Origin of the sequence: Paraburkholderia sp. (assembly GCF_035948235.1) — a bacterium.
Lineage (GTDB): Bacteria > Pseudomonadota > Gammaproteobacteria > Burkholderiales > Burkholderiaceae > Paraburkholderia.
This window is the reverse complement of the sequence record NZ_DASZJJ010000102.1, coordinates 1-41,130: the sequence shown is the minus strand read 5'-3', so window position 1 is coordinate 41,130 and position 41,130 is coordinate 1. Positions and strand designations below refer to the sequence as shown.

37 protein-coding genes and 1 pseudogene are annotated in these 41,130 nt (G+C 63.6%); 12 read left to right on the top strand and 26 right to left on the bottom strand.

Going from position 1 to position 41,130, the window contains the following annotated elements; genetic code table 11:
• Window positions 1-115 precede the first annotated feature (115 nt).
• The 3 genes from VG320_RS08650 to VG320_RS08640 are packed head-to-tail and all read right to left on the bottom strand — an operon-like array spanning window position 116 to window position 4,334.
• Complete coding sequence (locus tag VG320_RS08650; RefSeq protein WP_327199705.1) at window positions 116-1,582, bottom strand: efflux transporter outer membrane subunit; 1,467 nt, start codon at window positions 1,580-1,582, stop codon at window positions 116-118.
• 18 nt (window positions 1,583-1,600) lie between these two features.
• A complete protein-coding gene (locus VG320_RS08645; RefSeq protein ID WP_327199707.1) occupies window positions 1,601-3,181 on the bottom strand; it encodes an MDR family MFS transporter in 1,581 nt (526 codons plus the stop codon).
• 16 nt (window positions 3,182-3,197) lie between these two features.
• On the bottom strand, window positions 3,198-4,334 hold the full coding sequence (locus VG320_RS08640; protein WP_327199704.1) for an HlyD family secretion protein: 1,137 nt from the start codon (window positions 4,332-4,334) through the stop codon (window positions 3,198-3,200).
• 118 nt (window positions 4,335-4,452) lie between these two features.
• Between VG320_RS08640 and VG320_RS08635 the strand changes: the two genes are divergently transcribed.
• Window positions 4,453-5,175, top strand: coding sequence for a CerR family C-terminal domain-containing protein (locus tag VG320_RS08635; protein WP_327199703.1), 723 nt, complete (start codon window positions 4,453-4,455; stop codon window positions 5,173-5,175).
• 29 nt (window positions 5,176-5,204) lie between these two features.
• Here the strand turns inward: VG320_RS08635 and arsH are convergent, their stop codons facing one another.
• From arsH to VG320_RS08610, 5 genes are all read right to left on the bottom strand, one after another.
• The gene (gene arsH / locus VG320_RS08630; protein WP_327199702.1) at window positions 5,205-5,927 is read right to left on the bottom strand and encodes an arsenical resistance protein ArsH; all 723 of its coding nucleotides are present in this window, start codon (window positions 5,925-5,927) and stop codon (window positions 5,205-5,207) included.
• Window positions 5,920-6,342, bottom strand: a complete 423-nt coding sequence (gene arsC, locus VG320_RS08625) for an arsenate reductase (glutaredoxin) (protein ID WP_327199701.1) — start codon at window positions 6,340-6,342, stop codon at window positions 5,920-5,922. Before arsC ends, arsH begins: the two co-directional genes overlap by 8 nt.
• Window positions 6,343-6,361: 19 nt before the next feature.
• Window positions 6,362-7,432: an ACR3 family arsenite efflux transporter gene (gene arsB / locus VG320_RS08620; RefSeq protein ID WP_327199700.1), complete on the bottom strand. Its 1,071-nt coding sequence runs from the start codon at window positions 7,430-7,432 to the stop codon at window positions 6,362-6,364.
• A gap of 10 nt (window positions 7,433-7,442) precedes the next feature.
• Complete coding sequence (locus VG320_RS08615; RefSeq protein ID WP_327199699.1) at window positions 7,443-7,766, bottom strand: metalloregulator ArsR/SmtB family transcription factor; 324 nt, start codon at window positions 7,764-7,766, stop codon at window positions 7,443-7,445.
• A gap of 78 nt (window positions 7,767-7,844) precedes the next feature.
• Window positions 7,845-8,771 (bottom strand): LysR family transcriptional regulator, encoded by a 927-nt coding sequence (locus tag VG320_RS08610; RefSeq protein WP_327199698.1) that lies wholly within the window; start codon window positions 8,769-8,771, stop codon window positions 7,845-7,847.
• A gap of 136 nt (window positions 8,772-8,907) precedes the next feature.
• Here VG320_RS08610 and VG320_RS08605 point away from each other — a divergent pair, with 136 nt between their 5' ends.
• The 7 genes and pseudogenes from VG320_RS08605 (at window position 8,908) to VG320_RS08575 (ending at window position 17,006) form a co-directional block, all read left to right on the top strand.
• The gene (locus VG320_RS08605; RefSeq protein ID WP_327199697.1) at window positions 8,908-9,657 is read left to right on the top strand and encodes a glucose 1-dehydrogenase; all 750 of its coding nucleotides are present in this window, start codon (window positions 8,908-8,910) and stop codon (window positions 9,655-9,657) included.
• Between the two features lie 58 nt (window positions 9,658-9,715).
• Window positions 9,716-10,255, top strand: a complete 540-nt coding sequence (locus VG320_RS08600; protein WP_327199696.1) for a carboxymuconolactone decarboxylase family protein — start codon at window positions 9,716-9,718, stop codon at window positions 10,253-10,255.
• 62 nt (window positions 10,256-10,317) lie between these two features.
• Complete coding sequence (locus tag VG320_RS08595; RefSeq protein ID WP_327199695.1) at window positions 10,318-10,674, top strand: hypothetical protein; 357 nt, start codon at window positions 10,318-10,320, stop codon at window positions 10,672-10,674.
• 140 nt (window positions 10,675-10,814) lie between these two features.
• On the top strand, window positions 10,815-12,119 hold the full coding sequence (locus VG320_RS08590) for a TolC family protein (protein WP_327199694.1): 1,305 nt from the start codon (window positions 10,815-10,817) through the stop codon (window positions 12,117-12,119).
• A 20-nt stretch (window positions 12,120-12,139) separates the two neighbouring features.
• Window positions 12,140-13,393, top strand: a pseudogene (locus VG320_RS08585) (efflux RND transporter periplasmic adaptor subunit); the annotation flags it as partial.
• A gap of 14 nt (window positions 13,394-13,407) precedes the next feature.
• The gene (locus VG320_RS08580; protein WP_327199693.1) at window positions 13,408-16,650 is read left to right on the top strand and encodes an efflux RND transporter permease subunit; all 3,243 of its coding nucleotides are present in this window, start codon (window positions 13,408-13,410) and stop codon (window positions 16,648-16,650) included.
• On the top strand, window positions 16,647-17,006 hold the full coding sequence (locus VG320_RS08575) for a copper-binding protein (RefSeq protein ID WP_327199692.1): 360 nt from the start codon (window positions 16,647-16,649) through the stop codon (window positions 17,004-17,006). Before VG320_RS08580 ends, VG320_RS08575 begins: the two co-directional genes overlap by 4 nt.
• Before the next feature lie 22 nt (window positions 17,007-17,028).
• Here the strand turns inward: VG320_RS08575 and VG320_RS08570 are convergent, their stop codons facing one another.
• Window positions 17,029-17,916 (bottom strand): LysR family transcriptional regulator, encoded by an 888-nt coding sequence (locus VG320_RS08570; protein WP_327199691.1) that lies wholly within the window; start codon window positions 17,914-17,916, stop codon window positions 17,029-17,031.
• 193 nt (window positions 17,917-18,109) lie between these two features.
• Between VG320_RS08570 and VG320_RS08565 the strand changes: the two genes are divergently transcribed.
• Window positions 18,110-18,856 (top strand): SDR family NAD(P)-dependent oxidoreductase, encoded by a 747-nt coding sequence (locus tag VG320_RS08565; RefSeq protein ID WP_327199690.1) that lies wholly within the window; start codon window positions 18,110-18,112, stop codon window positions 18,854-18,856.
• A gap of 39 nt (window positions 18,857-18,895) precedes the next feature.
• Here VG320_RS08565 and VG320_RS08560 read toward each other — a convergent pair whose 3' ends face one another.
• The 12 genes from VG320_RS08560 to VG320_RS08505 all read right to left on the bottom strand — a co-directional run bounded on the left by VG320_RS08560 (window position 18,896) and on the right by VG320_RS08505 (window position 31,564).
• Window positions 18,896-19,744 (bottom strand): hypothetical protein, encoded by an 849-nt coding sequence (locus VG320_RS08560; RefSeq protein WP_327199689.1) that lies wholly within the window; start codon window positions 19,742-19,744, stop codon window positions 18,896-18,898.
• A gap of 274 nt (window positions 19,745-20,018) precedes the next feature.
• Complete coding sequence (locus tag VG320_RS08555; RefSeq protein WP_327199688.1) at window positions 20,019-21,155, bottom strand: porin; 1,137 nt, start codon at window positions 21,153-21,155, stop codon at window positions 20,019-20,021.
• Window positions 21,156-21,194: 39 nt separating this feature from the next.
• Entirely contained in the window at window positions 21,195-22,694 is a 1,500-nt protein-coding gene (locus VG320_RS08550; RefSeq protein ID WP_327199687.1) for an aldehyde dehydrogenase, read from the bottom strand.
• Between the two features lie 88 nt (window positions 22,695-22,782).
• A complete protein-coding gene (locus VG320_RS08545) occupies window positions 22,783-23,565 on the bottom strand; it encodes a gamma-glutamyl-gamma-aminobutyrate hydrolase family protein (RefSeq protein ID WP_327199686.1) in 783 nt (260 codons plus the stop codon).
• A 13-nt stretch (window positions 23,566-23,578) separates the two neighbouring features.
• A complete protein-coding gene (locus VG320_RS08540; protein ID WP_327199685.1) occupies window positions 23,579-24,541 on the bottom strand; it encodes a PDR/VanB family oxidoreductase in 963 nt (320 codons plus the stop codon).
• Window positions 24,538-25,569: a Rieske 2Fe-2S domain-containing protein gene (locus VG320_RS08535; protein ID WP_327199684.1), complete on the bottom strand. Its 1,032-nt coding sequence runs from the start codon at window positions 25,567-25,569 to the stop codon at window positions 24,538-24,540. The genes VG320_RS08540 and VG320_RS08535 overlap by 4 nt, the downstream gene beginning before the upstream one ends.
• Window positions 25,570-25,595: 26 nt before the next feature.
• Window positions 25,596-26,396 carry an SDR family NAD(P)-dependent oxidoreductase gene (locus VG320_RS08530; RefSeq protein ID WP_327199683.1) on the bottom strand — a complete coding sequence of 267 codons (801 nt, stop codon included), beginning with the start codon at window positions 26,394-26,396 and terminating at the stop codon, window positions 25,596-25,598.
• On the bottom strand, window positions 26,393-26,812 hold the full coding sequence (locus tag VG320_RS08525) for a VOC family protein (RefSeq protein ID WP_327199682.1): 420 nt from the start codon (window positions 26,810-26,812) through the stop codon (window positions 26,393-26,395). Before VG320_RS08525 ends, VG320_RS08530 begins: the two co-directional genes overlap by 4 nt.
• Before the next feature lie 29 nt (window positions 26,813-26,841).
• On the bottom strand, window positions 26,842-27,915 hold the full coding sequence (locus tag VG320_RS08520) for a C45 family peptidase (protein WP_327199681.1): 1,074 nt from the start codon (window positions 27,913-27,915) through the stop codon (window positions 26,842-26,844).
• Complete coding sequence (locus VG320_RS08515) at window positions 27,912-28,760, bottom strand: polysaccharide deacetylase (protein ID WP_327199680.1); 849 nt, start codon at window positions 28,758-28,760, stop codon at window positions 27,912-27,914. The genes VG320_RS08520 and VG320_RS08515 overlap by 4 nt, the downstream gene beginning before the upstream one ends.
• Before the next feature lie 108 nt (window positions 28,761-28,868).
• A complete protein-coding gene (locus VG320_RS08510; RefSeq protein WP_327199706.1) occupies window positions 28,869-30,515 on the bottom strand; it encodes an APC family permease in 1,647 nt (548 codons plus the stop codon).
• 578 nt (window positions 30,516-31,093) lie between these two features.
• Window positions 31,094-31,564, bottom strand: a complete 471-nt coding sequence (locus VG320_RS08505; RefSeq protein ID WP_327199679.1) for an Lrp/AsnC family transcriptional regulator — start codon at window positions 31,562-31,564, stop codon at window positions 31,094-31,096.
• A 228-nt stretch (window positions 31,565-31,792) separates the two neighbouring features.
• Between VG320_RS08505 and VG320_RS08500 the strand changes: the two genes are divergently transcribed.
• The 3 genes from VG320_RS08500 to VG320_RS08490 all read left to right on the top strand — a co-directional run bounded on the left by VG320_RS08500 (window position 31,793) and on the right by VG320_RS08490 (window position 34,801).
• Window positions 31,793-31,960: a hypothetical protein gene (locus VG320_RS08500; protein WP_327199678.1), complete on the top strand. Its 168-nt coding sequence runs from the start codon at window positions 31,793-31,795 to the stop codon at window positions 31,958-31,960.
• Window positions 31,961-32,074: 114 nt separating this feature from the next.
• On the top strand, window positions 32,075-33,457 hold the full coding sequence (locus VG320_RS08495; RefSeq protein ID WP_327199677.1) for a glutamine synthetase family protein: 1,383 nt from the start codon (window positions 32,075-32,077) through the stop codon (window positions 33,455-33,457).
• Window positions 33,458-33,487: 30 nt separating this feature from the next.
• Window positions 33,488-34,801, top strand: coding sequence for an FAD-binding oxidoreductase (locus tag VG320_RS08490; RefSeq protein ID WP_327199676.1), 1,314 nt, complete (start codon window positions 33,488-33,490; stop codon window positions 34,799-34,801).
• Between the two features lie 47 nt (window positions 34,802-34,848).
• On the opposite strand, the gene glmS is transcribed toward VG320_RS08490, so the two are convergent.
• From glmS to pgaB, 5 genes are all read right to left on the bottom strand, one after another.
• The gene (gene glmS, locus VG320_RS08485) at window positions 34,849-36,666 is read right to left on the bottom strand and encodes a glutamine--fructose-6-phosphate transaminase (isomerizing) (RefSeq protein ID WP_327199675.1); all 1,818 of its coding nucleotides are present in this window, start codon (window positions 36,664-36,666) and stop codon (window positions 34,849-34,851) included.
• A gap of 100 nt (window positions 36,667-36,766) precedes the next feature.
• Window positions 36,767-38,083, bottom strand: coding sequence for a hypothetical protein (locus VG320_RS08480; protein WP_327199674.1), 1,317 nt, complete (start codon window positions 38,081-38,083; stop codon window positions 36,767-36,769).
• A 37-nt stretch (window positions 38,084-38,120) separates the two neighbouring features.
• The gene (locus VG320_RS08475) at window positions 38,121-38,669 is read right to left on the bottom strand and encodes a Biofilm PGA synthesis auxiliary protein PgaD (protein WP_327199673.1); all 549 of its coding nucleotides are present in this window, start codon (window positions 38,667-38,669) and stop codon (window positions 38,121-38,123) included.
• Window positions 38,670-38,679: 10 nt separating this feature from the next.
• Window positions 38,680-39,930, bottom strand: a complete 1,251-nt coding sequence (gene pgaC / locus VG320_RS08470) for a poly-beta-1,6-N-acetyl-D-glucosamine synthase (protein WP_327199672.1) — start codon at window positions 39,928-39,930, stop codon at window positions 38,680-38,682.
• A partial coding sequence (gene pgaB, locus VG320_RS08465; protein WP_327199671.1) for a poly-beta-1,6-N-acetyl-D-glucosamine N-deacetylase PgaB occupies window positions 39,930-41,130 on the bottom strand: 1,201 nt, incomplete at its 5' end. The genes pgaC and pgaB, both read right to left, overlap by 1 nt.

Genomic DNA, 41,130 nt, shown 5'->3' with positions numbered 1-41,130 from the left:
ATTCGAAGCACGGCCGTTGATCCTGCCTCGTTTTCACGCACGGCAATATCAATGAAAAACGGGCGTGCCAATCCGCGATCCGGATTGAGCACGCCCGCACGCTCATACGTCTATATCACGCCGCCGAGGGTTGCCAGCCGAGTCCCAGACTCTTTTGCAGCGACACGAAATCCTTGAGCAATTGCGCCTGCCCGGAAATCACGTCCTGCTGCGCCGAGAATTCCGCACGTTGCGTATCGAGCAGATCGACCAGCGTGGTCGTGCCCGCACGATAACGCTGACGCGTCAGGTCAGCCGAACGCTGCGCCGACGTCTGCACCTTCTGCAAGGTCGCCAGATGCTCGCGCTGATAACCAAAACGCGATAGTCCATCGTTCGCGTCCTGCAATGCGGCCAGCACGGCCTTCTCATACTTCGCGTCGGCTTCGTCGCGCGATGCCTCTGCGCCATGCACCGCGCCCAGCGTGCGGCCAAAATCGAACACGTTCCACGACAGATACGGCGCGCCGAGCCACGTCGCATTGGCCTTGCGAAACAGATGCCCCGGATCGCCTGCCGAATAGCTTAGGTCTCCGTACAGCGTGAGCTTCGGGAAGAAGTCGGCGATATGCTCGCCGATCTCCGCGTTGCTCGACGCAAGACGGCGCTCCGCCGCGCGGATGTCGGGACGCTGCTGGATCATCGTCGCCGGATCGCCAATCGCCACATTGGCGGGCAGCGGCGGCAACGCCTGCGGCGTCGCCAGTTCCGCATCGAGCGCGCCCGGCGCCTTGCCTGTGAGCACGGCAAGCTGATCGAGCGAAACCTCAACCTGCGCGGCGAGCGGCGTAAGCGTGGAGCGCGTATTCTCGACCTGCGTGGTCAGGCGTTCGACATCGACATCGGCAGCCGTGCCGCCTGCGCGGCGCTGCTCGGTGAGCGTGAGCATCTTCTGTTGCAGATCGGCGGTGCGCTGCGCGATGGCGAGGCGTTGCTGCTCGTCGCGCAGTTCGATATACGCCTGCGCCACTTCGGCGGCAAGCGAGACCTGCGTGTCGGCCAGGTCGGCGTCCACAGCATCGGCTTGAGCGCTCGCAGCCTGTACCGCGCGGCGCGTGCCGCCGAACAGATCGATTTCCCAGGATGCGTCGAAGCCCGCCGTGTAGAGCGACAGCGGTCCGCGTCCGGTCGAGCCAGCGCTCGCATCCGCCGACGACAGCGCGCTCAGATCGGGCTCGCGCATGCGCACCGTGGCAGCGTCCGCCGACACCTTCGGCAGTTCGTTGGCGCGCTTTTGCTGCAATTGCGAGCGCGATTCGCGCAGCCGTGCCTGTGCGGCACGCAGATCCGGGTTGTGCGCAAACGCGGCGGTGATCAGCGTATTCAACTGCTGATCGCCGAGCGCGAGCCACCATTGGCTGGGCGCGGGCGTGGTCGACATGCCCTTTGCAGGCGTACGCACGAACGTGGCCGCAGCGGTGGCGTCAGGCGCTACTTTCGGCGCACCGTGATAATCGGGCCCAACAGTGCAGGCGCACAATGCGCTTGCAAGCGCGGCAGCCAGCGCGAACGGGGTGAGACGAATGGAGCTGAATGCCTTCATGGTCGTTTCAAAAGAACTTCAGTGACCTGCGGACGGGGCGCTCGCGCCACGTTGCGGTTTCTTGAGCAGGAATGCGAGCGGAATGCACGCGAGCAGCGCGACGCCGAGCAACCAGAATGTTTCGGAATACGTAATAACCATCGATTGCGTCTGAATCTGTGCGGCGATCTGGCCGAGTGCCTGCAACTTCGCGTAGGCCATGTCGCCGGTCTGCGCGAAGAAGCTGGCCGCACTCGCGCCAATGCGCTCCTGACCGATCAGCGAATTGTTCGTGACGGACTCGCGCAACACGGCTGTATGGAAGGTTTCGCGCCGGTCGATCAAGGTGCCGATGATCGCCAGCCCCACGGAACCGCCCAGATTGCGCGCCATGTTGTAGAGCCCGGCGGCGTCGCCCGATTCCTCGCGCGATACCGCGGCCATGGCGGCCTGATTGAGCGGCATCATCGCGAGAATCTGCCCCACGCCGCGAATCAACTGCGAATACGTGAAATCGTGGCCGACGCTCAAGGCCGTCAAGGACGTGTCGAGGAAACAGCTCCAGGCGAACGCCAGCAGCCCGATCACCACCAGCGCACGAATATCGACCTTATCGAGCAGGCGTGGCAGGAACGGCATCGTCAATATGGCAGGCAAGCCCGAAAGCAACATCACCACGCCCGACTGTTCTGCGTTGTAACCGGCCACCTGGCTCAGAAACTGCGGCAGCAGATACGAAATGCCGTACAGGCCTGCGCCGACCATGAACACGATAATGTTCACGCTCGCAAAGCGCGCGTTGCGCATGAGCGACAAACGCAGGATCGGCTTTTTCGAGGTGAATTGCGAAATAGCGATGAGCGCCATGCCCGCGAACGTCACCCACGAGAGCGAGACGATCATGTGCGATTCGAACCAGCGTTCGCGCTGCCCTTCTTCCAGCACCACGGTCAGCGAACTCAAGCCGATTGCCAGTCCGACGATGCCCACCCAGTCGGCCTTGAAGAATGCTTCCCAGTGCGGGCGATCGGCGTCAAGCCCCGACAGCAGCAGCGTAATGAGCGCAAGACAAACCGGCAGATTGACGAAGAAACACCAGCTCCAGCTGATGTTTTCCGCCAGCCAGCCGCCCACCACCGGCCCGAGCAGCGGCCCCAGCAGCGCGGTCAGCCCGAACACCGTCATGCCCACCGGCAACTGCGAAGGCGGTAGGCGCGTGCGGATAATCGTTTGGGCGGTGGGAATCATGGCGCCGCCCGTGAAGCCCTGGCCGATGCGCCCCGCGATCATCATCCCGAGCGAATGCGACCAGCCGCACATCATCGAAAACGCAATAAAGAGCGTTGAATTCGCCAGCAGAAAATTTCGCAGGCCAAACACACGCGTGAGCCACGCCGCCAGCGGAATCATCACGATTTCCGACATCAGATAGCCCGTGGAAATCCACGTCCCCTCCGTGCCGGTCGCGCCAATTTCGCCCTGGATCTGCGGCAGCGCCGAATTCGTGATCGAAATGTCGAGCGTGGCGATCAGTGCGCCCAGCGCGCCCGCAGCCACCGCGACCCAGTCCGACGCGCTGGCGCGTTCGCCGTGGGGCGCTGGCTGTGCCGCGCCCGCCATCGAAGCGGCGGACGGATTACTCACGATGATTCTCGGCGTCGATACGGCGGTCGGCGTCGCGCGCGGAGCGCGTGTCCACCTTGACGGTCACCGACATGCCCGGCAGCAGCACCTTGCGCGTTTCCGGTCCGGTTTCCAGGCGGATGCGCACCGGCACGCGCTGCACGATCTTGGTGAAGTTGCCGGTCGCGTTTTCGGCGGGCAACAGCGCGAACTGCGAACCCGTGCCCGGCGAGAAGCTATCGACCACGCCGTGCAGCGTATGGCCGGAAAGCGCATCCACTGACACTTCGACAGGCTGCCCCTTACGCATCTGGCCGATCTGCGTTTCCTTGAAATTCGCCGTCAGATAGGTGTCCTGAACAGGCACGACGGACAGCATGCGCGTGCCCGGCTGAACGAACTGACCGACACGCACGCTGCGATCGCCCACGCGCCCCGCAATCGAACTCGTGATAACCGTGTGGTCGAGATCGAGCTTCGTTTGCGCGGCGCTCGCACGCGACGCTTCAAGCTGCGCGCGCGCCTGCACGAGCTGCGCATCTAGCGCACCAAGCTGCGATTGCGCCGATTCAACCGCGGCGTGATCGGCAGCGAGCGTGGCCTGATCCTGATCGCGCGTGCTCTTGAGTTCCGCGAGACGCTCCGTGGTTTCCGCGCCCGACGCCGCCAGCGGCGTGTAACGGTTCACCTCGTCCTGCGCGTGACGCAAGCTCACGCGCGCCACCTCTTCCTGCGCCACGGCCTGCGCAATGTTCGCGTGCTGCTGCGTGAGTTGAGCTTGCGCGTGCTGAACATCGGCATTGCGTGCGTCGATGGTGGCGTTGGCCTGATCGAGCGCCGCCGCATACTGGCGGGTATCCAGCTTCACGAGCGGATCGCCAGCTTTCACGGCCTGGTTGTCGGCGACGAATACGTCCGTGACGTAACCGCTGACCTTCGGCGCGACGGTCACGCTATCGGCCTGCAGATACGCGTCGTCCGTGGTTTCGATGAAACGTCCGACAAACCACCATTGGCCCAGCCAGATCCCCCCGCCAATCAGCGCGATCAGACCGAGCCCCAACATGATCGCCCGTTTCGAACCGCGCTTCTCCGAATTCACTGCTTCGCCCGCTGCCACGCGCTCCGGTGCGCCTGCTGTCGTTGACATGATTTTGAAAGCCTTAATCTATTCCGATTGGAAAATATGTTCCGAGTGGAAAAATTATTCCATTTGATAAACTTGTGTCAAGTGTTATATTTTGAAAGATCTTCTGGCACAGGCCTTTATGAGCGAGACAAGACGACTCCGCCGCCCGACCGAGGGCGGTTATGCACGCGGCGAGGAAACGCGCCGCAAGATCATTGACGCGGCGATCCATCTGTTTGGTCAACGCGGGTTTGCGGGCGCCTCGACGCGCGATATCGCGGCGCGCGCCGGTGTCAACGCGCCCGCACTGCAGTACTACTTCGAAAACAAGGAGGGGCTTTATCGCGCGTGCGCGGAGTCTTTCGTGGAGGAAATGTCGGAGTCTTTCGGCCCGGAGCTGGAACGCGCGCGTGCGCAGCTCGAATGCGACTGCAATGCGGACGAATTGATCGAGGCGTTTATCCGCCTTCTGTGCACAGTTGCCGAAATGATGTTCAAAAGGGGCGATCGGGCCGACAAGCGGCTCTTTTTTGCCCGCGAACAAGGCGGCGGCGAACCCGAAATCGGCTCACAGGTTTTGCGCGAACATGTGCGCGAGCCGCTCAATAAAGTGGCGATTGCATTGCTCGCGCGCATTACGGGCACGCGCGAGGACGATCCGCTCACGATCGCGCGCACGCTCAGTCTTTATGGGCAATTCATGATGTTTCACTTCGCGCGGCAATCGGCTTTAGCGACGCTCCAGTGGAGCGAAATCGACAGCGAAAAGAGTGCCTTTCTCAGAGCCACGATTTCGGAGCAGACGCGCGTGTTGCTCGAACACTGGCGCGGTGAGGATCGTCGTTCGGCTCCCGGCCGATAGCGAGAACAGCCGGGAGCACCCAGCGTGAATCAAATGCTTGCCTGATTCACCCGCTTCATCAGTGCCTCGGCGCTTTCCTTGCGTTCGCTATAGCGATCGACAAGATAAGGACCGATATCGCGCGTGAGCAACGTGAACTTCACCAGCTCTTCCATCACATCCACGACGCGATCGAAATACGCCGAGGGCTTCATGCGGCCGGCTTCGTCGAATTCCATGAATGCCTTGGCCACCGACGACTGGTTCGGGATCGTCAGCATGCGCATCCAGCGCCCAAGCACACGCATCTGGTTCACGGCATTGAACGACTGCGAGCCGCCGCTCACCTGCATCACCGCCAGCGTCTTGCCTTGCGTGGGCCGCACGGCTCCGACCGTAAGCGGAATCCAGTCGATCTGCGCCTTCATGATGCCGGTCATCGCGCCGTGACGTTCCGGCGAGCACCAGACCATCCCTTCGGACCACAGGACGAGTTCGCGCAGTTCCGCCACCTTCGGGTGCGTGTCCGGCGCGTCGTCGGGCAGCGGCAAGCCGCTCGGGTTGAAGGTGCGGACTTTGGCACCCATTGCCGTAAGCAGACGCGCCGCTTCTTCGCTCAACAGGCGGCTGAACGAGCGCTCGCGCAGCGAACCGTAAAGCAGCAGAATGCGCGGCGCATGAGTAGCCGCCGGCGTGGCTTTGAGGCGGTTGACATCGGGAACGCGGAACAGCGCCGGATCGACTTGCGGAAGTTCAGTCGTCGGATCAGACACGCTTGCCCTCCGCGTCGATCACCGCCTGGCCGTCTTCCTTGCTGAACGCGGCACGCTGCGCTTCGGGCAGGATATCGAGCACGACTTCGGACGGACGGCACAGCCGCACCCCCATCGGCGTCACCACCAGGGGCCGGTTGATCAGAACCGGATGCGCCATCATCGCGTCGAGCAACTGATCGTCCGTCAATGCCGGGTTGTCCAGGTGAAGCTCGGCGTACGGCGTGCCTTTCTCGCGTAACACGTCGCGCACGCTCAGCCCGGACTGGGCGATAAGTTCGACAAGCTGTGCGCGCGACGGCGGATGTTTCAGGTACTCGATGACGGTGGGTTCGATGCCCGCGTTGCGGATCATCGCGAGCGTGTTGCGCGAGGTTCCGCAATCGGGGTTGTGATAAATGGTGACGTTGCTCATGGGCTTGCTTCCGTAATCTTCAGGCGCGCTCGTACCAGTGCCTGGAGCGGTTGACGATGTGCACGACCAGCAGCATGACCGGCACTTCGATCAGCACGCCCACCACCGTTGCCAGCGCGGCGCCCGAGTTGAAACCAAACAGACCGATCGCTGTGGCGACCGCCAGCTCGAAAAAATTCGACGCGCCGATCAGCGCCGATGGGCAAGCAACGCTGTGCTTTTCGCCGACCGCGCGATTGAGCCAATACGCCAGCGCCGAATTGAAAAACACCTGGATCAGGATCGGCACGGCAAGCAGGACGATGACAAGCGGCTGCTTGAGGATCGCCTCGCCCTGGAAGGCGAACAGCAGCACGAGTGTCGCCAGCAGCGCGCCGATGGACCAGGGGCCGATCCTGGCCATCGCAGCTTCAAATGCGGCTTCTCCTTTCGCGAGCAGCAGCCTGCGCAGGATCTGCGCAAGAATCACCGGAATCACGATGTAGAGCGCGACCGAAGCGAGCAGTGTCGCCCACGGCACCGTGATCGCCGAAATGCCAAGCAGCAGCCCCACGAGCGGCGCAAACGCGACCACCATGATGCTGTCGTTGAGCGCGACCTGCGACAGCGTGAAGAGCGGATCGCCACCCGTGAGGCGGCTCCAGACGAACACCATGGCCGTGCAGGGCGCGGCCGCCAGCAGGATCAGTCCGGCGACATAGCTGTCGAGTTGCGCGGCGGGCAGCATCGGCGCGAACAGATGCTTGATGAACAGCCAGGCGAGGAACGCCATCGTAAAAGGCTTGACGAGCCAGTTCACCACGAGCGTGACGCCTATGCCCTTGATGTGCTGCCGCACTTCATGCAGCGAACCGAAATCGACCTTGACCAGCATCGGGACGATCATCACCCAGATCAGCAGGCCGACCGGAAGATTGACCTGGGCGTACTCCATCCGGCCGATTGCCTGAAAGACACCGGGCAATATCTGGCCGAAGGCAACGCCCACGACGATGCATAGCGCGACCCAGACGCTCAGATACCGCTCGAAGAAACTGATGGCCGATTTTGACGCGCGCTTGCGCGAAGCGGTGACATGGGGAGTGTTCATCAGGTTCGCGTCAGCATCGGCATGAAGTTGCGGCTGGATCGAGACACGCCGCGCCCTGGCAACAGTTCTCGGTCAGAAAGCCGAGAACGCCATTCATTCGCTCGTAGGCCGCCCGATAAATCAGGCTGCGCCCGTCGCGTTCCTGCGTGACAAGCCCGGCGTGCATCAACTCCTTGAGGTGAAAGGAGAGCGTTGCGTTAGGGATATCGAGCTGCGCCGCGATGGCGCCTGGCGTCAAACCGTCCGGACCGGCCACCACCAGCATCCGGAATACGCGCAGGCGCAGTTCGTGAGCGAGCGCTCCGAGAGCGCGGATAACGTCGTTTTCTTCCATATTTCCAATATATTCGAAATATCGGAGCCTCGCAAGCATTCGCTGCCGGTTTGGCACGGGTCTTATGCTGAAGTCGACCTAAGCCGCATCACCCGCCAGCGCATTGGCCACATATTGCGCGAACGCCCTCACTTTCGCCGAATTGCGCCGCTCGCGCGGGCTGACGAGGTGGACCGGAATCGGCGGCGGCCGCCAGTCCGTCAACAGCGGCTGGACCTCGCCGCTGGCGACTTCCTCGTCGAACAGCCAGTCCGGCGCGTAGGCAATGCCCATCCCCGAAAGCGTCGCCGCCCGGATCACCTCGCTGCTATTGGTTTGCAGATTGCCCTCGACACGCACGATGCGCGTGGTTCCCTCCGGTTCCGGCGCGCCCGCGCCCGCCGTGAACGGCCAGTTGTTGCGCATCGCCAGTTCGGTATAGACGATGCAATTGTGCAGCGGCAGGTCTTCGGGCTTGCGTGGTATCGACAGGCCCTTCGGCAGCGAACGCAGATAACGCCGGTGCGCCACGATCTGCCGATGAGAAGTTCCAATGCGCCGCGCGATCAGGCTGCTGTCCGCCAGATCGCCGATTCGCACTGCCGCGTCGATACCCTGCTCGACCAGATCGACAAAGCTGTCATGCAGACGCAGGTCGATCTTTACCGTGGGATGGGCGGCCAGAAATGACTGGATGACCGGCATGAGCTTGAGCCGTCCAAAGCCCACCGACGCCGCAATCCGCAGCCAGCCGGTTAACTGCTGCTCGCCGCGCTTCAGTGCACCTTCGGCCTCGGCGATCTCGGCCACGAGGCGTCGGGCCTGCTCGAAATAGCGCTCTCCCTCCTCGGTCAACGCCAGCGACCGGGTGGTGCGCGTCAGCAACTTCACGCCCAGTACGCGCTCAAGCGCCGCGACCTGCTTGCTGACCGCACTCTGCGTCGTATCCGATTCGTGTGCGACCGCCGAAAAACTGCCGGCCTCGACCACGCGCACGAAGGTAGCCATCGATTGGAGCTTGTCCATTTCCACGCTTTTTTATTCCTGATTGGACTAAATCATAGGCTCCCCAGCCATCTACTGCAATCAAACGGAATCAATCAAAGTAGCTCCATCGCAAACGCGATTGAACCCAACCGAACCCGGCTCAAGGAGCATCGTCATGAACCATCCAGTCATTCTGATCACCGGCGCACTCACCGGCATCGGCCGCGCCACCGCCCTGGCTTTTGCACGCGAAGGTGCGCGCGTCGTGGTGAGCGGCCGCCGCGAAGAAGAAGGTCACGCGCTCGCCGCTGAATTGCGCAATCTCGGCGCCGAAGCGGAATTCGTGCGCGCCGACGTGCGCTACGAAACGGATGTGCGCCATGTCGTCGAGCAGACCGTCCAGCGTTTCGGCCGCCTCGATGTTGCCGTCAACAATGCCGGCACCGAAGGGCAACTCGCGCCAATCGTCGAGCAATCGGCGGCGAACTACGAAGAGATCTTCTCGGTGAACGTGCTCGGCACTTTGCTTTCGGTGAAGCACGAAATGCGCGTGATGCTGGAGCAAGGCTCGGGTTCGATCATCAACCTGTCGTCCATTGCCGGGCAGATCGGCATGGCGGGGGCATCGGTGTACGTCGCCAGCAAGCATGCGGTCGAGGGCATCACAAAGAGCGCGGCGCTCGAAGGTGCAGCGGCGGGTGTGCGGGTGAACGCCGTCGCGCCTGGCCCGGTGGCGACCAACATGCTCGATCGCTTCGTCGGCGGCAGCGACGAAAACAAGGCGGGCTTGCTCGCGACCGTTCCCGCACGCCGCGCAGCAGCACCCGAAGAAATCGCCGAAACCATTCTGTTCCTCGCCAGCGACAAGGCCCGCTATCTCACCGGTCAGTCGATCGCGGTCGATGGCGGCTATACCGCGCAATGATGTGCAATGACGTGGAATAGCGCTCCCCGAATCACTCACTTTCAAACCAGAGATCCATATGAACACGATCAACGTCCCAACCCGCGACGAAGTTTCCCCCGCGAACCAGGCCCTGTTCGACAAACTCAAAAGCGGCCTCGGCATGGTGCCGAATCTCTACGCGACGCTCGCGCATTCGGAGCACGCGCTCGGCAACTACCTTCAACTCCAGAACGCGAAGAGCAGCATGACTGGGCGCGCCCGCGAGGTCGTCAATCTGGTTGTGAGTCAGGTGAACGATTGCGCCTACTGCCTTGCGGCGCATACGGTGATCGGCAAGATGAACGGCTTCTCCGACGAGCAGATCCTCGAGATCCGCAGCGGCACCGCCAGCTTCGATCCGAAGCTCGATGCGCTCGCGCGGCTGGTGAAGAACATCGCGCTCGAACGCGGGCATGCTGATCCGGCGCGGGTCGAAGCGTTCCTTGCGGCAGGCTGGAGCAAGGAGAATCTCGTGGACGCCATCGTCGTCATCGGCGACAAGACCGTCACCAACTATCTGCACGCCACCACGCGTGTGCCCGTCGACTTCCCGGCAGCGCCTGTTTTGCGGGGTTAGGCCGAAGGAATCGGGCGGCCCAGACACAAAACCCCGCCGCCCCTGAGCTATACTCGTCGCCCATGAGATTTATCCGGACACTCTTCGTTCTGCTGCTGTGCGCGATGCTGCCCCTCTCCGGGCTGGCAGCCAGCGGCCTGACCGGACAGTGTCCCATGCAGACGGCGGTGTCCTCATCCGCCGATTCCCGCATGCAAGGCTGCGACGCGATGAAGTCCCCCGCCGCCGACCACGGCAAATCCGTCAGCACGCTCTGCAAGATGACGGCCCAATGCATGTCGGGCAGTCTCTACCACCCGGTTTCCCTCCCCGTCCTTTCGCGTCCCGCCGGACGCGTCAGCGAACTGCGCTTCCACTACGCGCAGGCTTGCCCCGCCCGCAGCCCCGACGGCTTGTGGCGCCCGCCGCGCGCGCTCTGACTCCGCCTATCCGGTACACCGCAACTTCGCGGTGATGTCGCCCCTTCGCGGGGCGTGAGCCCGCTTGCCGATTCATTGGTCCTCTTTGGCCACATCAGCCACATGACGGCAGGCACGGGCTCGACCTAACGGAGCTCAACATGCATCCAGTCAATGCCGCGCCGGCCTGTCGGCGCGGCGGGCTGCGGCTGCGCGCGCTCGTGCTCGCGCTGTCGCTCGCTCACGGCCTCGCCGCTCACGCGCAAACCGCCGCCAACCCTGTCTATACGCTCGAAGCCGCGCTAGCGAGCGCCGCCGCGCGCAACACCGCAATCCAGGCCGCCCAGGCCTCTGTCGATGCCAGCACGCAGTCGATCGTCAGCGCTGGACAGCTACCTAATCCAACGCTGACGGCGGGCATCGATACGCTACCCATCAACGGCGACCAGGCCTATACGATCGGCCAGAACATCCTGACGATGCGCCGCGTCGGCGTCGAGCAGGAATGGGTGTCCGCGCACAAGCGCGCGCTGCAGTCCGATCTCGCCGGCAAGATGGCCGAGCGCGAGCAGTCCGGCTATCTCGCCCAGCTTGCCGAAGTGCGCCAGCGCACCGCCAACGCATGGCTCGATGCCACGTACGCGAAGCGCGCCGTGGCGCTGCGCGAGGCGCTGGTCGAACACATGACGCACGAGCTATCCGCGACCGAAGCGTCGTACCGCGGCGCAAAAGCGACAGCCGCCGACGTTACCCAGGCGCGGCTGATGCTCGCTCAGGCCGCCGACGATCGGCTCAAGGCGCAGCAGCTCTTTCAGACAGCGCTCATCGGTCTGGCACGCTGGACGGCGACGCCCGTAGCCGATGTCACCGGCGAACCGCCAGCCCCTGAATCGGCGGTCCCAACACTGCCCGCCGCGCAATTACGCAACGTCGAGCCGGCGCTGATCGCCGCCGCTGCCGAGATCGACGTGGCGGACGCAGACGTGGCCGTCGCGCAAACCCGCCGTAGCCCGAACTGGACCTGGAACGTCTCGTATCTGCAAGGCGGCGGCAACTCGCGCTTCGTTTCCGTGGGCGTGAGCATTCCGTTGCCGATCCACCGTTCGAGCGTCGAGGACCGCGACGTCTCGGGCAAGGCCGATCTCGCCACCAGGGCGCGTCTGACCTACGAGGACACGCAACGCCAGGTCGAAGCCGATATCCAGACCCTCTCCGCCACGCTGGCCAGCGGCCGCGAGCGCCTTGCCGGTTTGCAGTCCGGCCTTCTTCCCGCCGCCGACGCGCGCGTGAATCTGGCCGTCGCCGCCTATCGCGCAGGAACGGGAACGCTTGCCGATACGTTCGCCGCAAGACGCGCAGAGCTCGATGCGCAGCTTCAGATCCTCGACCTGCAACGCGACGTCGCGCTCACCTGGGCGCAGCTCGAATACCAGGTCGTGCCGCCAGCGCTCGCCGCGAATCCGTGAGAAAAGCCATGAGAAAAACCATGCACCTGAAACCCATCGTTCGCGCCGTGGCAGCGCTCGCAGCGGCAGCCGCGCTGGCCGGCGCCGGCTATGTGGCCGGAACCCGCCACGCTGCATCCGCGCAACCGGCCATCGCCGATCACAGCGACACGACCCACGACACCCAACCCACCCGCAAGGTGCTGTACTGGCACGACCCGATGGTGCCGAACCAGCACTTCGACAAGCCCGGCAAGTCGCCCTTCATGGACATGCAGCTCCAGCCCGTCTACGCCGAGGACGGCGGCTCGGACGGCATCAAGGTCGACACGGCGCTCCAGCAGAATCTCGGCATCCGTTATGCGAGCGTGCGGCGGGTGAACGCGCCCGACGGCTTCGACGCGATCGGCACGACGCAATTCGACGAATCGAGCGCCGATGTCGTGCAGTCGCGCGTGACCGGTTATATCGACCGCCTGTACGCCAGTGCCCCGCTGCAGCGCATTGCGAAAGGCGCGCCGCTCGTGTCGCTCTACGTGCCTGACTGGCTCGCGCCGCAGGAAGAATATCTGGCGCTGCGGCGCTCCGGCATGGACGCTTCGCTGCTGGCGGCGGCGCGCGCCCGCATGAAAGCGCTGTCGATTCCGGACGCGTTCGTCGCCGCCCTCGATCGCACCGGCCAGGTGCAGACCCACCTCACCCTCACCGCCGCCGAATCCGGCGTGATCAGCGAGCTGAACGTGCGCGAGGGCGCGATGGTGACGCCGGGCCAGACGATCGCGAAGATCACGGGCCTGGCAAAACTCTGGCTGATCGTCGAGATCCCCGAATCGCTGGCCTTGCAGGCTCGCCCCGGCATGAACGTCGATGCCACCGTCGCTGCGGACGCCGCGCAGCATTTCAGCGGCCGCATCCGCGAAATCCTGCCCGGCATCAGTACGGACAGCCGCACGCTCCAGGCGCGCCTGGAAATCGATAACGCGCAGGGCCGGCTCACGCCTGGCATGTTGATGCGCGTGCGAGTAAGCGCCTCGACGCCTTCGCAGCAACTGGTCGTGCCATCGGAAGCCGTCATCACCACGGGCAAGCGCTCGCTCGTCATCGTGCGCAATGACGACGGACGGATGCAGCCAGTTGAAGTGCGCATTGGCCGCGAAACGGGCAACACCGGCAGCGATACGGTGATCGCCTCAGGTTTGTCGGAAGGCCAGCAGGTTGTCGCGTCCGGCCAGTTCCTGCTCGATTCGGAAGCCAGCCTGAAATCGGTGCTCCCCCGTCTTGAGGGCAGCCGCGGCACCGGAGACCAGCCATGATTGCACGCCTCATCCGATGGTCGATCCACAACCGCTTTCTGGTGCTGCTTGCCACCGCGCTGCTCACGGCATGGGGCGTCTATTCGCTCACGCAGACGCCGCTCGACGCCTTGCCGGATCTTTCGGATACCCAGGTAATCGTCAAAGCCTCGTATCCGGGCAAGGCACCGCAGGTGGTCGAGGATCAGGTCACCTATCCGCTCACGACGACGCTGCTCGGCGTGCCGGGCGCCACCACGATCCGTGCGTACTCGTCGTTTGGCGATTCATTCGTCTACGTGCTCTTCGACGACAAAACGGATCAATACTGGGCGCGCTCGCGCGTGCTCGAATATCTGAACCAGGTGCAAAGCCGCCTGCCGCCAGGCGCGACCGTGTCGCTCGGTCCCGATGCCACCGGCGTAGGCTGGGTCTACGAATACGCACTCGTCGACAAAACGGGGCAACACGATCTCGGGCAATTGCGCGCGCTCAACGACTGGTTCCTGAAGTTCGAGTTGAAGGCCGTGCCCAATGTGTCCGAAGTCGCGAGCATCGGCGGCATGGTGCGGCAATACCAGGTCGTGCTCGATCCGGACCGGCTGCGTGCGTTCGGCATCACGCCGGATGCCGTTTCGCAGGCCATCAGGAATGCGAACCAGGAGTCGGGCGGCTCGGTGATCGAACTGGCCGAGTCGGAATACATGGTGCGCTCGTCCGGCTACCTGAAAACGCTCGACGACTTCCGCCACATCGTGCTGCGCACGAACGCGTCGGGCACGCCGGTCCTGCTCGGCGACGTCGCGCGCATCCAGATCGGCCCGCAGATGCGTCGCGGTATTGCGGAGCTGAACGGCCAGGGCGAAGTCGCCGGTGGCGTGATCGTGATGCGCTCCGGCAAGAACGCGCTCACGACGATTGACGCGGTGAAAGCGAAGCTCGCGGACCTGAAGCGCTCGCTGCCGCCGGGTGTCGAAATCGTCACGACCTATGACCGCTCGCAACTGATCGGGCGCGCCGTCGGCAATCTCAAGGACAAGCTGATCGAGGAGTTCATCGTCGTCGGCCTTGTCTGCGCGGTGTTTCTGTTTCATCTGCGCAGCGCCTTCGTTGCGATCCTCTCGCTACCGCTAGGTGTGCTGGCGGCCTTCATCGTGATGCGCTACCAGGGCGTGAATGCGAACCTGATGTCGCTCGGCGGGATTGCCATCGCTATCGGCGCGATGATCGATGCGGCCATCGTGATGATCGAGAACGCCCACAAGCACCTGGAAGCGTTCGAGCATGCCCATCCCGGCAAGCCGATCGCCACCGCGCAGCGCTGGGAGCTGATCGCACAGTCCGCAGCGGAAGTCGGCCCGGCACTGTTTTTTTCGCTGCTGATCATCACGCTGTCGTTTATCCCGGTGTTTTCGCTCGAAGGACAGGAAGGCAAGCTGTTCGCACCGCTGGCGTTTACCAAGACCTACACGATTGCCGCTGCCGCGGGGCTATCGGTGACGCTGGTGCCGGTGCTGATGGGTTATCTGATCCGCGGGCGCATTCCGCACGAGGCGTCCAATCCGATCAACCGGGTGCTCGTGCGCGCGTACCGTCCGCTGCTCGAAGCGACGCTACAGCGGCCGTGGTTCGTGATTGGCCTTGCGGGTGTCGCGCTGGCGCTCACGGCAATTCCGCTGATGCAGCTTGGCGAGGAATTCATGCCGGCGATCGACGAGGGCGACCTGCTGTACATGCCGACCGCGCTGCCCGGCATATCCGCCGCGAAGGCGTCCGAGCTACTGCAACAGACGGACCGGCTGATCAAGACCGTGCCGGAAGTGGCCACGGTATTCGGCAAGTCGGGGCGCGCGGACAGCGCCACCGACCCCGCGCCGCTCGAAATGTTCGAGACCACGATCCAGTTTAAGCCACGCGATCAATGGCGTCCCGGTATGACGCCGCAGAAGCTGATCGACGAGCTGGATGCGCGCGTCAGGATCCCCGGCCTGTCGAACGTCTGGGTGCCGCCAATCCGCAACCGCCTGGACATGCTGTCCACGGGCATCAAGACGCCGGTGGGCGTGAAGATCTCAGGCCCGGATCTCGAGGGCATCGACCGCATCGCGACGCAGGTGGAGGCTGCGGTCAAAAACGTACCCGGTGTCACCTCGGCGCTGGCCGAACGGTTGAACGGCGGGCACTACATCGACGTGGACATCGACCGCCTCGCGGCGGCGCGCTATGGGCTGTCCGTCGCGGATATCCAGTCGGTCGTTTCGTCGGCGGTGGGCGGCGACGATGTGGGCGAAGTCATTGCCGGGCGCGAGCGCTTTCCTGTCAACGTGCGCTATCCGCACGAGATTCGCGATTCCGTGGAGAACATTCGCAGCTTGCCGGTCGTGACGGACCGAGGCGCGCAGATCGTGCTGGGCGACGTCGCCAGCATCCGGATCGACGATGGGCCACCGATGATCCGTAGCGAGAACGCGCGGCTATCTGGCTACGTGTACGTCGATATCCGCAACGTGGATCTGCAGTCGGCCGTCAAGGCGATGCAGCGCGCGGTCGCGCAAAAGGTGGCGCTGCCGCCCGGCTATTCGATTGCGTGGTCGGGGCAGTTCGAATACCTCGAACGCGCGGCCGCGAAGCTGCGCATGGTGGTCCCCGTCACGCTCGTGGTGATCTTCGTGCTGCTCCTGCTGACCTTCAATTCGGCGGCCGACGCGGCCCTGCTGATGTCGACGGTGCCGTTCGCACTGGTAGGCGGATTCTGGCTGATCTGGGCGCTCGGTCACGCGGTGTCGGTCGCGACTTCGGTGGGCTTTATCGCCCTCGCGGGCGTGGCGGCGGAATTCGGCGTGGTCATGCTGCTGTACCTCAAGGGCGCGCTCAATCGCCGTCTCCAGGCCGGCGCGCCGCTGGACGAGACCACACTCGTCGAAGCGATCCGCGAGGGCGCCGTGCTGCGCGTGCGGCCCAAGGCGATGACCGTTGCGGTCGTGCTGGCGGGCCTCATCCCCATCATGATCGGCCACGGCTCCGGATCGGAAGTCATGCAGCGCATCGCCGCGCCGATGGTCGGCGGCATGGTGACCGCGCCGCTGCTGTCCATGTTTGTCATCCCCGCCGCCTGGTATCTGCTGCAGCGCCGCCGCGCGCGCAGGCTCGACCAGGCGCGCCCATCCCATGCAGTCCCAACCGGCACGGACGTGCCAGCAGTCACCACCTCAGTCACCACCTCAATCACCACCTCAATCACCCCTGGAGAAACTCAATGAAACGCTTCCTTATTCTTGCAGCGCTGTCGTGCTCGACCGGCGTGTACACCGCTTATGCCGTCGCGGGCGACGACATGTCGGGCATGAACATGCCGATGAAACCCTCGCCATCGAAACCGGCCGCGCAAGCGGGCATGAGCAGCGCGGAGGTCGTCAACGTCGACGGCGCGGCGGGCATGGTCACGCTCAGGCACGGCGCGCTCGCCAACATCGGCATGCCCGCGATGACGATGGCCTACAAGGCAAAGGATGCGGCGATGGTCCATAACGCGCATGCGGGCGAAAAGGTCATGGTGCGCGTAGAGAACGTGAATGGCGCGCCGACGATCGTGAAGATGATGAAGGCCCCTTCGTAAAGCAATGAAGCACTGAAGGGCCTCAACCGGCAGGCAGCGTCAGTTCGTCGAGCCGGGAGAGAAACAACTGCAAGGTTGGCGAGGTGTTGGCGCGGTTGTATCCGACCACAAGATCGACGGTCGGCGCCTCGCCCTCCAGCGGCCGGCTCACGACGGACCACGGCAGCAGGTTGTTCGCATACTCCGGCATGAGCGCGAGGCCACGCGTGGACGCCACCAGCGACATCGCCATGGCGAGGTTGTCCACGCCATGCTCGGTGCTCACCTCCACATCGTGCGCTTGCAGATAGCCCACGATCACCTCGTGCAGCACGCGCGCCTTGTTCGAGGCCATGACGAACGGCTCGCCCGCCATGTCCTGCGGGCGAATCGCCGTCTTTGCGGTGAGCCGGTGGTCGCTTGGCATCAGCACGAGGAGCCGCTCGCGGTTGACCACCCGGTATTCGAGGTCGAACCCTGGCTCGGCGCGCAGAAAGCCCAGATCGAGCTTGCCGCGCGCGAGCGCATCGGCGACGTCGGGCGAGTAGTAGCTCGACACCGTCACGTCGATATTGGGTAGCTCGTCGCGCAACACGCCCATCGCGCGCGGCAGCCAGGTCATTTCCTGCCCGGTCAGAAAGCCCAGCGCGAACACCTTGCGTTCCGGCCCGGCAGCGCGCCGCGCGGCCTCGGCGGCGGCGTCCACCTGCGCGAGCGCAAGCCGCGCATGGTCGAGAAACGCCCTGCCCGCTGCCGTCAGCTCCACGCCGCGCGCGCTGCGGCAGAACAGATCGACACCCACCTGATCCTCCAGATCGCGGATCTGGCGGCTCAACGACGGCTGCGACGTGAACAGCCGCTGCTGCGCCGCCACGGTCAGGCTGCCGGTTTCCGCCACGGCCACGAAATACCGCAAATGCCGCAATTCCATCGACGTCTCCCGTTGGGCCATGCCTCGCAGGTATGCCGACCAGCCTGGAAGGTCTTTTTCCGGCGCGCCAGCGCGCTCTAGAGTACCTCACATGGCAGCACATTCGGTGCACGCCAGCCCAGCACCACCCGCCAACCACGCCCAAGGGCCATCGCTTGCGGGTATGGCTTCACTCATCGTCAGGAGATTGATCATGACCCAGCTTACCGGCAAGACCGCGCTCGTTACCGGCGCTTCCCGTGGCATCGGCCGCGCGATTGCGCTTGCGCTCGCCCGCGCCGGCGCCCAGGTGCTCGTGCACTACGGCAGCGCCGAAGCCGCCGCCGACGCAGTTGTCGCCGAAATCCGCGCTGCCGGCGGCAAGGCGCAAAAGGTGGGCGCTAACCTGCGCGACGCTGAAGGCCCGCATCGACTGGCGCGAGACGTACGCGCCATCATCGGCGGCCGGCTCGATATTCTGGTGGCGAACGCCGGCATTTCGAAGTCGGCGCCGATCGAAGACACGAGCATTGCCGATTTCGACGAGCTCTTCGCCGTGAACGTGCGCGCGCCTTATTTCCTGGTCCAGCAGCTTTTGCCAGCGATGTGCGAGGGCAGCAGCATCGTCCTGCTCTCCTCGCTTGCCGCACGCAGCGCCGTGGGCGCGATCTCCGCATACGCGGCCAGCAAGGGCGCGGCGGATACGCTTGTGACACATTTCGCCGCGGCGCTTGGCGCGCGCGGTATCCGCGTGAACGCGGTCGCGCCGGGCGTGGTGGACACCGACATGTCGAGTTTCACGAAGACCGACGCCGGACGCACCACCACATTGGGCATGCAGGCGTTCAAGCGCATCGCCCAGCCCGAGGATATCGCCGATGCGGTTACGTTTCTCGCTTCCGATGCCGCGCGCTGGGTGACCGGCGACACGCTGCGCGTGGACGGGGGATCGCGGCTCTAGGGGGGCGCTGGCGCAAAGGATAAACGCTAACCTGCGAAATCACTGCCGCGGAAAGTTCGATATGAGTACCGTCGTAGGCGTTCCGTATGCGCTGTCATCAAGAATGATCTGGAACGTCCCTTTCGGATACGCGGCACTCGGACCAAGCAGATACGCAGTGCCGTTGAACGTTTTTCCCGCATAGGGACAGCCGATTTTGTTGGGGTTATAAACCGAGAGAGACGTTTGAAACGTTACGTTAGTTACGTCAATGGTCTTGTTGTTCGGACTCAACGTTCCGCTGAGTGCACAATAGAGCGAGAACGTACCGGTTAGCGACGTGCCCGCAATGCTAATTCCGTAGAGTGCCCCTGGCAGCCCATATTGACCGGCAAGCGCCGCTACCGTGGGCGTGATAACAATGGAAACTGGCGTCAGCGTGGCATTCGAGGCCTGCGTATCCGCTCCCTTCGCAGTAAGAGTGTATGAGGTTCCATCGCTGTTCGCGCTCAGGGCCAACGAAGCTGGCTCGAATGCGCTTCCATACGCCAGCCAACCGCCTCCAGTAGCGGTCTTGCTGTTACCTGTCAGCGGCGGCGTTCCCGCAGCAATCGTGAGCGCCTGGTCTGCGCCACTACCATAGGCCCTGACGACTCCGTCTTTGCTCACAGTGACAACCGCATCATTGTCGTTGGGTGCCGACGCAGACGCTGGCAACGTGTACGACATAAAGACGTTATCGGCGACTGCCGGCCCTTGAGCTCCCGTATTGTTATTGGTCGAATTTGAGTTATTGGTAGAACTTGAAGAGGTCGAATTCCCCGAACCGCCCGAGCCGCCACCACCACAAGCAGCGATAAAAAGGCAAGAGAATGCGATCAACGAATAGCGAAGTCTGGTTTTTTTCATATGCGGCAACTATCGAACGGTGAGGAACGTGTCAGCGTCTGGAGAATGACCAACAGAAACTAGCACGCCCAGCACCGTCCACAAATCAGATTGATCTGATTTATATGGGATCACCGCTCGCCAATATGCTCCAATTCCCTCAAAATTCTTTCTAGACTATTTTCAATTTTTTACGAAACGCCTACCAATTCGATAATAAAGATGCCCGAATAGATCTCACCCAGCTTTTTTATTTTTTCGTTAATGCTGGGTGTAGCGCTACACCATCGGAACTCTAGAACGAATGCGAAATCCCCACCCGCCCGACAAACTGATGCCCATTCGACGACGCGGCCGCCGAGCCCGGAACATAGGCTGTATCGAACGGCGTACTGCCATCGCCGCCACTCAGCTTTTGATAAACCGCCTGCGCATAAACCGACGTGCGCTTTGACAACAGATACTGCGCCATCAAACCAAGCTGATTCCAATGCCGCGACGCCTCGCCGCTACTACGGCCCAGATGCGCGCGCGTGTAGGTATACATCGCGCCCAGCATCACATCGTCGCGTAGGTTGTAACGCGCATTGACCTCGATATTATCGAAATTGAGCTTCGATACATCCGCGCCAAAATCCCCGACATAAAGCGACGAAGCCGGTTGCTCGATCGCCACATGCGTGTAGACAAGACCCAGCACCGCCGCGCCGATCCCGTAGCTCGCGGCCAGACCATAGGTCTTCTGGTTCGCAGCGACGAAGTTCGCGTCGTCTGCCGCGACGCTGCCCGCCGTGGTCGTACCCGGCGAGGACAGATCTTCATACACGGCGCCCAGCGTCAGCGTGCCGACGGCGTAGTTCAGCCCAGCGCTGAACACGCGATTGCTGGCGAAATTGCCCGCCTGGTTGCCGAAGCCATAAAGCGCGGTTGCACTCAAACCACCATAGCTCGCCGACGTGAACTTGACAGCGTTGCTCGCGTGGAAGGTGCCATCGGTGTTGTCATTATCGAGCGGATGCGAGAACAGGAAGCCGCCCCAGTTGCCATTGGCCGTCATCGCGCCAATCACGTCGGTGATGGAATCGAACTGGCGTCCGAAGGTGAGCGTGCCAAAGCGGTCCGACTGCAAGCCCGCATATGACTGATAGCCGAACAGGCGGCCGCCATAATAGAGCTTGCCGTCGTCCATCGTGAAGCCACTTTCCAGATCGAAGATCGCGTGCAGACCACCGCCCAGATCCTCGCTGCCCTTGAGGCCCCAGCGGCTCGTCGCGAGATCGACGCTCGAGGTCTGCCACGCGCTGTGTCCGCCCGCGTTGCTCGTGTAGTTCAAGCCTTCGTCCAGCACGCCAAACAACGTTACGCTACTCTGTGCGTGCGCGCCCAGCGACACGCACAGCAATCCCGCCAGCACCGAGACCTTCGCCTTCATGTGTTGCCTCTCCTCGTGTAAATGTTTGGCAATCGCACATCAACGCAGCCGCAGCAGCGTCGATTTAAGTTCCGTGTATTTCTCCAGCGCGTGCAGCGATTTGTCCCGCCCATTCCCAGATTGACGATAGCCGCCGAACGGGAAATTCATGTCGCCGCCTTCGTCATAGCAATTGACCCAGACGGTGCCCGCACGCAAGCGTCGCGAGACTTCGTGTGCTGTGGTCAGATCGGCTGTCCAGACCGCGGCGGCAAGTCCATAGTCGCTATCATTCGCAATCCTGATCGCTTCATCGATCGTATCGAACGATATGACGCTGAGCACGGGACCGAAAATTTCCTCGCGGGCGATGCGTGCGTCAGACGTGGTAGCGAATACGGTTGGCTCGATGTAGAAGCCGCCAGTCTGTTCGCGCACGCGCGCGCCGCCCGCCAGCAGCGTGGATTCAGCTCGGCCTGCGGCGATCAACGCGAGCACGCGTTCCATCTGCGCACGATCGACGATAGCGCCCATGCTCGTTGCCGGATCGAGCGGATTGCCGGGCTGCCAGTCGCGCGCGGCATCGAGCAATTTCTCCACGAAGCGTTCATGAATCGCGCTGTGCACGAGCAGGCGCGAGCCCGCCGTGCACATTTCGCCCATGTTGTAGAAGATCGCCGCGGCAGCCGTGCGCGCCGCGCGGTCGAGGTCGGGGCAGTCGGACAGCACGATATTCGGCGATTTGCCGCCAAGTTCCAGCCACACGCGCTTGAGATTCGATTGCGCGGCGTACTGCATGATCTGCTTGCCCACCGCCGTCGATCCGGTGAAGGCCACACAATCGACATCGCCGTGCAACGCAAGCTGCTTGCCCGCCGTGCCGTCGCCCGGTACGACGTTGAACACGCCTGCCGGAATACCCGCTTCGTGCGCAAGCTGCGCGATGCGAATCGCCGTGAGCGGCGACTTCTCCGAAGGTTTGAGCACAACGCTATTGCCCGCCGCGAGCGCGGGCGCAAACTTCCATGCGGCCATCAGCAGCGGGAAATTCCACGGCACGATCGCCGCCACCACACCGATTGGCTCACGCGTGACGAGCCCCACCAGATGATGGTCAACTGGCGCGACTTCGCCGCCCGTTTTGTCGATGGCTTCCGCGAACCATTCGAGGCAGTAAGCCGCGCCGGGAATATCAACCGTGGTGGTATCGGCGATCGGTTTGCCCGCGTCCAGGGTTTCGAGCAGCGCGAGTTCGTCCTGATGCGCGCGCAGCGCCGCTGCGAAGCGCAGCAGGATCGCCTTGCGCTGGCGCGGGTTGAGACCGGCCCAGACGCCCGCGTCGAATGCACGCCGCGCCGCCACCACCGCCGCATCGACGTCAGTTGCACCGGCATGAGCGATACGCGCGAGGCTGCGGCCATCGATCGGGCTGACGCAATCGAAGGTCTCGCCGCTTGCGGCCTCGCAATACGCGCCGTCGATAAAAAGGCGCGTTTCGATCGTGAGCGTCTCGCGTCGCGCGAGCCAGTCGTGCAGGCTCGCTTTCAATGTCGTTTCCATGGGAGGGTCCATCGGTTTGTTTTGCGGGCGATCGATGTCTCGATCGTCATGCGCAGTAGCACGCGCCATTCCATCGCGTTTTCTCCGCTTATTCAGGGCAGCACGCCTGGGCTGCGTCTTTGACGGCTCGCGCCTCGCGACACGCCGCGCCGAACGCCGCGAAAATCCCTTGCGACAAGGGCTGCTTCTCGTACTGCCATTCGGGATGCCACTGCACGCCTAGCGCAAACGCCTGGGCATCGGCGACGCTCACTGCTTCGATCAGTCCGTCGTGCGCGCGCGCTTCCACGCGCAAGCCCTTGCCGAGCCGCGCAATGCCCTGTCCGTGCAATGAATTCACGCGTGTTTCCAGCGCGCCGCCTGCGCAAACGGCCAGCACACCGCCTGGCTCGATGAACAACGCGTGGGCTGGGCCGTATTGCACGTCGAGGGGCGCTTCGCGGTTCTCACGATGATCGGCGTAACCGTCCACCGCATGCACCGCCTGATGCAGCGTGCCGCCATAAACCACGTTGAGCTCCTGAAAGCCACGGCAGATCGCAAGGACCGGAACGCCACGCTCGATCGCCGCACGCAACAACGGCAACGCCGTCGCGTCACGCTGCGGGTCGTGCAGCGTGCCGGCCGCGCTGGGCCCTTCGCCATAGTGATGCGGCTCGATGTTCGAATAACTGCCCGTGAACAGCAGGCCATCGACGCAGCGCAAAACGGCCTCCACGCTTTGCCGGCCACCGCATGCAGGCAGCAGCACCGCCAACGCGCCCATCCCGTCGATCACCGGCGCGACGTACTTGTCGTGCGTCGCATGCGCCCAGTGCTGGCCGATCCGGGTTCGATCGGCAATGACGCCCACGACTATTTCTGTTTGCATTCCTGATTACCTGTCAGAGATCCAGCGTCAACGTCGGTGTGCGCGCGCGGGAGACGCAGAGCATCATCACGTTGCCGCACTGTCGCTCGCTCTCGGTCAACAACTGATCGCGGTGGTCCGGTACGCCGTCCAGCACGCGTGTCTCGCACATCCCGCACACGCCCTGCTCGCACGACGAAGGCACCTCATGCCCCGCCGCGCGCAGCGCGTGCATCACGGAGCAGTCGGGCGCGACGTCCACCTGCGTGCCGCTGCGCGCGAGGATCACGCGCAACGCTCCTTGCGCCTGCTGCGCGGGAACAACCGGCGCGGCGGCAAAGCGCTCGATATGCAGTTGCGTCGCGAGGCCCTGCGCATCGAAGCGCGCACCCAACGCATCGAGCAGCGCGCCCGGCCCGCAGCTATACACCTGTGCTCCGGCCTGTGCGGCAGCCACAATCGCATCGAGATCGAGCAGACCGGCTTCGTCGGCGGGCTGAATCGACACGCGTTCGCCACCCAACGCCAGCAATTCGTCGACGAAGGCCATCGACGCGCGCGTGCGCCCGCCATAAAGCAGACGCCAGCGCGCATTGGCGCGCTGCGCCGCGCGCAGCATTGGCATGAGCGGCGTGATGCCGATGCCACCGGCGACGAACAGAAAATCGTCGGCGGGCGCCAGTTCGAACGCATTGCGCGGCCCGCGCAGCGTGACGCTCTGCCCCACACGCAGCGCATCGTGCACCTCGCGCGAGCCGCCGCGCCCCGCCTCCTCGCGCAGCACCGCAATGCGCAGGCTGCGCCTGTCCTGCGGATCGCCGCACAACGAATACTGGCGCACCAACCCGGAAGGCAGCACGAGATCGACATGGGCGCCCGGCTGCCACGCGGGCAGCGCGGCATCGCCTTGTGCGCGCAGTTCGAGCGACATCACGTTGTCGGCTTCGAGGCGCATCGCCACGATGCGCGCCTCGAATGCGGCGGCGCGCGCGTTCATACCGCCGCCTTCACTTCGACGGGAAACACGGGCGCGAGCGGTTTCGCGCGCTCGATGAACTCGCGGAACGCACGCCGATAATTGAGCGTGAAAAGATCAGCGGGCACCGAGTGCTCGACGACCTGACCATCCCAGTCGATCTCGCGTGGCTGGATCGTCGCGGCAATCGGCATGTCTTCCAGGTAGACCATTTCCTCGATGCGCAGGCACTCTTCGAGACCCGCGCCGCGATAACCGCGCTCGTTGGCCACGCCCCAGAAAATGCGCACCTCGTCATAGGCTACCGGCGACGGGAAGCCCGCCACAATACGCTTGCCCAGCCGCTCGTAGTGGTACGTGATCGACGCGAAGCCCGGCGCGCCGCAGTGGTATTGCATCAGGCAGTCGCCGTCGTTGGCCCAGTCGCCTTCGCCCGCGTCGAGGGTGCGCTCCATCCACACGTCGAGTCCTTCGCGGCGCACCTTGAGTGGCTCGACCACATGCTTCGACGGCCCCATCGACACTTCATGGACGAACGGAAAATGCGCCACGTCGCGGAAGTTTTCGATGGCGACCGCCACACCCGTGGGCGATTCGAGCGGCGTGGCAGCGAGCCAGTCGAGTTCGAGTTCGCGCCAATGCTCGGGATCGTAGAGTTCGGTCGCGGGCGTATCGAGCACGGTCCACACATGAGCGAAGCGCTCGATCACGGGATAGGTATGAATCGCCGCGTTGGGCGGAATCTTGCATTGATCTTCGAGCGACGGAACATGCGAGCACTTGCCGCCGTCCGCCGCGAACTGCCAGCCGTGATACGGGCACGCGATGCTCTCGCCGTGCACCTTGCCGAGCGCGAAATCCGCGCCGCGATGCGGGCAGCGCGCGTCCTGTACGACGGCCTGACCCGATGCCGTGCGCCAGACCACGAGGCGCTGACCGAGCAGCGTGGCGCTCTGTGGCGTCGCCAGATCGGCCGAGCGCGCGACCGGGAACCATTGCCGGCGCAGCGCGCGTTCGGCCTGAATGCGTAGAGTGGGTTGCGTGGACATGAAAACCTCTTGAAACAAGGGATAAATCAGGCGCCGACGACGAGCGCGCCGCCATTGACTGCAATCGACTGGCCGGTGATAAAGGCGGCCTCGTCGGAGGCGAGGAAGGCCACCGTGCTGGCGATCTCTTCGGGATGCGCAAGGCGCCCGAGCGGAATCGCGGCCTGCTCGCCCGCGATGCATTCCTCGGGCACCATGCGCGTGAGAATCGCGCCGGGCGTGACGGCATTCACGAGAATGCCAACGCCCGCGAACTCCTTCGCCATGGTTTTCATCAGGCCCAGTTGCGCCGCTTTCGCGACCATATAGGCGTATGAGTGGCCGTCGGGCACCTGGCCCCACTGCGAATTGATGAAGATGACGCGCGGCGCACGGCTGCGGCGCAGATACGGCAACGCGGCGCGCGTGAGACAGAGTGGCGCGTGTACGTTGATTTCGAGCAGCGCGTTGAAGTCGACGTCGTCGGTGGCTTCAAGGCCGGTGAGCGAATACATGCGCCCCGCGTTGTGCACGACGATATCGAGCGCGCCCAGACGGTCGGCGCACTCGTGGATCGCGCGCTCGGCAAGCTCGCGGTGCGTGATATCCGCGGCGATGGCGATGGCGCGGCCGCCCTCGCCTTCGATCTCCGCCGCCGTTTGCTGCGCGACGTCGGCATCGATATCGACCACGGCCACCGCTGCACCGCGGCGCGCAAGCAAACGGGCGTGCGCGCGACCTGCGCCTCGGCCAGCGCCCGTCACGAAGGCCACGCGGCCGGTGAGACTGGCCGCCTGCGCGTCGAGCGCGAGCACCGTTTCGGGCGCTGTGCGTGCGGCCGTGCTCATGCGTTCACCTTGTGCGGCTCGGTCACGTAAAGCATGTTGCCGTCCGGATCGAACATCGGGCGATACCGATAGTGCGTGCCGTTCGGATGCTGCCATTCAATCGGCTCGTCCGTGACCCATTGGACCTTGCCGTCGAGCACGCGCATCGCGTCGTCCAGATTCTCGACTTCGAATGCGAAGGAATCGAAACCCGGCTTGTCCTTGAGGTTGACCGCCGTACGGCGCTCGATCGGCGTGGCGTCTTCCGTACGAAAAATATAGAGCGTGACGTTGCCGAGTTCGATCGCCGCCCAATGCTCCTCCGGCTCATAAGGCAGGAAAAAGCCCAGCCCAAGCGTGCCGTGATAGAAGTCGACCAGACGCTGGACGTTGGGCGTCAGAATGTCCATGTTGTCGAGGCGTTTGAGTTTCAGCATATTTGCACTCCTTATCAAGGTAATAAAAATCAGGCAGCGGCGGGCAAACGGGCATGACCGCACGGGCCACCGGGCAACGCGTCGAGACGCCCCGCCGCCACGTCCAGCACAATCGTCGCGAGCGTCGCGTACTGGCCGCTTGCGGGAGCGTTCGCGTCCGGGTGGCAGCACACCGCCGTGGTCGCGCCAAAGTGGTTGTTCATCGCCCCAATCACTTGCAACGAACTCAGGCGCGCGCGCTGGCTCAGACGCCGCGTGAGCAGATCGTGGCGCAGGAGCGTGTCCGGGTACTGGCGTGGCTCGGTATCGCCGGCCTGGGCAGCGGGCGCGAGAAAATGGTTCGTGTGGACCAGCAGGCCGTTGGCATCGGGAAATACGAATCCGGGGCCTTGCGGATAAAGCTCGACCGATACAGCGGCACTGCTGTCGTCGGCGCTGGCGATCACCGTAAGCGACGACGATGCCGAAACCGGCGCTGAAGCCAGCAGCCGCAAGGCATCGTCCAGCGCGCCGCAGGTGTCGAGCATCCAGCGCGACGCCACGTGCACCGGCAGGCCGATGGTCGCGCCATCGCGTTCGTGATGCAGGATGTTGAAATGCACGCCCAGCCCGCGCCCATTCACGCCCGCCTTGCCGACGATGCCGTACTCGGTCACCGTGGTCGTCATGTGGCCGCTCGCGTGCGGGATCTCCCAGGTAAGCCATTGATCCGCGAATTCGGCGTACCAGTCCCAGGTCTGCACGGCGACGGGACGCGCGCTGTGGGCGTCGACCTGCACGACCGTCGAGCACTCGCCGCGCAGTTTCGCGCCCACATAAGCGAGGATTTCCGTGCGTGCGTTGATCGCGCCAACAAGGCGCGCATCGACCTCTGCGCCCTGAGCGATGCCGACGATTTCATCGTAAAGCGGCGGCGCAAAGGCGCGAATCTGCGCGAGCGCCGCCGCGCCGAGTTCGGCCATATCGAAGGGGCGCTGCGCGGCGCGTTCGAACAGCGCGCGATAGCGTGCAATGCCCGTGCGTACCTTCGCGGCATGCGCCGCGCCGAATTCGCGGCCGCGCGCGAGCGGCTCGGTCTGCGTGGAGCGGAACACGGTCGTCATGCCGCATCCTTCGCCAGACGCGGCTCGACCCATTCGGCGACTTTGTCCAGGCGTGCAAACCAGACATCGCCGTCGGCGACCAGACGCTCGACAAAGCGCTCCAGTTGATCGAAGCGCGCGCCGCGCCCGATCACTTCCGGGTGCATCGTGAAAGTCGTATGACGGCCGTCGCGGCGCGCCGATTCGTATTCGGCCAGCCAGGTATCCACGAGCGTGCGCGGCGAGCTGAAGTTGCCGCCGTTATCGATGCTCCAGCCGAACATCGGATAATCGTCGAGCGACCAGTGCACCGGCAGCTCCAGAATCGAACGACCTTCCCAGCTCTCGCGATACGGGCGGTCATCGCCCATGCAGCTGGAGTCATAGCGAAACCCCGCTTCGATCAGGAGTTCGAAGGTTTCCGGCGTCAGCTCCCACGACGAGGAGCGGTAGCCCGCAGGCTTCGGCGCACCAGCCTTCGCGAGCGCTTCGAGTCCGGCGTACATCTCTTCGGCCTGTTGTTGCGGCGTGGACTTGTCGCTGCGCAGATGCATATGGCCGTGGTGGCCCACTTCGTGGCCTTCGTCCAGCAGTTGCGCGACCAGACCCGGATGCCGCTCGGCCGTGTGGCCAGGCACAAAGAATGTCGCGGCGATATGGTGGCGGCGCAGCAACTCGAGGATGCGCGGCACGCCGCGCACAACGCCAAAGCGCCCTTCCGAAAGGCTGGTCAGGCGGCGCGCGTAGCTCGGGCTTTCGCCGAGATAGCCGGCTTCCGCATCGACATCGAAGGTCAGCGACACGGCTGTCGATTTCGTGTCGGGCCACTGGGTCCACTTGGGCGTGGCGATCGGATGAGTCGTCATCGTCAAAACTCGCAGGTTACGAAAGTGAAGGCGCAAGCGGTCCCCGCGCCGTGCGCCGTAGCGCGCGGACATCACAGTTAAAGCCGGGACCGGAAAACGCTTAGTGCATCAGGTAATCACGGTCAGCTTCGCGCCGATCCAGACCACGGCAACGGCCGCAGCCAGCGCGAGATAAGGCAGGATGCCGGCGCGCGGGTGTTTGAGTTCGATATCGCGGCGCATCGACTCGGGAAAGCGGCCCTTGTCCTGTACGTAGTGGCGGTAGCAGAACACCGGCACGATCAGCAGCATGGCAATCAAACCGTTGCGCAAGGTGTTTTCGCCCTGAAAATTCGCTCCCGCTCCCACAAAGGCCAGATCGACGAATCCGCACAGCGCACCAAGACCGAGCACCCAGTTGCGGCAGCGATACGGACGCGGCCAGTCGGCGCGATCGAGCCGGTGAATCCAGCCCGACTGCAAATTAAGGAATACGAAGATCATGTAGCAAACGTTCGACAGCGACAGCACCGTCATGTAATCCGACATCAGCAGCAGCACGACGTTGAACGCGAGATCGGTCCACATGGCGCGCGTGGGCGCGCCGTGTTCGTTGACGTGCGAAAGATACTTCGGCAGCCAGCCATCGACGGAAGCCTGATAGAGCGTGCGCGACGAACCCATCATCGACGTCATCACGAGCAGCAGGATCGACAGCACCATCATCACGACGATCACGTTGAACACCACCGCGCCGCCGTGCACGAAGCCCGCCATCACCGCGCCCACGCCCGAGCCGTCCACTACGCTGGGTGCAAGCATGCCCTTCAGGCCCAGTTCGCCCTGGAATGCGATGGGCACCACCACGAACATGAACAGACACAGCAGGCCGGAACTGAAGATCGCCTTGAAGGTGTCCTTCTTCGGATCGCGAAACTCCCGCGTGTAGCACACGGCGGTTTCAAACGCGAAGGTGGACCAGCACGCCAGGAACATCGCGCCCATCGCCGTGCTGACGCCGGCCGCGTTCCAGTGGCCCATGACGGCGGCGCCGGTTGCGTCGTGCGTGAGCGGCAGCATCGGCAGGAAGTTGGTCGATGGCATGTCGCCCGTGAAGATCGGCACGAGCGAGACCAGCACCAGCGGCGCGAGCGAGGCGATGCCCAGGATGCGCTGCGTGCGCGCCGCCGCCGATGCCCCGGCATGCTGAAGCTTGAACGCGATCAGCAGGAAGGCCAGCGCCAGCACGAAGGTGGCGTTGATGCGCAGCGTCAGCCCTTTGGTGATGAAGCCCAGATCGAGCAGCGTGAGATGCCAGGTATTGATGGCGGCGTTGGCCGGGAACAGGCAACTGAGCGTATAGCCCGCCGCGAGACTGGTGCCGAGCGCAAGCATCGGCGACCACGCGATCCAGTTGCACCACACGGAAACCGGCGCGACGAACTTGCTGTAGCGCACCCAGCCCAGCGCCCCATACACCGAGGCGCCGCCTGACTTGTGCGGATAGAGGCCGGAGATTTCCGCGTAGGTGAAGCACTGCGCGAAGCCGATCAGGATCGCCACCACCCAGATGAACCACGCGGGCTGGCCAATCGTCGCGGCCACGCCGCCGATGGTGAACAGCACGCCCACGGGCACGCCGCTCGTCACCCAGAACGCGTCCTTCCAGGTGAGGTTGCGATGCAGCTCATGGTTGTGCGCGGCGGGATCGGCAGTATCGGTAGGCATGGCTGCCAACGCATCGGCGCTTTGCGGTGCGAGCGGCGCGCTCGACATCAGATCGTCATGGGCGTTCATCGCGGCGCTCCCGTTTGCAATGCCAAGCGGGTTTGAAGTGTCGTGAAGGCGGCCAGCGTGCGCCATCCCTTACGCGGGCCATCGAAGCATAGGCCGTTCGCCTTGGCGTGGCCTGAATACCTGGTACGCATGGAATCTCTCTCGTGTCGGGGTTGAACGGCGGCTAGCACGCGATGAGTGAATCCTAAGGCCGCAAATTGCGCATGTGTATACTTTTTAACCCTAATAGCTGCGCATTGCGCATTTCAAAGTGCATTTAAAACAGTGATGCGCAAACCTCGTGCGTAATGCACCGTGTTTGCGCAAGCACTGCTTTCATATGCGTTACGGGTGAAGGAGGACGGCAGAAGGCGCGGCGCGACAAGGCGCGCGCCGTCGATCGGAGAGGGAGAAATGGGGGAGAAAAGCGCGGTGGCGTGTTACGGAACGCCTACGGCGTGCGCCAGATCTGGGCAAGATAGACGACGCAATGCGCAAAATCGGGTCGTCTTATTTGCGCAACATGACATAAAAAACAATTTTGGCGACGCGCTGCGAGACAGCGCGCACCGTGTGGCTCACTCGGTTTCCGCCTCGGCGGGTGGCAGCGTGAAGCGGATCTTGTGCACCTTGACCTCGTGCATCATGCGCACCTCGCGCACGCCCGGCAGCGCGCGAATGCGCTGCTGAAGCGCGAACAGGCCCTCATCGTCGCGACAGAGCACCTGCACGCACAGATCCGCGTCGCCCAGGATGGTCGAGAGATAACTCACCTCCGACCAGCGCCCGAGGTTATCCACGGTGCGCTCGTGGTCCTGCGGATCGACTTCGACAAACAGTAGCGCCAGCTTGGCCTGACCGAGCTTCGAGGGATTCGTGAACGCCAGGATCTGCAGGATGCCCAGATCCTGCAGCCGCTTGACGCGCGTGCGCACGGTCGCTTCCGGCACGTTGACGTTGCGGGCGATCTCGCGGAAAGCGCGCCGCCCATCTTCCTGCAGTTCGCGAACGATCTGGTAATCGAGGGTGTCGAGTATTGAAGTCGGCATGGTCATTGAATGGAGGCGCAAGGCACGTTTGTCGGGGTGCGCAGAATCAACCAGGAATTTTAACGCATTGCAAACCGAAAACTTCCTTGGTAGATTGAATGCGCAGTTTCGCCGCCTCCAACGCGGATCGAGCGCCACAAAAAGGGGCCAAAGATCCGCATTGCGCAAGATGACGATTCTGCCATTGCGCATCGCGCAGCATTTTTCCGACGATAGAACCGAGACACCATGCCCGTCGCCCCGCGTCCTTTCAGCACCCGCTACTCGCCCGACCCGGCGAGCGCGTGCGCGCGCGTCGTGGCGGTGCGGCTCAATCCGCTCCTGAACGTGATCCTGGCGTTCTGGGCGCAGTTTCATTGCCGCCACGCGCGCCCTCCGGCCCTCTCGCCCGTCTGATCCGCGTCGCCTGACGCCCATCTTCGTTTTACCGATCGACACACCCGGCCCGTCCGCACCTCGCGGAGGGTCACGCACGCGCACGGCCCATACCGCCGCGCAATGAGACTGAATATGCCTACGACTTTCGCCCACGCGTTTGCCCCGGAACAGGAAGCCCTGGACTTTCTCGCCCAGCATCCCGACATCGAACTCTTCGAGCTCTTTATCGTCGATGCCGCCGGCGTGCCGCGCGGCAAGCTGCTGCATCGTGATGAACTGCTCGCCGTCTATCGTGACGGCCGCCCGCTGCCCAGCGCCATCATGAATCTCACCATCAACGGCGACGATACCGAAGACAGCGGCCTGGTCTGGGACGTAGGCGATATCGATTGCCGCGCCTATCCGCTGCCCGGCAGCCTCGTGCGCCTGCCGTGGCGCAAGATGCCCACCGCCGCCGTGCAGGTGCAGATGCATCCGCAACAAGGTCTGCCCGCCGGCGTGGCCGACCCGCGCCAGTTGCTCGCGCGCATCGTCGATCAACTGCACGCCGACGGTCTCTATCCGGTGATGGCGTGCGAACTGGAGTTCTATCTGCTCGATGCGCGCCCCGACGCGCAGGGCCGCCCGCAACCGGCGCTCGACACCGATGGCCGCCGCCCGCGCACCACCCAGGTCTACGGCCTGCGCGAACTCGAACAGATCGAGCCGTTCCTGAAGGATCTCTACGATGCCTGCCGCGATCAGGGCATTCCGGTGCGCACCGCGATCTCCGAATACGCGCCAGGCCAGGTCGAAATCACACTCGAACACGGCCCCGCGCTCGAAGCGATGGATCATGCCGTGCGTTACAAGCGCATCGTCAAGGGCGTGGCCAACGCGCACGGCATGAGCGCCTGCTTCATGGCCAAGCCGTTCGCCGATATCGCCGGTTCGGGTATGCATATGCACATAAGCCTCGCGGACGAGAGCGGCAAGAACCTCTTCGCCTCCGAGGACAAGGCTGGCACGCCGATGCTTCGCCACGCGGTCGGCGGCATGCTGCATGGCCTGCTCGATTCGATGCTGATGTTCTGCCCGAACGCCAATTCGTACCGTCGCTTCCAGGCGAACAGCTACGCGCCCTTCACGCCCACCTGGGGCGTGGACAATCGCACTGTGAGCCTGCGCGTGCCGGGCGGCCCGGCGCCGAGCCGCCATGTGGAGCATCGCGTGTGCGGTGCCGATGCGAACCCCTATCTGGCGGCGGCAGCGATTCTGGCGGCTTCCCATTACGGCGTGCGCGAAAAGCTCGACCCGGGCGCGCCGGTCGAAAGCAACGGCTATGCACAGGCCACCTCGTACCTGCCGACCGACTGGCTGAGCGCGCTTGACGCACTGGAACGCTCGGCATGGGCGCGCGACGTATTTGGAGCGGGTTTCCTGAAGGTATTTCTCGCCATCAAGCGGGCGGAATACCGGCAGTTCATGGGTGAAGTCGGTGAACAGGACTGGCGCTGGTATCTGCATCAGGCCTGATATACGCTCCGACACTCAACAGGATTCCTTATGAATGCAGCCATCCCCCTCCAACGGGCCGCGCCGGAGCGCGAGCCCTCCTATTACACCGCGACCATCGGCCACGAGACCGATTACCCGACGCTCGAAGGCGAGCATCGCGCCGACGTCGCCATCATCGGCGGCGGCTTCACGGGCGTCGCCACGGCGCTCGAACTCGCCGAACGCGGCCTGTCGGTCGCGCTGGTCGAAACGCACAAGATCGGTTGGGGCGCGAGCGGGCGCAACGGCGGCCAGATCACGGGCAGTCTCTCGGGCGACGCGGCCATGCGCAAGCAGATGCGCGCGACGCTGGGCGACGATGTGGACGACTTCATCTGGTGGCTGCGCTGGCGCGGCCACGACATCATCCGCGCGCGCGTGGCGCGCTACGGGATCGACTGCGATCTGCGCGACGGTCATCTGCATGCGGCGATGAAACCTTCGCATCTGCGCGAACTCCAGTCGACCTGCGAGGAAGCGCAGCGGCGCGGCATGGGCGACCAGGTCGAACTGCTCGATCGCGCCGGCGTGGGACGCCATCTGGACACGGATATCTATATCGGCGCGCTCAAGAATCTGCGCAATATGCATGTGCATCCGCTGAATCTGTGCATCGGCGAGGCGCGGGCGGCGCAAAGCCTGGGCGTAAGATTCTTCGAGCACTCCCAGGTAATTGACATCGTGCACGGTGCCACGCCCACGATCGTGACCAGCAAGGGACGTCTGCGCGCCAACCAGGTGCTGCTGGCAGGCGATGTGTATCACAAGCTCGCGCAACAGCAACTGAGCGGCAAGATCTTCCCGGCGATGGGCGGTCTCGTGACGACCGAACCGCTGGGCGATCTCGCGCAGACCATCAATCCGCAGCAGCTCGCGGTGTATGACTGCCGCTTCGTGCTCGACTACTATCGGCCCACGGCTGATGGGCGCCTTTTGTTTGGCGGAGGCGCGAATTATTCGGGGCACAGCTCGCGCGACGTCGCCGCAGAACTATTGCCCTGTATCGAGCAGACTTTCCCGAAGCTCAAGGGCGTGCGCATCGAGCATCAATGGACCTGTGCGATGGGCATTGTCGTCAATCGTATTCCGCAACTCGGCAAGCTATCGGACAACGTCTGGTATTGCCAGGGCTACTCCGGACACGGTGTCGCGACCAGCCATATCATGGGCGAAATCATGGCCGAGGCGATCACCGGCACGCTCGGGCGCTTCGATACGTTTGCCGCTTGCCGCCATATTCGCGTGCCAATGGGCGATGTGATCGGCAATCCGCTGCTTGCGGCGGGTATGTGGTATTACCAGATGCTTGAGCGGCTGCGCTAGGCGTAGACAGGTTTCGGCGGGCGTCGTCGCCCGCCGTCATCTGCGCCCTATTCCACCGTCACCGACTTGGCAAGATTGCGCGGCTTGTCGATGTCGGTCCCGCGCAGGCAGGCCACGTGATAGGCCAGCATCTGCAGCAACAACACATGCAATAGCGGCGACAGCACGCCATACCATCGCGGCAGATGAATCACGCGCATTCCGTCGACGCCCATCAAACCCGTATCGGAATCGGCCAGCACGAATAACTGACCGCCGCGCGCCCGCACCTCTTCCATATTCGACTTGAGTTTGTGCAGTAGCGCATCGTTAGGCGCGGTCACGACCACAGGCATTGCGCTCGTCACGAGCGCAAGCGGTCCATGCTTTAACTCGCCCGCCGGATAACCTTCCGCGTGGATGTACGATATTTCCTTGAGCTTGAGTGCGCCTTCAAGCGCAATCGGATAATGCGTGCCGCGCCCGAGAAACAATACGTGCTCCGCTTTACGCAACGCTTCGGCCCACGCCATGATTTCGGGTTCGCGCGCAAGCACGTCGCGCATCGCATCGGGCAGCGCGCTGAGCTTGCGCATCTGCGTCGCCGCCTCGCTCTCGCCAATATGCCCGCGCTGCCTGCCGATCTGGATCGCCAGCGCGAAAAGCGCCACGAGTTGCGTGGTGAACGCCTTCGTCGATGCGACACCCACCTCCACGCCCGCTTCCGTAATGAAAGACCAGCGGCTTTGACGGACCATGGCGCTGCCCGCGACGTTGCAGACCGTAAGCGTGCGATCCTCGCCTGCCGACTGCGCGTAACGCAACGCGGCCAGCGTATCGGCCGTTTCGCCCGACTGCGAGACCGGCACGACCAGCGTATTGCCGCGCCGCACATGATCGCGATAGCGATATTCGCTGGCGATTTCCGCGCGCGCCGTCACGCCCGCGAAATGCTCGAACCAGCCGCAAGCCGTAAGCGCCGCGTAGTGACTGGTGCCGCAGCCCAGCAGCAGCACGTGTTCGATATCGGCCAGTTCCTCGGGCGCGGGCATGCCGGTCTGAAGCGGCGAGTCTGCGGTGAGCGCGGTCACCGTGCGCGCCACCGCGACCGGCTGCTCGAAAATCTCCTTTTGCATGTAGTGCCGGTACGCGCCCAGCTCCGCGTCCCATGCGGCGCGCTGCATGGCGATATCGCGCCGCGTGACCGGCGTGCCATGACGATCCACCACTTGCACGCGACTGCCCTCGATATCGACGAGATCGCCTTCTTCCAGATACACGAAGCGTTCCGCGCAGCCCGACAACGCGAACGTATCCGAGGCAAGGAACACGCCCTGATCGCCCATGCCGATCACGAGCGGCGACCCCTGACGCGCACCGATCACGCGTTCGGGTTCGTCGCGGCACATCACCGCGATCGCATAGGCGCCTTGCAGCAAGCGCGTCGCCTTCTGCACCGCTTCGAGTATGTCGCCGCGATAGTGCTCGTGGATCAGATGCGCGATAACCTCGGTGTCGGTCTGGCTGCTGAAGATGTAACCTCGCTTGCGCAGGTCATGACGCAACTGCTCGTGATTTTCGATGATGCCGTTATGGACCACGGCGATCTGCTCGCCGGAAAAGATCGGATGCGCATTGTCGATCACGGGCATGCCATGAGTCGCCCAGCGTGTGTGGGCGATGCCGGTCGCGCCGTCCAGCGCTTCGGCGCGCGCATCTTCTTCGAGCGCACAGACACGCGCCAGCGTGCGTACACGCCGCGCTTCTCCACGTTGCAGCACGGCGACGCCGCAAGAGTCATAGCCGCGATATTCGAGGCGCTTGAGGCCTTCCAGTAACGAAGGAACAATGTTCTGCCGGGCGACGCCCGCTACGATTCCGCACATGTTTGCCTCCACTTGCTCTGTTATGCGCCGATGAAATTTGCCTTCAAAACTGGCTTCCGAATGGGCTTCAAATCCGGCTTCAAATCCAGGCCTGATCTGGCTATGAACGCGCGTCCTCGCCGGTGCAACGATCCGATGCAGTAGGCGCGACTTCGTCGCGCTCATTGAAATCCGCTTCGCGCAATCCGGTGGGCGATAGCGAAATGAAATGCTGCACGCCCGGCCCGCGCGCAATGCCGATCGCACCCGTGTTGCCCCATGCGAAGGGCGCGCGTATCAGTCCGCGCAGCGCGATCGCATCGCCGCTTATATCGAGCGCCATCAGTCGGCCATCGCGCGTCGGCACGAAGGCCGTGTTGCCGTCCACGCCAATGCTGGCTTCGCGCACGGTTGCGGGCAGGCAGCCAAGCCGCGCCGTGACGCGCCCCGCTTCGTCGATGGCCATTACGGACGAGCGGCCATCGGAGCGCGTCGCCTCCACCACAAAGCGGTTCGCGCCCGGCACCCACGCCGCGGCATAGGTGTAGTACTGCACGCGCAGATCGGCGAGCGCTGCCGGTGCGCGTACCAGTTCGCCAGTCGCTGGATCGAGCATCGCGTAGCGCAGGGTCGCGATGGTGTCGCCGGGAATGAACTTTTGCCAGACAAGCAGCGCGCGCTCGGGCGAGCCTGCAAGCATCGGCCACCATTCGCGCACATGTGCCGCCACGTCCACATGCTTTTCGAGCTTGCCCGCGTCGCTATAAATCTTCACGTAGACGCCGCCGCCGGTGCCCAGGTTATCCACGCCGCCGCCATCGACCCAGTCATTCGAATAGAACACGACAAAGCGACTGCCCACAGCGGCGACGTGGCCCGAGTGCCCACCCGATTCCACATCGTTAGGATACGGAACGATTGGCTTGAGATCCTGCCGATAAACGCCAAAGCGCTGACTGACTTCGCGCGGCGCGTTCCAGCCGTCCTCGAACGTCATGAAGATCGTGCCAGCAGTATTCTGCGCGACCGACACCGGCTCCTGCGCTTCGGGCTTGCTGATGAAAATGTGCACGTTGGCAAGCCGCCGCTGGTCGGGCTTCCACTCGCCCACATAGACATCGTGCGGCCAGCTGCCGTCGCGATTCGCGCCGCGCGGCGGCAGGCCCGAACTGCTGAAAAAAACCCATGTGCGCCCGCCGCCTGCGTTTGCCGATGCAATGCCGTGCATGAAGCGCCGCTCGTCGCCCAAACCGGGTGCTGGCACCGCCACCACCGCGCCCGCCGGCGCGCGGTGCGCATTGACCACTTGCGCCGTTGCGCCATGGTCGGCGGCCGGTAAGGTCGAGACAGGCTGCGCCACGACAAAGAGCAGCGCCGCCTTGACGATGGCCCTGAACATGCCGCCGCGTCGCTGGCGTTGCGATGGTGCGGGTGTCATGAACACACCGGGCTCGTTCGGGCGTCGTGCGAGACGCTTATTGGCGCGACGAACTCGACGCACGCGGTGCGGGATACATCGCACGCATGCTGTAATCGACGCGGTCCTCCTTCGGTGCGGACACTTCGCCAATCAGCGGACCCGCTATTGCCTGCGCCCGCAGCCCGGCAATCATCCCGCTCGAATCGTGCGACGCCACGAACACGCGCGCGGCCTGATCCCAATCGCGCGACGCGTCTTCGGCAAACGGCCCGGGTTCCACGGTGATTCGGGCCTTACGCCGCAACAGGCGCTGCGTGCGCGACTTCGACGTGAACGGGTGAGCCACGTGAGAAAGAATCAGCCACACCGTCAACGCCACGCCGATGATGCCGATCGCGCCCACATACGAAATCAGTTCAGGCCAGGACAGATCGCCTTGATCGAACGGCAACAGATAGCGATAAGCGTAGATGGTTATCGCGGCCCACATGGCGCCCACGCAGGTCGGCCGCAACAAGCGGAACCACACGACCAGCGCGAGACCGCGCGTCATGCCGTTGTCGGCGATGATCGATTGCGGATCGCGCAGGGATAGGTCAATCACAGGCGTGTCGTTATTCATGCTGTATTCCTCGATCAGGGCTAGTCCAGACTGCACGCTTGCCGCGGCGTCCGAACACGACGCTCGGCAACGCAACCACGGTAGTCACCATATTGATGAGCCAGAACGCCAGCGGATACCAGACGCTGTCCATCAGATAAAGCAGCAGCTTTTCGTCGTAGCGTTGGTCGATCATGCAGCCGACGAAAATCTGCAGCACACAGGTCGCCACCAGCAACATGCCGTGCCAGTGCGGCACCAGCGAAACGTGCCAGTCGGGCGGCAAGGTATAAAACGCATTGATGACGGCCAGCAGCAGGACAAACGACATTGAATACGCCCACGCAATCCCCAGCGCGTATTCGATGAATAGCGGCCACATCATCAGTTGCGAGCCGCGCAAGAGGCTCCGCGAATATTTAAGCAGCACCTGGATACCGCCCTTGGCCCAGCGCAGGCGCTGTTTATAAAGGCCTTTTAGCGTCTCCGGCATCAGGATCCAGCTCAGCGCGTGCGGCTCGTAGGCCACACGCCAGTCGTTGCACTGGAGTTTCCAGCTAATGTCGATGTCTTCGGTGAGCATGTCCGAACTCCAGTAGCCCACGTCGGCCAGCGCGCTCTTGCGAAACATCGTGATCACACCCGACACCGTGAAAATGCGTCCGTATACCTGCTGCGTGCGCTTGATGAGGCCGACGATCGAGGAGAATTCGCCCACCTGCATGCGCCCCAGCAGCGACGTGCGTGTGCGGATGCGCGGGTTACCCGTGACCGCGCCCACGTTCGGGTCGGAAATGAAATGCTCCAGCATCCAGCTGATCGCGTCGCGCCCCAGCAGCGAGTCACCATCGATGCACATCAGGAACGGCGCGTCGGTCACCACGGTCGCCGTCGTCAGGCCGATCGCCTTGCCCTCGTTCTTCGAGTGATGCACGACGGTCAGATGCGGAATCTCGGCGGATAGCTGGTTGAGGACTTCGCCGGTGCGATCGCGGCTGCCGTCGTTGATCGCGATGATCTCGTAGTTCGGATAATCGAGCGTCGCCAGATGGCTCAATACGCGGCGCGCGTTGGATTCCTCGTTATAGCAAGGCACGATCACCGCCACCTTCGGCATACCCGCGCGGATTAACGCCGTGGGCGAGCGCGTGCGGCCCTGCTCCAGCACGAGAAAATGAACGATCCCCCCGATCATCCACAGATACGACATGAAGAACGGGTAGAAGAAAATAAAATCCTGGAGCCGGTTGATTACGGTATGCATTATTGCCGCGCTCCTGCGGAATGGTTGGCGTTGAGCAACGCGGTAATCGAACCTGGGTCGAGACGCGAGCGCATCGACATGACGTCGGTCAGCGCGACGGTGTCGGGCTTGTTGTGGGCAAAATCGTCCGGATAGTAGCCGTAGCTCACCATGCCGGTCTGACGCAGATGGCGCATCTGCTCCACGATCCGCTCGGTCGGGATGTTGCCAGACGTGCGCGAATCGCTCGCCTCCAGCAGAAAAACGGTGCGGCGCGGGCCGTCCGGCACTTCCCGCACGTTCTTGCTTAGCTTGTCGAGCCAACTGTCCACGGACGTGATGCCCTGGCGCGACGGCATCGCCAGCAAACCGACGAAGTCGTACGCATGCACGAACGCCGCATAGTTCTGCGCGTAGCGCTGTCCGGTGCTGGGGTCGAGCACCACGTCGGGGAATATCGTGCGCACGGTCAGCACTTCGCCGCTGTTCTGGCTGTCGAGAACGATCTTCTCGAGTTCTGCGGTGAAATCGATCAGATGACGCGTTTTCATATCGCCCCAACGTTTTGCCAGCGTCGGATTTTCGCGGATCTGATCGACATTGCGCGGCAGGTTCCAGCGCGCGTAGGTATCGAGCGCGTGTTGGCTCGTATCCTCGAACTCGCTGAGCGTGGCGTCCTCGCCGAACAACACACCCGTAAAGGACGCGTGCTTGCCCAGATCCTCGTATAGCTCGCGCACGAACGCGCGCGCGGCCGGATCGAACGGGCTGAGCCGCCGCACTGCCGAAGCCCCCGGCGGCAAGCTCGCCCCGCCAGTGGCCGTGACAAACTCCACGCGCCCATGCAGATCCTCGGGCACTGCGAATGCGAGCACCGGCAGCCACGCGTACACGGCCACATCGGCGCGCGTATTCAATTGCCAGGCCGCGCGGCTGAACAGATCGGCTCGCACCGGCAAATGCCGGTTGGGGAAATACAGGGACTGCGCAAGCCCCGAGCGCGTGGGATCGGAGAACGCCTGCAAATAGATCGAACTGGGACGCAGGCGATAAATCCGCTCGATCAGATCGCCCAGCTTTTTCTCCTGCACGTCGGGCGATGGATCATAGACATCGTCGAGCGAGACCACGACCGCGCGTTCCACGGGATTGATTTCGCCGCGATTTTCGGCAGGTTCGCGCATCGAGCGTTCAAGCGCGCCCACGTCAATATCGTAAGTG

What these genes read in the sequence shown, in the direction of transcription:
- VG320_RS08650 (WP_327199705.1), bottom strand. Translation starts at nt 1,582, where the DNA reads ATGAAGGCATTCAGCTCCATTCGTCTCACCCCGTTCGCGCTGGCTGCC.
- VG320_RS08600 (WP_327199696.1), top strand. Translation starts at nt 9,716, where the DNA reads ATGAACACGATCAACGTCCCAACCCGCGACGAAGTTTCCCCCGCGAAC.
- VG320_RS08500 (WP_327199678.1), top strand. Translation starts at nt 31,793, where the DNA reads ATGCCCGTCGCCCCGCGTCCTTTCAGCACCCGCTACTCGCCCGACCCG.
- VG320_RS08540 (WP_327199685.1), bottom strand. Translation starts at nt 24,541, where the DNA reads ATGAACGCGCGCGCCGCCGCATTCGAGGCGCGCATCGTGGCGATGCGC.
- VG320_RS08560 (WP_327199689.1), bottom strand. Translation starts at nt 19,744, where the DNA reads ATGAAAAAAACCAGACTTCGCTATTCGTTGATCGCATTCTCTTGCCTT.
- VG320_RS08545 (WP_327199686.1), bottom strand. Translation starts at nt 23,565, where the DNA reads ATGCAAACAGAAATAGTCGTGGGCGTCATTGCCGATCGAACCCGGATC.
- VG320_RS08610 (WP_327199698.1), bottom strand. Translation starts at nt 8,771, where the DNA reads ATGGACAAGCTCCAATCGATGGCTACCTTCGTGCGCGTGGTCGAGGCC.
- VG320_RS08635 (WP_327199703.1), top strand. Translation starts at nt 4,453, where the DNA reads ATGAGCGAGACAAGACGACTCCGCCGCCCGACCGAGGGCGGTTATGCA.
- VG320_RS08530 (WP_327199683.1), bottom strand. Translation starts at nt 26,396, where the DNA reads ATGAGCACGGCCGCACGCACAGCGCCCGAAACGGTGCTCGCGCTCGAC.
- VG320_RS08555 (WP_327199688.1), bottom strand. Translation starts at nt 21,155, where the DNA reads ATGAAGGCGAAGGTCTCGGTGCTGGCGGGATTGCTGTGCGTGTCGCTG.
- VG320_RS08565 (WP_327199690.1), top strand. Translation starts at nt 18,110, where the DNA reads ATGACCCAGCTTACCGGCAAGACCGCGCTCGTTACCGGCGCTTCCCGT.
- VG320_RS08505 (WP_327199679.1), bottom strand. Translation starts at nt 31,564, where the DNA reads ATGCCGACTTCAATACTCGACACCCTCGATTACCAGATCGTTCGCGAA.
- VG320_RS08645 (WP_327199707.1), bottom strand. Translation starts at nt 3,181, where the DNA reads ATGGCGGGCGCGGCACAGCCAGCGCCCCACGGCGAACGCGCCAGCGCG.
- VG320_RS08480 (WP_327199674.1), bottom strand. Translation starts at nt 38,083, where the DNA reads ATGACACCCGCACCATCGCAACGCCAGCGACGCGGCGGCATGTTCAGG.
- VG320_RS08605 (WP_327199697.1), top strand. Translation starts at nt 8,908, where the DNA reads ATGAACCATCCAGTCATTCTGATCACCGGCGCACTCACCGGCATCGGC.
- VG320_RS08535 (WP_327199684.1), bottom strand. Translation starts at nt 25,569, where the DNA reads ATGTCCACGCAACCCACTCTACGCATTCAGGCCGAACGCGCGCTGCGC.
- VG320_RS08595 (WP_327199695.1), top strand. Translation starts at nt 10,318, where the DNA reads ATGAGATTTATCCGGACACTCTTCGTTCTGCTGCTGTGCGCGATGCTG.
- VG320_RS08550 (WP_327199687.1), bottom strand. Translation starts at nt 22,694, where the DNA reads ATGGAAACGACATTGAAAGCGAGCCTGCACGACTGGCTCGCGCGACGC.
- VG320_RS08490 (WP_327199676.1), top strand. Translation starts at nt 33,488, where the DNA reads ATGAATGCAGCCATCCCCCTCCAACGGGCCGCGCCGGAGCGCGAGCCC.
- glmS (WP_327199675.1), bottom strand. Translation starts at nt 36,666, where the DNA reads ATGTGCGGAATCGTAGCGGGCGTCGCCCGGCAGAACATTGTTCCTTCG.
- VG320_RS08640 (WP_327199704.1), bottom strand. Translation starts at nt 4,334, where the DNA reads ATGTCAACGACAGCAGGCGCACCGGAGCGCGTGGCAGCGGGCGAAGCA.
- VG320_RS08510 (WP_327199706.1), bottom strand. Translation starts at nt 30,515, where the DNA reads ATGTCGAGCGCGCCGCTCGCACCGCAAAGCGCCGATGCGTTGGCAGCC.
- VG320_RS08615 (WP_327199699.1), bottom strand. Translation starts at nt 7,766, where the DNA reads ATGGAAGAAAACGACGTTATCCGCGCTCTCGGAGCGCTCGCTCACGAA.
- VG320_RS08495 (WP_327199677.1), top strand. Translation starts at nt 32,075, where the DNA reads ATGCCTACGACTTTCGCCCACGCGTTTGCCCCGGAACAGGAAGCCCTG.
- VG320_RS08580 (WP_327199693.1), top strand. Translation starts at nt 13,408, where the DNA reads ATGATTGCACGCCTCATCCGATGGTCGATCCACAACCGCTTTCTGGTG.
- VG320_RS08590 (WP_327199694.1), top strand. Translation starts at nt 10,815, where the DNA reads ATGCATCCAGTCAATGCCGCGCCGGCCTGTCGGCGCGGCGGGCTGCGG.
- VG320_RS08575 (WP_327199692.1), top strand. Translation starts at nt 16,647, where the DNA reads ATGAAACGCTTCCTTATTCTTGCAGCGCTGTCGTGCTCGACCGGCGTG.
- VG320_RS08570 (WP_327199691.1), bottom strand. Translation starts at nt 17,916, where the DNA reads ATGGAATTGCGGCATTTGCGGTATTTCGTGGCCGTGGCGGAAACCGGC.
- arsC (WP_327199701.1), bottom strand. Translation starts at nt 6,342, where the DNA reads ATGAGCAACGTCACCATTTATCACAACCCCGATTGCGGAACCTCGCGC.
- VG320_RS08525 (WP_327199682.1), bottom strand. Translation starts at nt 26,812, where the DNA reads ATGCTGAAACTCAAACGCCTCGACAACATGGACATTCTGACGCCCAAC.
- VG320_RS08515 (WP_327199680.1), bottom strand. Translation starts at nt 28,760, where the DNA reads ATGACGACTCATCCGATCGCCACGCCCAAGTGGACCCAGTGGCCCGAC.
- arsB (WP_327199700.1), bottom strand. Translation starts at nt 7,432, where the DNA reads ATGAACACTCCCCATGTCACCGCTTCGCGCAAGCGCGCGTCAAAATCG.
- pgaC (WP_327199672.1), bottom strand. Translation starts at nt 39,930, where the DNA reads ATGCATACCGTAATCAACCGGCTCCAGGATTTTATTTTCTTCTACCCG.
- VG320_RS08520 (WP_327199681.1), bottom strand. Translation starts at nt 27,915, where the DNA reads ATGACGACCGTGTTCCGCTCCACGCAGACCGAGCCGCTCGCGCGCGGC.